Below are 57671 nucleotides of genomic sequence, written 5' to 3' on the forward strand. Positions count from 1 at the left end.
CTCGCATCGGGTAAAATAACATCGCCATACTGCGCTGCTTCAATCGGACTCATTGTCGTCGTACGATCTTTTCGCTTTTCATCCACAGCCATCAGTTGTAAATGGGCCGCTTTTGCGATCAATTCACGCGCACGTTGCTCATCTTCCGCTGTTTTAATGCCAGGGAGTTCTACAACAATTTTATCCGTACCCTGTTTAGAAACATTGGGCTCGGCTAAGCCAAATTGATCCAAACGATTACGAATGGTTTCAACCGCTTGTGAAATCGCATATTCGCGAATAAGATCTTTTTCTTTATCATTTAAAGAGAGTGTGTATCGAAGGGACTCTTTCGAGACTTCTAAACCACTAATGGTTTTAAGCATCTCATCAATTTTTTTCTCTTCGTCTTTATCAAGAAGCGTAAAGGTGAGCATCTCTTCATCAATTTTCAAATCGTCAATAATAATATCTCCACTTTGTGCAAAGAATTTAATACTCGAAGCAATAGACTTAACTTTGGATTTGATGGCTTCTTCAGTTTGAACACCCAAAACCATATGCAGACCACCTTGAAGATCAAGACCTAAGGCAATTTTAGCCCCTTTGTCACTTTGCAAAAAAGTAGGCAATGAATAGCCTACTCCGAAAATAATTGCAAGAACAAAGATGACTAAACGGTAACTAATTTTACCACTAAGCATCAATTTTCTTTGCGATATATTCTCGCGAAACCTTCACAATAATGCCATCATCATTAAGCTTAACTTTGATAGAATCTTCTTCAGGTTTCACGACTTCACAGATTAAACCACCGCTAGTAATGACTTTATCGCCTTTTGAAAGTGCATCAATCATTTCTTTGTGTTTTTTTACCTGTTTTTGTTGAGGCCGAATCACTAGAAAATAAAAAATCGCGAAAAGAACAACGAGTGGAAGTAAAGAAGATAATAAACTTGCAGAACCTTGCATGGAAATCCTTTGTGAAAAAAAATTTAGATATCTATTTTACCCGCATTTACATAATAAAAGCCTTTGTTATAGCCCTCTTGCTTTCTGCTTTTATCTACCTCGATTATTTTGAACTAACATTGCTCATACTTAACTCCCTCTTAGCCTTTGCAGGGTTTTACCTCCTCTTGGGCGAAAATCGTGTGGTATGGTTTTGGAGTGGTCTGTTTATTGGGCTTTTATGGTTTTACTGGATTAGTTTTAGTTTTGTCTATTACGATTTGAGCTTTCTCATCCCGTTCATCATTTTCGGTGTGGCTTTCGTTTATGGCGTTCTTTTTTGGCTGATTGGACGCTTTGGAAGCACTATGTATCTCCAAGCACCATTGCTATTTGGAGTAAGCTTTGTCGATCCTTTTGGCTTTAATTGGTTAAAGCTTGAAGTGGTCTTCATTGATACCTATTTTTCAACCACACACCTTGCATTTGGACTTTTTTTAAGCGGAATTACCCTTTTAAAAGCTCTTCCAAAATGGTTTAAAGCAGTAGCGCTGATTCCGCTTCTAGGAGCTCTTTACCAAACAACACCTACGGTGACGCTTCCGAAAATTGATATTGCTATCCCTTCGATGCACATTCCTCAATCCCAGCGTTGGGATGAGAAGTACCAACAAGAGGCGATTGATCTGAATTTTGCGTTGATTGAGCAAGCCATTGCGCAAAATAAAGAGCTGATTATTTTCCCTGAAAGTGCCTTTCCACTCTACCTAAACCGAGCACATCGTTTGATCGAAGCGCTTAAAGCGTATTCTCAAAAGATTACCATTGTTACAGGGTCGTTAACGTATGAAGAGGATCAAGGATTTTTTAACTCGTCGTATCTGTTTCAAAAAGGAGAAATGCAGATTGCCCATAAAATTATTCTGGTTCCGTTTGGTGAAGAGATACCTTTGCCCAGTTTTATGGTTGAGCTCATCAATAAACTCTTTTTCGATGGCGCCAAAGATTATCAAAAAGCAAAAGAGCCGCAAGATTTTGTGATCAATGGAATCTCTTTTCGAAGTGCCATTTGCTATGAAGGAACCAATCCTACACTCTTTGAAGGCAATCCCAAACAGATGATTGTCATCAGCAATAATGCGTGGTTTAGCCCATCCATTGAGCAAACACTGCAATATCTACTTTTACGGTTGTATGCAAAAAAATATCAAACGGTGATTTATCACAGTGCCAATAGTGGAAAAAGCGGAGTCATCCTGCCTTAAAGGCACTCTTTTGAGTGCCTTTAAACGCTTTACATGTAAACTATTTTTTGAGTGCTTTAAAGAGCTCTAAACTGTCCAATTTTTCCCATGGATAATCACTCTGCCCCACTTGTCCACGCGCTGCAACATCGGCATACAAAAAGGTTTCGCCACTTGGCTTATCCAAACCAAATTTTGCAGTAATCCAACGCGGTGTTAAACTAAAAGTTTCAAGCACAAATGTAGAAAGATCATCATCTCCGATGCTAGTATACGTTCCTGACGTATCAACAGCGATAGAGACAGGTTTGGCAACGCCAATAGCGTAAGAGAGTTGAACGGAGCATTTTTTAGCCAGACCTGCAGCTACAATGTGTTTTGCAATCCAACGTGCCGCATACAGTCCACTACGATCAACTTTAGTGTAATCTTTACTCGATTGTGCACCGCCACCAATGGGGGAGTAGCCACCAAAACTATCCACAATCAATTTACGACCCGTGAGTCCAGAATCATGCAATGAACTGTGGTTGACATAACGACCCGTTGGGTTGATGTGAATAATGGTGTTATTGGGATCATAAAGCTCTGTTGGAAGCCCTGTATCGTCAATCAATCCTTTGATGAGAGAACGAACCTCTTCAATGGAGAGATGCTCATTGGAAGGAGCAGAGACAACAATAGTATGAATTTTTTGAGGTTTACACTCTTCAAAATTTTGTTTCGTACCGTAATCCACCGTCACTTGCGTTTTGATATCAACGCCTAGTTTATGGTTATGAGTCAGTGCATAGCTGTAGACTTTATCGCACAGCATTCTGGCATACGTAATCGCAGCAGGCATAAAATCAGCGGTCTCAGAAGAGGCAAATCCAAACATAATGCCTTGATCACCTGCGCCAATTTCACCACTCTCTTGATCAACGCCTTGGTTGATGTCACTGCTTTGTTGGTTAAGCAGTACTTGCACTTTCACATCATCGGGGTGAAGACACTGCTCTTTGGTAAAGGCAGATTTTCCATCATACCCAATTTTTGCCAGTGCATTTTTCACGATTGTTTCATAATCTGTAAAAGAGAGAATACTTTTCGTATTGACCTCGCCACCAATGATGACATGCTTTCCAGCAACAAAAACCTCACTCGCAACGCGTGAATTTTTATCCGCAATAATAAGTGCATCCACAATGCTATCAGCAATGATATCGGCACATTTGTCAGGATGCCCTGGGCTTACCACTTCAGAGGTAAAAAGGTAGTGTTTTGTGTGTTCCATTTTTGTTTTCCATTTCTTTGTTTTCCCGTTTACAAACACGTTTTTTAAAAACACTTGTTTTTTAAAACCCCTGCGGGTATAAAAAATTCGTTTTTTTAAAAACTTTTATGCTTTCGAGCAAAGCATCTCAAGCATAAAGTTTGTAAACTCGTTTTCCATCCTTTTGTTTTCCATTTACGGTTTCAAGAAGAGACGAAACATAAAGTAAAATTAAAAGTTTGAACCAAGGCTCTCTTGAGCCCACCGCTTACTAAGAAGAGTATAATACTCTCTTTATTCTAAAAATTTCTTTGACCATTTTATTACTAAGAAATGATTAGATTCCAGACACCCATGCTTATAAAGGAGAAGAGAATGCCTAAAGCTAGGGCATTAATCAACAATTCTCGATTCAACCCTCCCCTGATGCCAAAGACCACTGCAAGCGTCATCGGAGGCATCGCCGTTTCCAAAAAAGTAACCTTCATCCATTCGGCTTTTAAATCGGCAAAAACGTAAAATCCTATAAGCATCAACAGTGGAGCAATCACCATTTTAAGGCTGAGTGCGACCATGTTTTCTTTAAAGTAAAGCGAGAGCGTTCGAAACTCCAACTTCATGCCTACAATTGCTGTAACCAATGGAATCAATGTCGCTTGAAACTTATCCAGTATGGTTTCAATGAGTGGAGGAAATTCCGTGCCTTGAAACCCAATGGCAACAACGATGGCAAGCAGTGGCGGAGAAAAAGCAACCTGTTTGGCAACATCGCGCACCCGCTGTTCTTGCCCTCCACCCCATGCAATCAGAGGAATGCCAACCGCCATCAAGGCAATAAACGTCCCAATTTGATCGTACACGAGCGCGTAACTGACCGCATGCAACGAGTAAAATGACTCGATGTAGGAAAAGCCCACAAAGCCTGTATTGCCAAAACCGACAATGACCATCATTGTGACGAGATTTTTTCGGTCCAGTTTCATAAAACGCCCAGCAAGATAGCCCAGAGCCAAAGAGAGCGCCATCGTAATGTACGCAATGAGGATAATCAAAAAAACTTCATGGCTAAAGGTCATATGGCGTATTTTGGAAAGGGCAAGGGCTGGGAGGGAAAAGTAGATCACAAACTCGGTTAACGCCTCTGAAATATCGTGTTTGATTTTTTTAAACAGATACCCTAAGGCAACAAAAATAAAGACGGGAGCAACATTTTCAATCATTCTAAACTTCTTTTACATGTAAAGGCAAAAAGGCGCAAAAATTACCACGGTTTCGTCGTGCAATTTTCCAAAGCGTTTTCTAACATACCTAAAAATTTCTCGCGTGATAGGACACACGCACCTAAGGATTGGAGGTGATCGGTCGGTAACTGACAATCAATAAAATCGCCCCCTAAAGCGTTCAACTTTTCACAAAGTCCTACTAAAGCGGCTTTGGAAGCATCACTTTGAGTCGAAAACATCGACTCACCACAAAACACACCGCCAAGATAGAGTCCATACAAACCGCCTACCAATTTTCCCTCACAAAAGGTCTCCACCGAGTGCGCAAACCCTTTTACATGTAACGCACAAAAAGCTTCAATCAAATCTTCACTGATCCAGCTTTTTTGCCCTTTCGCGATCCTTGTTTCCAAACATTGGCGCATCACCTCTTCAAAGCAGGTGTCATAGCGTATCTCAAAATGTTTCATACGTTTGGCTAGACTTTTGGAGATTTTGATGTCGGAGGGAAGCAGAATCAGTCTAGGATTGGGCGACCACCACAGAATCGGATCGCCCTCATTAAACCAAGGGAAAATGCCTTGAACGTACGCACGAAGGAGGCGTTCTGGTTTGAGATCGCCACCCCATGCTAAAAGCCCCTCATCACTCGCCGCCCTTGGATCTGGAAACGTATAATCACGTGCGTGTAACCGAGGGATGAGTATCTTAGTTTCCACCGCTGTAACTAAAGACCAATTTTTTAGACTTGTAATCGATCTTGCACACACCACCATTTTTAAGCTTTCCAAAAAGAACCTCTTCAGAAAGAGGTGTTTTAATCTGCTCTTGAATCACCCGACGCATGACGCGAGCACCCATCTCTTTGCTGTAACCCTCCGTTGCGAGGTATTTTTTAGCTGCCATTGTGGCTTCGATCGCTACATTTTTATCTTTAAGCTGATCGGTGAGTTCGCTCAAAAGCTTCTCAACCACATTGATCATCACCGTCTCAGAGAGTGGCGCAAAATGAATCACCTCATCCAAGCGGTTTCTAAACTCTGGTGAGAAAAACTCCTTAATCGCATGATCCGTTCGTGAACTCTCACTCTTCGTAAAGCCCATCGTTGGCGCTTCTTTCGTTCCAAGATTGGAGGTCATAATGATAATGACATTGCGAAAATCGATCTTTGTGCCATTGTTATCGGTCAAGGTCGCACTGTCAAAAATCTGAAGCAAAATGTTCAGCATATCGGGATGCGCTTTTTCGATCTCATCTAACAGTAACACGGTATACGGGTGTTTTTTGATCGCTTCGCTGAGCTGTCCACCCTCATCGTAGCCTACATATCCCGGAGGTGCCCCGATGAGACGACTGACCGTGTGCTTCTCCATGTATTCACTCATATCGTAACGTTCAAAATGCACACCCAGCTCATATGCAAGCTGTTTGGCCACTTCGGTTTTTCCCACACCCGTAGGGCCTGCAAACAAGAAAGAGCCAATCGGTGAAGTTGGATGCCCAAGACCCGCACGGGAGCGTTTAATCGCTTTGGTAAGAGACTCAATCGCAGCGTCTTGTCCAAAAATCTTAGCCTTAAGATGCGTTTCTAAGTGTTGCATCACCACACCCTCGTCTTTATTCACACTGCGCGTTGGGATATTGGCAATCTTGGCAAGTACGGCTTCAATGTCACTGAGCTCCACCACTTTTTTACGTTTTTTAGCCAAGTGAAACGAAGCGCCCACTTCATCGATCAGATCAATCGCAGAATCGGGTAAAAATTTATCACTGATGTATTTTTTAGCCAGTTCCACGGAAGCACGTATCACTTCTGTTGGATACTTCACGCCATGGTGTTGCTCGTAACTTCCCTTAAGCCCTTTAAGGATCAAAAAGGCGTCTTCAAGGCTTGGTTCTAAAACATCAATCTTGGCAAAACGACGGCTGAGCGCTTTGTCTTTATCGAAGAAATTGCGAAACTCTCCATAGGTTGTAGCACCAATGCAGCGAATTTTTCCCGAAGCAAGGGCTGGTTTAAGCAGGTTGGAAAGATCCATTGAACCACCACTCGTGGCACCAGCTCCCACGATGGTATGAATCTCATCGATAAATAAAATAGCCCCTTTTTTGGCTTCGAGTTCGTTTAATATCTCTTTAAGACGTTTCTCAAAATCGCCTCGGTATTTGGTTCCTGAGAGAAGTGCTCCCATATCGAGGGCATAAACGGGAGTCTCTTTTAAGATTTCAGGCACAGCCCCTTCGCTGATCTTTTCAGCCAACCCTTCAACAATGGCGGTTTTACCGACACCCGGTTCGCCCACAAGCAGAGGATTGTTCTTCTTTCTGCGACACAACACTTGCATGACGCGCTTCACTTCATCGGCTCTGCCAATGAGAGGATCGATCTGTTTTTGCTTCGCAAGCGCAATCAAATCGAGCGTGTATTTTGCCAACGCACTCTCTTTTTGCTCGCCCAAACTTAGCTCTTTATTTTGAGGTGCACTGAGCGCTGTCACCTCTTCAACGATCAAAAGTTTATCAACACCTTGTTGCAGTAAAAGCGAAACACAAAAGGCATTGCCCTCATCCATCAGTGCGATTAAAAGGTCATACACACTCGCTTCTGACTTTCCTGCACTCTTTACATGTAACATCATCGTCTCAATCACACGTGAAAGAGCTACCGTTTCCAAAGGCTCATAACTCTCTTCAGTAGGTACGACTTGAGGATTGGCGACAAAGTATTTCTCCATTGAGCGTTGCAAGAGGGTAATGCTGAGTCCGCAATTAATGAGGAGTTCAGCCACATGTTCATTGCTTAAGAGCGCAAAAAAGAGATGATCGACGGTAATGTATTCGTAGCGATGTTTTCTTACAAATGCGATGGCATCGTTGAAAACGAAATTGAGTTCTTGGTTCACCATAATCTACTCCTTTTTACATTGTACACATTTACCTTGACGTAAGGTAGAAATTTTCACTCTGCTTCCATAATGGCACGAAGGGGAAATTGTTCCTCTTTTGCCATTTTACGTACATGCGCCACTTTAGTCTCAGCGATCTCATACACATACACTCCACAAAGCCCTTTGCCTTGCTCGTGAACATTAAACATGATTTCGTTTGCCTTTTCAAAACTATGATGGAAAATTTGCATCAGCACTTTAATGACAAACTCCATGCTACTATAATCGTCATTGAGTAGCAGAACTTTGTACATGCGTGGCTCTTTGAGCTCGATCGCATCCATTGTCTCGTTTTGAAAATCTCCATTAAAATGGTGCATTGACGCCGCCTCTATTGTGCTGTAATTTTATCGATGTCTTTTTGAATAATATCCAAATCCACTTTACCGATATAAAATTTATTCTCTGGATTCGTACCATAAACATCGGTCACGTTTTGATATTTCCCCGCTTTAAGTAGCACTTTAAACGGTACTTGAAGGGTTCCTTTGTACTGAATGTCTTGAACGATTGTCTCCACCAATTTTTTGTTCTTTGGTGAATTGGTGATGAAATAGTACGCATTGTACCTAGCCGCAAAATTCTCAACGACATACTCATCGCTGACCTCTTCAAAAAAGTTCAAACCAAGGAGCATGACCTCATCGCTGTTTTGAAGCTGAAAGTCCATCAAAGAGGGAGCCTCTTCTTGGCACGGGACACAAAAAGTGCCAAAAATATCGATTAAAACAACTTTGGCTTCATCATCTTCGATAACAAAACCACCATTTTTACGAAGCAAGGTCAACTTCGCACCTGAAACACTTTTAAGCTCTACTTTGTCACCATCTTTATAGGTCTCTTTCACCACAGGCGCACTCGAAGTTTCTGAGCCGCATCCGAGGAATAAAAGAGAAATTGTAATCATGATTAAACGGATAAACTTTTTCATAGTTCCCTCATATAACTTTTGCTTTATTCTACTTTATTTAGATAAATAATATGTAAACTACTCTTTGTAAGCGTAATTTTTGATCGCTGTTTTAGCTTCTCTTTGGGCATCTTTCTCTTTGAGGCTCTCCCGCTTATCGTGCTCATTCTTACCACGCGCTAAGGCAATCTCAACTTTTGCAAGATTTTTGCCATTGAAATAGATCGAAAGTGGCACGATGGTGAGTCCATCTTTGGCAACTTTCATATCCCATTTACGCAACTGCTTCATGTGTAAAAGCAATTTCCTTGGCGCTCTTTCATTGGGCGCATAGTTTAAATTCGCCGTTGAGAGATGCGAAATGTGCGCATTGAGCAAAAACGCTTCCCCTTTGATGATCTTCACAAACGAATCTTTCAGATTCACCCTACTTTGGCGAATCGCCTTCACTTCACTGCCTTGAAGCACAATACCCGCTTCAAGTCTCTCTAAAATTTCATAATCATGAAACGCTTTTTTATTGCGTGCAACAGGTTCACCCATTTTTCACATCTGCCTTGTTTGATAATCTAAAAAAACTGCTTCCACTCCCGCTAAAAAACCATCCCTCTTTCGCATAAACGCTCAGTTCGGGGTACGCTTTTAAGCATGCAGGGAAAAGATCGTTAAGCTCCTCTTTCTTAAAGTGAGCCAACAATTCAGAACTTTTCAGTGCAACCATATTCAAAGCAACGGCTTGATCCATGGATTGCAAGAAATATTCCCTATAGGTTTTATACACGAGCGCGGTATTGCACGCAAGGGGTGGTGTAAACACTTCAAGATTTAAAGCAGGCTCGTCATAGTGTTCAACGATTTCACCGATGCCGCTCACATTGGCACTCGTATACCCTGAGGCAAAAAAAGGAACGTCCGCACCCACTTCGCTTCCAAGACGCATCATCGCTTCAGTATCTAGCCCCAAACCCGCATGCTCATTGAGCATTTTTAAAAACGTTGCACTGTCGCTACTGCCGCCACCAAGACCCGAGCCTGTGGGGATATTTTTCTTTACATGTAAAGCAAAATGACGCATCACCTGCTCAACTTCTTTGGTAAATCCGTGCGATTGGAGCACCTTAAACGTACGATAAAGCGTATTGTGCTCCAGCGCGCAGTTAAAATCGCCTCGTAACTCAAACAGTTCACCGCTCTTTTTAGGAACAAAGGAGAGCGTATCGTACACAGAGGGAACGAGCATAAAGCGTGAGATCAATTCGTGGTAATGACCACGCTTGCCAACAATTTTGAGAAAGATATTGACCTTTGCATGTGCTTGATAATCCATTATTTCAGCTTCTCACTCAAAGATAAGAGGGCATCATGATTGCTATTTTTACTGGCTTCAATGTTCGTTTCTTTAATCGCCTGCTCCAACTCTTCACGAAGGATCAGCATGTTTTTTGGCGCATCAAACCCTAATTTGACCACCCCTTTGGAAATTTCAATAACCCGAACCGTAATATTTTCATTTAAAACAACACCCTCTCCGATTTTTCGTGTGAGTATTAACATGTTACGCCTTTAGCGATAGTGAATTTAGGAGATATTCTACTCCATTTGCGCTGATTTCCACAACGCTGAGCATATCTGCGATAATGATTTGGTAAATGCCCTCTTCATTTTTTTCAAAATTTTCACGCACCAACTTTCGACCCAGTAAAATATCCGAAGGATCGCTAAGGTAAGCATTCAAAGGCAAATCCAGATAGTCCAAAGGGTTGAGCTCTTTTTCATTGTCATAGACAAAATCACCTTCATTGAGACGCTCCAGTGCACTGAGTGCGCCAGAAAACCCCAGTTTCTCCGCGATCAAAGCGCCTATGCTTCGCACATATCCGCCCTCTGAAATCGTAATTTCAAAGGTTAAAAAAGGGTGAATGTAGTGCACCAAATGGCAGTCATAAATGGTACTCGTGATCGCTTTAAGCTCAAATGCTTTATCCGCGCGCGCCAGATCATACGCACGCTGCCCATCAATCTTTTTCGCCGAATATTTTGGAGGCAGATAGGTTTTTTCACCCACCATGCTCTGCAATACAAACGCAACAGAATCAGGATGAAATGCCATCATCTGCTCCACATGTTCGACTTTTTCAATGTCCAATGTCGGACTCGTCGCTCCCAACCAGAGGGTAGCTCTGTACGTTTTTGGCGCTTTTTTCAAAAAACGGAACAATTTTGTAAACTGTCCAAAAGCGATGATAAGAACGCCTTGCGCAAACGGATCGAGCGTGCCCGAAAAGCCCGCTTTTTTGACGTTATAACGTCTCTTAATACGACTTAAAAAATGGTTTGAAACCATACACGAGGGCTTATACGCAACAAAAAGGCGGTTATCCACTAAATCTTCTCCACAAAAGAGGCTAAAATATCCCGTTTGGTACCGCTAAAATTGATCTGCAATTTAAACTCACGCCCTACTTTGCTCACTTCCGTTATACGTCCAATGCCAAAGATCTTGTGCTTGACCAGATCGCCTTTTTTAAACGAGGTGGTTTTTTCTAAAATCAAACTTCCCTCGCACACGCCTGCTTCTTTGAGAAAACGGCTTTTGGTAAGCTCCGTTCTTCGCCCTTTGTAAAAACGACTGCCTGAAAAACTGAGTGTCAGCTCTTTTTTAGCACGTGTAATCGCCACATACCCAAGACGACGTTCTTCTTCAATGTCACTGCCGTCCCCTATGAGAGGGAAAAAGCCCTCTTCCAAACCAATGACAAAGAGGTATTCAAATTCCAAACCTTTGCTCGCATGAATGCTCATAATGGAGATGTTTTCACTATCGATCTGATCTTGGTCGCTCTGCAATGCAAGCTCATTTAAAAAATCATCCACGCCCATTTGAGGGTTTTGCTTTACATAATCACGGAAAAGTCCGTAAAATTCATCGATGTTGGAGAGGCGATCCAACGAGTCAGGCTGATTGGTGTAGTAAGCTTTGATCGCAAAAGATTCTTCAATGGCATCGATCATATCGTACGTTGAATTTTCTTGAATGCTCTGCATGTGTGCGATGTTTTGCACAAACTCTTTCAGCGCCAAAGAGGCCTTTTTCGTCGCCTCTTTTTCAATCGCAGCTTCGTTACATGTAATGTACTCATAAATCGATTGATGGTTATCGTAGGCTGATTTGATGATGCGCTCAATCGTCACTTTTCCAAGCCCACGTTTGGGACGATTGATAATGCGTTTGATCGAAAAATCATCATGAGGATTGGCAATGACGCGCAGGTAACTGATGACATCTTTGACCTCAGCACGCTCGTAAAACTTCACACCACCGACCATATTGTAAGGAATTTTCTCTTTATTGAGCCCCTCTTCTAATGAACGGCTGAGCGCATTGATGCGGTATAAAACAGCGATTTCATGAGGGTTGACACCACTTTCAATGAGCTTTCGAATCCGCTTTGCAATCGTATGCGCTTCTTGATTTTCGTCGTGTGAATCCAACACATCAATCGCTTTGCCATCACCCTTCGTACTCTCAAGTACTTTGCCAATGCGTCCACGGTTATGCTCGATAAGATCGTTTGCTGCTTTAAGAATTTGGGTTGTGGATCGGTAATTTTTCTCTAACTTAACGATTTTAACATTGTCAAACGACTCGTGAAACTCTAAAATATTTTTGATATTCGCCCCACGCCAACCGTAAATACTCTGGTCATCATCGCCCACAACACAGAGATTGTTGTGCGTAAAACAGAGTTTGCGAAGCAGTTTGTATTGTAGTTCATTTGTATCTTGGTACTCATCGACCATAATGTACTGATAGCGCTTGCTCACCTCTTCACACAAAGCATCATCACCCTCTAAAATTTTATAAGGAAGGACTAAAAGGTCATCAAAATCAACCAAATTGTTGGATTGTAAGTAGTCTTCGTACTGCTCGTAAAGCTTGGCAATCACTTGATAACTCTTCTGCTCCGCTTTTTCCCACGCCACTTTTGGGTCAATTAAGGAGGTTTTATAGCGTGAAATCTCGCTGGCGATCATGCCCGTTGAAAGTTCTGTGCTCGTACTAAAACTTTTTAAGATGCGCTTTTTATCATCGGTATCGATGACCACAAAGCTGTTCTTTCGCCCTATTTTTTCAATGTGAAACTTTAAAAAAAGCAGACCAAATTTATGAAAGGTACACAAGAGTGGCGGATAGCTGTGCTCTTCGATCATCGCCATCGCACGTTCTCGCATCTCACTGGCGGCTTTGTTGGTAAAGGTAAGCGTTAAGGTGTTCGCAGGAGGAATTCCTAAAGAGAGCAGGTACGCCAAGCGTGACGTAATCGTCTTGGTTTTACCACTGCCTGCACCTGCTAAGATAAGGACAGGACCATCGACACATTTGACTGCATCTTGTTGTGATTCGTTTAACATCGCTAAATCTTGCATGCGTTATCTACTTTTTGATGATATAAATTGTATTTATTATAGCGAAAAAAGTTTAAGCAAAACTCCGTACCTTTCTGACACACGCATATCTCATATAAATAGAGTCTTGATCAAAGAATATGAATCGAAAAATACATTGTTTTTGCTATTATTTTTTGTTATAATCAATGCAAGTTATAAAAGAAAATTATAAGGATTATTTCATGCTTAAAGATTTCTCCAAAGTAGAAACCTTTTTAACCGTTGTGCGCGAAAAGAGCTTCTCCAAAGCCTCTAAAAAACTGGGCATTAGCCAGCCTGCTGTCACGCAACAGATCAAACTCTTAGAAGAATACCTCGATATTCAAATCGTCGATCGTAAAAAAAATGGTATTAAACTCACGACCGCAGGCGAAGAGCTTTACAAAGTAGCCCTCAAGCTTGAAAAACACCTCTTAGCGGCTGAGCGCGAAATGCTTCGCTTGGTCAATAAAGAGGTTATTTTTGTCCTTGGTGCCTCACCTGTGATTGGCAATTATATCTTGCCAGATTTTCTCAATGACATCCAAGAGGCAATCAAAAACAATGTGATGCTCAAAGTGGAAGATGCGCTGGATATTACGGAAAAACTGATCGATCGAAAAGTCGATTTGGCGTTGATTGAAGCGCCTATTTTTCAAGAAGGGATTATTTACCGCGAATGGTTAGAAGATGAACTCGTCATCACAAGCCGTTCCCCTCTTCCAAAGCTTGTTAAAAAAGAGGATCTGCTCTCTTACAACTGGATTTGCCGTGAAGAAGAGTCCAATACGCGCAAAATCATTCATGAAACGTTTGAAAAGATGGATATTGATTGTAAAAGTTTTAAGGTTAAGAGCATTGTCACAAGCTCAACCGCAGTCAAACACACCCTGATGAAAGCGAACATTGAAGAGACCCCAACTGTTTCGATTCTCTCAAAACATATTGTGGCAGATGAAGTGGAACAAGGTCTTTTATTTACAACGAAAATGAAAGGGCTGAAGCTCACACGTATGCTCTATCTTTGCTACATCAAAGACCGCAAGCATGATGCACTCATCGACAGTGTCATCAACTACATTATGAACAAACACGATATTAAAGCCTAAAGACTACTTTTTAATTAAGTTGTGATTGTTGGGATTGGACATAAGCGCTTCCATGGAGCGCTTAATTCCCGTCTCTTTAGGCACTTGAGTTGCTGCTTTTGGCGGTGTGCTTAAGTTAATAAACACAGGAATCTCTTCAATAATAATCTGCAAAATGGCCTCAATTGGCAAAGAGACCAATGAGCCAAAATTATCACTTCCAAAACCTGCTTCAAAACTGATTCTGCCGTTGTAAATTTGGGTACTCTCAAACGTGTATCCTGCTAAAAAGAACATCGTTATGGGTTTAAAATTTTGACTGATATGAGAAGGAAGGGCTGGATCAAATGTCACATCAGCGATGTTGGTCAAAATCGAAAAATTAACACCCCGTTTAAGAAGCATCTCCAACACCTCTTTGGCGTGTTTTTTCATCAAGCCGTGAAACTCTTCACTTCCTAGTAAGCCTTCAAGCATCGCACATTCCTTTAAATTCTGCCAAGATAGATTCGATCTCTCCAATTCCCAGTTGCCAAAAACCCTCATCTTCAATATCAAACCCAAACTTTTTAATCAGCTCTTTAGGACTTTGACTGCCCCCAGCACTTAAAAAAGTGGTGTAGTTTTGCACAAAAAGAGCTTTATCGCTTTTTTTGTAAAGTCCGTACAGCGCTAAGACGAGTAACTGCCCGTAACTGTAGGCGTAGCAGTAAAAAGGAGAATGGATAAAATGGGGAATATAACTCCACCACAGCGCATAATCTTTGCTCAGCGTAATGCTTTTGCCAAACATCTTTTGGCTCTCTTGCATCCAGTATTGATTAAACGTTTCAAGGTCCAACTCGCCCTCATGTGCATGTACTTTGCGCTCAAAGGTCGTAAAGTTGATTTGACGGTAAAGTGTGGAAAAAATATCTTCGATTTTACTCGCATACAAAGAGCGTTTTTCGCTCGCGCTTAAGTTATCTTTGATCGCATCAAAAATAAGCATCTCCGCAAACACCGAAGCGGTTTCAGAGGTCGTCAAGGGCGTGTCACTTCCAAGGTAGCCCACACCGCGTGAAAGGTACTGATGAATCGCGTGCCCTAACTCATGCGCTAAAGTAAAAAGATCGCGCCTGGTGTCCGTGTGGTTAAGAAGCACGTACGGATGGGTCGAAGGCGTTGCTGGATGCGAAAAAGCGCCCCCTCGTTTTTTATCTTTAGGAAATACGTCGATCCACCCTTTTTCAAACGCCATTGTGGCAATTTCATGAAATTTAGGATTGAATTTTGCAAAGGCATCTAAGACAATCGCTTTGGATGTCTCAAAATCAAATGAGGCACTGGAAGCTTCAAGTGGTGCGTAGCGGTCGTACTCATACAGCTCATCAAGCCCCAAAAGTTTTGCTTTTTGCACGTAATACTCTTGCACCAAGGAAAAGCTGCTCTCTGCACTTTTGACCAAAGCATCGACACTTTTTTGGGTGATTTTATTGTCCATATGGCGTGGTTGTTCGGCATTTTTGTAGCCACGAAGTTCGCAATCACTCGCAAGATCGGTTTTAATCATGTTAAAAATATACGCAAGAAGCGGTTGATGCGGTTTGAGTCCTTTGGTAAAGGCACTCGCTGCTTTTTGTCTCACACTACGATCACCGTCTTGAAGTTTGCTCAAAATCTCCTCTTCCGAGAGCTTTTGCCCTTCATAGGAAAATTTGAGGCGACTGAAATGCTCATCAAAAAGGCGGCTAAATGCTGAAGCAGAGGTCATATCTTTTTTAAGTAAAATGCGCTCCTCTTTTTGGCTGAGCTGATACGGTTTTTCTTCAACCAATGATTCTAAATAGTAGGTGTACATTGGAGCCGAAGCGATCAACTCTTCTTGTTTTGGTTTGGAGAGTTTGTTAAATTCAAGTTCAAAAAAGAGAAGATTTTCAGCAATATTGGAGTGAGCTTGTTGATATTTGGCGTAAAAGCCGCCATTGTCACTGTTGGTGGCAAATTTTAAAAAAGCATAGGTCATAATGCGCCCAAGCTTCTCGTTGATCGATTCGTATTCGCGAATGGACTCTAAAAATTCGTTGACATGCAACTCTTTGAGCTTGCCTTTGCAGACCGACTCCAAGCTTTTCGCACGCGATGCCGCATCTTTTAAATCTGCTTCTAGCAACGCTTCGTTTTCATACAGTGCTGATAAATCCCAATTCAAAATTCAATCCTTAATAGATACTTTTTTAATTATTCTAAACCCTATAAGTGCATTCATTATAGCAAATTTCTCTGCTTTTTGAAGGCTTTTGATGTCTAAAACTTCAGCCTTCAATTCGCCGCAAGAGAGCAGTCGTGCGCGCGTGGTTCCCTCCAAAAGTGGATGAAGGGGTGTTTTCCACTCCCCATCGATGAAAAGCGCGATATTGGCAATGCTCGTGTCTTTGAGCTCACCTTTACATGTAAAGAGAATATCATCAACATCCTCGCGCAGATGGGCATTCAATGCTTCTCGGTTGCAATACTTATACGCGTAGTCTATGTCCGCTTCTACGAGTGAAAATGTGTGGAAGTCACGCGGTGTGTAGGGAAGATACTCAATCTTTTGAACTGTTTGGGCATATTCGACGCGCACTTTACATGTAAACGTTTTGGGTGGATTTAAATGCTCTAAAAGTGCGATTTTCTGCGTTGATCCATAAAGCTCTTGGCGCGTTTTATCAAAGCGTGCTTGATGAAACGAAAGATGCTGTACTTCGCCATTGACCGCTTTGAGCGTTTCAAAACACGGGGATATAGACTTTATCACACAGCTCATCGTACTCCTTTTGGGCATCGCTTAAAAGCGTGATACCTCCACCACTTTTAAACACACAACCCTCTTTTGTCTTTTCCAAAAAACGGATCATTACGGCACTGTCCAAACTTTTCCCATCGTACACACCAAAAATACCCGTAAAATAGCCTCGATCATACCCTTCAAGACGTTCTATGATCTCCACACTGCTCCGCTTTGGCGTACCGCTAATAGAGCCTGCTGGAAGCAGTTTGGCTATGATGGTGCCTACGTTTTCATGCCAATTCTCATCCAATTTTCCCGTGATTTTGGAGCTTACATGTAAAAGCTCTTTGGTGCCTGCTTGAATCGTTTCGACATAGCGAAACTGCTCAACACGCACTTCACGCGAGACCATCGAGAGGTCATTACGCAAAAGATCCACGACCATCACATGCTCCGCTTTTTCTTTCTCATCGTTTAAAATCATTTCTTCCGCATTGGGAATGCTCGCATCAATGGTGCCTTTCATCGGATAGGTGCTGATCTGATTGTTTTTGAGTTGCACAAAACGCTCAGGCGAAAAGCAGACAAAGTGCTCGTGATAGCACAGTTTAAACGGAGCATTGGCGGTATAAAAAAGAGTTTCAAGGGAGCCTGAAAACTCAACGTTGGTCGGTGCTGTAAGGTTAAGCAGATAGGTGTTGCCCGCTTTGATTGCTTCAATAACCGCGTCACATTGAGCGAAATAGTGCTCTTTGGAAGGAGGCGTTTTACTCCACGAAACATCTTTACATGTAAACGCTTTAGAAGCGTTACTTTGGCTCTCTAACTGGTACAAAATGCCGCTTGGAACGGCATCGAGGGCGAATACCTCAAACTGTTTTGCTGCATAATCAATCACAAAGAAAAAAGGCGTTCGCGCTTTGCCAAACGCATTGAGTTTAGAGGCAAACTCAATGTTCAATCAGCTTCTCCAAAACCGCCATTCGCACTGCCACACCGTTTTTAACTTGCTCTAAAATTTTGGAGCGTGGATCTTTCATCATAAAATCATCCACATCGACATTGCGATGCACTGGGCCTGGATGAAGGATGATAATATCACGCTCCCCCATCAGTTTGGAAGTGATGCAAAAATCGGTTCCATAATCTTTTAAAGAGGCATAAATCTGATTGGCATGACGCTCGGTTTGCGCACGCAAACTCATAATGACATCGACCTCATCGATCACCTCTTCGATGCTATGGTGCACACGAAGATCGGTCTGGGGCAAGAAATGCGGAGGCCCAACCAAAATGACTTCAACACCCACACGTCCTAAAAGTTCGATATTGCTGTTGGCAACGCGTGAATTTTTAATGTCTCCCACTATCGCCACTTTTTTACCTTTAACATCGCCAAAATGACGCTTCATCGTAAAAAGATCTAACAGCGCTTGGGTTGGGTGAGCATGGCTTCCATCACCGCCATTGACGATAGGACAGTTGACATAATTGGCTAAGATGTGAGGCACACCTGAGCTTTTATGGCGCACAACAATCGCGTCAGGTCCCATCGCATCAAGGTTAGCTGCGGTATCAAACAACGTTTCACCTTTACTCGAAGAGCTGCGTGAGACATCAAGACTTACAACCATTGCGCCAAGGCGTTTGGCTGCGATTTCAAAACTGCTTCGTGTCCTCGTTGAGTTTTCAAAAAAGATGGTGATGACCGTTTTATTTTTCAAAATTTCGCGTGGTTTTTCATCCAAAAACTCGGTTGCTCGCTCAAACAACTGCTCTATCTCTTCCAACGAAAAATCCCGTGTATTTATCAAATGGTTCACGCACCGCTCCTTGATGATTTTGCGAAAATAATAACAAATTTTGACTGTAAGTTTCGTTAACACTTCGTTCAATTGCATGTGCTACAATTCGCAAATAAGGAGTAAACATGAAAAAAATCTTTTATGCGTCACTTCTGCTTTTAGGTTCTCTCCTTTATGCGGAGACGCTCAATCTAACAGAAGAGGTACGCGTCATAACCAGTAAACCAGAGTACCGTATGGTCAACTCACGGGTTCCATACCAAGAGTGTTGGGATGAGCAAGTTGAAGTGCATTATGCTCCACAACCGTCCAATGATGGCAGCGGCGTAGCGGGTGCGCTCATTGGTGGTGTCGCAGGCGGTGTTTTAGGGCATCAAGTGGGTGGTGGCAGAGGAAACACGGCAGCAACCGTGGGCGGAGCCATTGTGGGAACATTGGTGGGCAAAAACCTTGCAGAAAACGCAACGAGCACACCGCCCCCTCCTGGGTATCGCATAGAGAGACGTTGTGCGACTCGTTATGAAGAGAAGAGTATAGAACAATTTATGGGGTATCGCAACACAGCGAACTATAAAGGTCAGACGATTGTTAAGTATTCGGACAAACCCTTAGAGTTTATCCGCTTGAACGTTATGGTAACGTACTAAACTCTTCAAAATTTCATCCATATCGTCTTGGACTGAGAGCACTCTGCCAAACACTTTTTTGAAAAATGGCAGGGTGGTTTCATCAAAAGAGGCACGATCTCCTTTAAAATTAACACACCACTCATAATCATCCACACCTAAACCATCCAGAAGATGAAGGTTGAGCAAAATATCGTTGATACAGCCGAGTTGATCGTGCCCAACGAGCAGTGTTTTGGCATTAAAGAGTCGAATAAAATCGTACATGTAAAGATCTTCTTCAATGGGCACTAAAAGCCCGCCCGCCCCTTCAATCAAGACAATATCGCACAGCGCTTCGATCTTGGCATACGCACTCTCTAACAATTCCAAACTCACTTTTTTACGTCCTTTCGCCACAAAGGGAGCCGCAGGGAGTTCAAACTGATAGGGAACAATGTCACGAAGTTTTAACGCTTCAAGAGCCGGATGGTACCGTTTTGCCGTTTCAAAAAGCAGTGTGGCATCCACAGGATGTGTCACAACACCCGTTTCAATCGGCTTCATAACGCCGACTTTGAGCCCTTTGGCACTCAGCGCTTCTAAAAGTTTTAAGGTTGTGTAGGTTTTACCAACATCGGTGTTCGTGGCAGTAATAAAAATGGGGGGATATTTCATAGAAAACTTCTTTTTTTGCGTTATTATAGCAAAAAGGTCTTAGTGCTAGGACGCATGTAAAGCGTCCTAGTACGGATTTAGCCCATTAAATAACGCGTTAAAAAACCAAGAGACGCGGCAACGATGTGTGGTGCTCCGAACAAAAACGTTGCAAAGACTTGAACAAGAATGCTTTTTTTAAGCTTCATTCCAAAGATAATCAGCGTTCCAATAAACGTTGTAGCAAAGATGTAGGAGAGTGCATGCGTTAGCTCATACGAAGGGTCGTACTTAATGCTTGCAAGGGCTAAGGAGATCACATACGCCGTTATAAAATACCCGATAACATTCGTAAGTGTTTCATAGCGTTGAAACTTCTCGTAAAAATCTTCCACACTCGGAGGCGGCAATCCTTTAGACTCTTTGAGCTTTTTAGACGCAATAGCCCTTTTTTCAAAGAACAGGAAGGCGAATAAATTCAAGGCAACGCCAAGCGGAACGATTAAGAACAGTGCATCCATAACAAACTCCTTGTCTCATTTTCGTGATATGTGAAGATTGTAACTTTCGTTTGTTTGGGGGTTGCTTAAAAGAAATCATTAATCATAATTTATACTACTTAAATCGTACGGGCACACAAAAATCCAGATCAAACAGCTCATCAGCCTCGATAAAATGGTTTTTACGGTACAAGGCAAACGAAGGAAGTGCCGCCTTTTCGTATACACTTTTAGGCAACCACTCATGGTAAATCACATCCATATATTTTTTCAAATCACCGTATTTTCCTTGTAGTGAGAAGAGTGCACAAAACGTTTGAGGAATGCGCATCACGCCCACTTCACCGCTTCGGTAAAATTTCTTTTCAGAGGGAAGCTCTAAACAGGCGACATAATGGCACTGGGATGATTCCACAAAGCGAGGATTGCTGTGGTGCAGACCGATCATCTTTTGCTGTGCAAAATCAATGCCTTCGTGAAGCGCCCATGCTTGAAGCTTCAACCATGCCATCTTAATGCTACGATCATACCCTTTGTGCCGCACATATGCCACATCAAAACTGGGCATCGAGCCAATCTTTACATGTAAAGGGGTATTCGCAAACGTATAGTCCCTGTTTTCATTGGCACGATCGACTTCGCGCCACTTGGTTGGGGTCACACCAAAGTTCTCTTTAAAGGCTTGTGAGAAAGAGGCGTTGGAGCTAAAACCCACCTCATGCATAATGTGCGTGATCGTCGCATCGGGGTTAAACAGCAGTAAATTAGCAGCATGTTCAAGCTTAACGCGCTTAATGTACGCATGTACACTCTCTTTCGTTTGCTCTTTGAAAATGCGGTTAAAATGAAACGGTGACATTGCAACCAATGAAGAGAGCTCTTCAACACTAAAGTTTTTTCCAATAGCACCATGAATGTAAAAAAGAACCTCATTGACACGCTCAATATGATCATTTTTCGTGTTTATTTTGTGTTTCATGTCAAAATTATAGCACAAATGGACAAAGCAAATCCCTCATTTTAGATGGCACAGTTTTAGAAGAAGCGCTATAATACGATACATTTTAACAAAGGCTAGACATGCAAACCAAATTTGCAAAACGTGTTACCACGGCGTCACGTTCATTTACCCGTACCATCTTAGACTTAACGGCACAAAGCTCCATCATTTCGTTTGCAGGCGGACTTCCTGATGCGGCACTTTTTCCACGAGAAAACATCGAAAAACATGCTAAAGAACTCTTCAAAACCGAAGACAACCGTCTGTTCCAATACAGCAACGCTTCAGGTGTTGAAGCCCTAAAAGTGGAGATCGCTAAGAAATACGTCAACACGCCCTCAACGCAGATCATGCTCACCAACGGGTCGCAACAAGGGCTTGATTTGGTCTGTAAAACCTTTTTGGATGAGAAAGATTGCATCATCGTCGAAGATCCAAGTTACCTAGCCGCACTTGGGCTTTTTCACATGTACAACGCGACCATCAAAGCCGTCCCACTCAGCTCAAAAGGTGTTGATACGGACGTTTTGGAAGTTTTGTTTCGAGATTATTCGCCTAAGTTTTTCTATACAATTCCTATTTTTCAAAACCCAACAGGTTACTCATATACGTTAGAGAATCGTCACGAAGTGGTACGTTTGGCTCAAAAGTACAACGTCATTTTACTCGAAGACAGCCCGTATGAAGCGCTTCGTTATGATGGTGTTCAAACCAAAGCTTTTGCGGATTTGCTCCCAGAACTGACCATCGCACTGGGAACGTTTTCTAAAACACTCGCCCCTGATTTTCGAATCGGTTGGATGAAAGCACCTCAAGAGATTATCAGCGCATTAACACTCTCAAAAGAGAGTACGGATCTGCAAAACTCAAAGTTTTTCCAACACATCTGCGCCAAAATGATGCAAAGCGGTGAGTTGCAAGAACATACCAAAACACTGATCGCATACTACCGACCCAAACGCGATGCGATGGTTAATGCACTGCATGAGCTTTTTGGCGATAGCATCGAATTTGTTGTACCCGAGGGCGGAATGTTCATTTGGGTGAATTTTAAAAAATGCGCCGATAGCATGAAGCTTTTTGATGTAGCTATTAAAAAAGGGGTTGCCTTTGTTCCAGGAAGCGTTTTCTTTGCCGATAAACGCGTCACCTCTTATGGAAGACTCAACTACACCAACTCAAGCCTTGAGCAGATTGAAACGGGTGTTAAAAAGCTTTACGAGGCGTATAATAAACTATAAAATTTCAGTCATATTTTTTGGTACAATATTCAACACTTTGGATTTTAAGGATTGCTCTTGTTTAAGTATAGCTATAATCAACTTTTTGAACCAACGATCCACTCATTAAAACAACTTGGAGGATCTGGCTCAATTGATGAAATTGAAGAAAAAGTGATTGAGATTCTTCACTTAACCGAAGCAGAAATTAATGATATACATAGAGGTAATACAACAAAATTAGAATATAGACTTGCATGGGCGAGAACATATTTAAAGCGATATGGGCTTCTTGATAATTCGGCAAGAGGTATTTGGGCATTAACGGAAAAAGGGTTTAAAGATCAAAAAATTGATGACCTTGAAATTAGGCAATTTGTCAGTAAGGCAGTTAAAAGCCTATCTCATTGTAAAAGCCAAGATCTGCAGCAAGATATTCAAAATGAAGAAGACATTTTAGAATTAGAACTGGGTGATGAAGTATCAGAGTTAACATGGCAAGAAGAGTTATTAGATATTTTAAAAAAAATTCATCCTCAAGCTTTTGAAAGATTATGCCAAAGATTTTTGCGAGAATTGGGGTTTATCAACGTTGAAGTAACACAATATAGTAATGATGGAGGAATTGATGGTAAGGGCGTTATTCGACTAGGTGGTGTTATGTCATTCCATGTTGTTTTTCAAGCAAAAAGATATAAAGATTCAGTAAGTGCTTCGATTGTAAGAGACTTTAGAGGAGCAATGATAGGTCGCGCAGATAAAGGTGTCATTATTACAACAGGAACATTTACTCGTGAAGCTAAAAAAGAGGCTCAACGTGATGGAGCCCCTCCAATAGATTTAATTGATGGAAATGATTTTGTCAGTAAATTAAGAGAACTTAACTTAGGTATTAATATTGAATTAGTTGAAAAAGTTAATGTGAATAAAGAATGGTTTGAAAATTTTTAAGTTATCCCACGTTTACAGATAATATTACCAAGCTGTGCTCCCACTGCACAGGCTACCACATCGCATTTCACTTTAAAAAGAAAGAAAATCGGAAGCCCATTGGTTTCACTCAAGCATTCGTAATTTCCCATCCCTTTAGCAATGATGCACTCCGCTTTTTCAAAAATTACACGCGCCTCTTCATTCATGAGCTCCAACACAAGCCCAGGAGTTGGAACGCCACTATCCACAATCATTGCGATTTCATTCATACCAGAAGCAAGTGCGTCTTTACATGTAAGATCATTGATGATCGGTCGTCCACGCACAAAATAGTAGACTTCAATGGTTGGATAGAGTTTTTTGATGGTTTGAATGTAGAGTTTATCGAAGATCTCTTCGCCCGCATTATCGGCTAAATAGACCAGTGTTTGTGTGTTTTTCAGTTGCGCTTCAAGCATTTTAAAATCATCAATCGCAAAGGGTGTATGGTAAATCTTCTCCAACTCCTCTTCAAGATCGTACAACATCACCGCCGCAAGATCGATCACATTGCCCGCTACGGCTGTTTTGGTCGCTTCAAAAAGGGTGTTAGCACTCGCATTTATTTTTGCTTCGCACAAGGGAAGAAAAGCTTTGGCTTTTTCTGAAGATGATTTTTTAAAATCCGCATAGAGATCATCGACGTTTAAAAGTTCTGCCATCGCTTCGTACAAAGGAGCCACATTAACGGGAGGATTTTGATTCATATCGAAATTTTTGATCTGCTGATGCGCAAGGGCATCAATAGCAGCAGATTGTTCATCGTTTACATGTAAAAGTTCACACACGCGTTTGGTCTGGTCATAAATACAGGTTAAACAACGTTCTTGAATTTTCATACGGATCTTTGAGAAGGATTTGAGGAAGGGAGAAGAAAGAAAGGCAGTAACACGAATTGCGTTACTGCCCAAAAAATATTATTTTCTAAGTTCTCTAATTTTTGCAGCTTTACCACGTCTATCTCTAAGGTAGAAGAGTTTCGCACGTCTTACAACACCACGTCTAAGAACAACGATCTCATCAATGCTATCTGAATAGATTGGGAAGATTCTCTCTACGCCAACACTGTTTGCACCGATTTTTCTTACCATGAAAGTCTCGCCTGTACCCGTGCCACGTCTTGCAATACAAATACCTTCAAAATTTTGAACACGTTGTTTATCGCCTTCTTTAATTTTTACAGCAACTCTTAGGGTATCACCTGCTCTAAAAGCGGGAACATTTTTCTCAGAAATCTGTGCTGCTTCGAAAGCTTCAATATATTTATTTCTCATTTAGTATCCTTTTTGTTCATTCTAATGCTTCGCGTTAAAGCGAGAAAACAGATCGGGTCTGAAATATTTTGTCTTAGATTCAGACATTTTATTTTTTAAGCTTGTGATTTTAGCGTGGTTTCCCTTTAAAAACTCTGAGGGCACTGATTTATTTTCATAAATCGGCGGTTTTGAGAAACACGGTGCCTCTAAAAGAGGACTCTCAAAACTCTCCATGCTCAAAGAATCCTCGTTTCCAAGAACCCCTTTGATATTACGACTGATCGCATCACTCATCACAAGACTCGGAAGTTCTCCTCCCGTTAACACATAATCACCTATGCAAAAAAGCTCATCGGCAAATGTTTCGATGACGCGCTCATCAATTCCCTCATAACGACCACTCACAAAAACCAGATGTTTTTTCTTTGCGAGTCGTTTAGCATCATTTTGCGTAAAGAGTTTTCCAGAAGGTGTCGGGAAAATAATATACGCTTCAGGGGATGCGTGTTTGATGGAACGTAAAAGATCAAACAGCGGTTGAGGAAAAAGCACAAGCCCTGCTCCACCGCTGGCTTGATAGTCATCGACTTTACCATGTTTGTTCAGCGTATAATCGCGTGGATTAAAAAACTCAACACTCAAAAGCTCTTTGGCAATGGCACGTTTTAAAATGGAGTCTTCAAAATATGAAGCGATCAACCCTTCAAAGAGTGTCACATAGGAAAATCGCATTAAGAGTTCTCCAAAATTCCTAAACCGTCTTTGCTTAGAACCTCTTTTTTCGCCTTGTCAAACGTTAGGATATAACGTTCAATGTAGGGCAAATAAAACGTTTTAGAAAGCCCCTTCTGCACCAATGCCTCAGCGGTTTTGATGACCAAATAATCCGTCACTGCAATACGCTCAATTTCATCCACGGTGCCCAAAGCAGTTCCATCTTCATCAATCACATTTGCATCAATCAGATCAAACCAAAAGAATTCGCCCTCTTGAAGCGCACACTCACTGATGGAATTTTCCTGTGTTGTCAGCAAAAAAGTATTGACCAATTTAGCAGCCGCTTCTCTGCTTTGATACCCAACAAACGAGATAAGCCCCCGTGTTTGATTGAACGAAAAGACTTCAAGTGTCTCACCTTTTTGGGTGGTAAACGTCTTGCCTTTTTTAAACTGTTCGGGAAAGTCACATTGAAGGTGAAGTTTAAGCTCACCTTTTAAGCCCACGAGTCGCCCGATTTGAGCGACTTCAATGAGGGAAGATAGGTTATTCATCGTTAGCTTTGACAGTCACTCGATAAGAGATGCCATCTTTGGCTTTACATCCAGAGATAAGCGTCTTGAGTGAATTGATCATTTTGCCATCTTTACCAATCAACTTACCGGTATCAATTTTATCCGCATAGATGACAACTTCGCAAAATGTTCCATCAACATCGCTTCGCTCAACGCGTACACCTGCTGGATTGTCTACCAAAAGCTTGGCAAACTCTTCGAGAAATGTGTCAATCATGATTATTTACCCGTGATTTTAGCAACCCTGTCACTCATCTTTGCGCCAACGCTTTTCCAGTAAGCAAGTCTTTCAGCATCAAATTTGATCACTTGTGGCTCTGTTAATGGATTGTAGTAACCGATTGTTTCGATTGATCCACCGTCACGTTTTTTTCTGCTGTCTGTTACGACGATTCTGTAAAATGGAGTTTTATTTCTACCCATTCGTGTTAATCTTACAACTGTTGCCATTTTCATGGTCTCCTTGAATTTATTTATAGTTTTTTACAACTTAGCTTTACATGTAAGCTTACATGTAAAGCTAAACCGTCACACCTTAACGAAGGTGTGCGTGTTTGCTTTGTGAGAGCATATTTTGAAGATCTTGCATTCCCTTTTTACCCGAGAATTTCTTCGCCATCTTCGCAGCATTTCCAAACTGCTTTAAAAAGCGATTGACTTCTACTTGCGAAAGACCTGAGCCTTCGGCAATGCGTCTTTTTCGACTATTATTCAATAATTCTGGGTCTTCACGCTCTTTTTTGGTCATTGAGCCTATCATCGCTTTAATGCGTTTCATCTCAACGGAGTTTTCCATATCGACATCTTGAAGCTTTCCTGCCATTTGTGAAAGTCCGGGAATCATCCCAATGAGTGATTTCATACTTCCAAGCTTTTTCATCTGCTCCATCTGATCTAAAAAGTCATTAAAGTTAAACTGCCCTTTTTTGATCTTTTGGGTCATTGCTTTGGCTTGTTTTTCGTTAATGATGCCACTGGTCTTTTCAGCCAAGGTTTCAAGATCGCCCTCGCCCATTAAACGACTCACGATACGATCAGGAATAAAATGCTCTAAATCTGCAACTTTTTCGCCCACACCGATAAATCGAAGAGGAACATTGGTCTGCTCCGCAATACCAAGTGCAACACCACCCTTACCATCACCATCAAATTTACTTAAGATGACACCACTGAGCGTAATTTTTTCATGGAAAGTCACTGCACTTTTAACAGCATCTTGACCGGTCATGGAATCTGCTACGTAAAAGATCTCATCCGGAGTGAGCTCTTTTTTAATCGCTTCAAGTTGATCCATCAGCTCAGCATCAATCGCTAAACGGCCTGCTGTATCGACCAAAATGACATCGTATAAGCCCTCTTTGGCTTTTTTCATCGCATTTTTAGCGATACTCACAGGATTTGCGCTCGCATCCTCAAAGTAAAGATCGATCTCATTGGCTGAACAGAGTTGGCGCAATTGCTCAACTGCCGCCAAACGTTGAAGATCGCACGCAACGACTAACACTTTTTTTTGTTTGAGTTTAAGATAATTGGCTAATTTTACGGTTGTGGTTGTTTTACCACTTCCTTGCAAACCGACCATCAACACGGTGGTTGGAGGCTTGGAAGCAAAAACGAACCCTTGATGTCCTGGAACGGTTAAAATTGTGGTTAAATGTGTTTTTAAAGAGCGTAAAAAATTGACTTGTCCAATGCCTTTTGCTTTTGTCTCAAGTTCAACATTACGCAGTAAATCACGTACGATTTTATGGTGAACATCGGCTTTGAGAAGCGCTTTTTTAAGGTTCTCTAGAGCACTTTTTAAAGACTTTTCATCATCGCTGAAACGTATTTTATTGATCGCTGAACGAAACGAATCGGTTAAAACCTCAAGCACAAACTTATCCTTTTTTATCTATTCACATTTCCACTTTTAACAAAGAAACGTAATTTTACAAAACAAATACTTTAAACTAAATTAAACCTTAAAACATAGTAATCAATTTAGAACTTCAGAATGCCACTTAAAGCCCATTTTTAGGGCTGATGAAAGGCTTAACTCTTTTTTTCTCAAACGCTAAATTTAATAAAATCTTCAGGTTCTTTCGTCTGAAAAATATACCCTAGAAGCATAATTTTTGAAGCGTGCAACATCAAACGTTTATGAGGACGTCCACCGTACTCGGTGTCACCCAAAATGGAAGCCCCGATGCTTTTAAGATGCACCCTGATTTGATGCGTTCTGCCTGTTTCGATGCGCACTTTGATTTTGGAGCGTTTGCCCTCATACATCAAAGGTTCAACATGGCTGATCGCCTCTTTGCCTTCGCTGCTGATCTTACTGTAAGCCGTATTGCCTTTTTTGATCGTCATAATAGGCGCATTGATCTCCATGTCTTCCACGATTTTTGCTTCCACAATGGCTAAGTACTCTTTTTGCACTTCACGCTTTTTAAACGCGATGACCGCTTTTTGGCGAAACTCATCATCTTTGGTTAAGAGTAAAACCCCACTGGTTTCGCGATCAAGTCTGTGCAAAAGAGGCAATTTTTTGATTTCTGCAACCTCTTCTGAGGTCATGAAAGCAGGCTTATCCACTGCCATGATGAATTCATCTTCAAAAATGACTTTGATCGGTGCAATTTTTTCAACTTTAAATTTCGTACTCGAACTGAGCTCTCCACGTGCGACACTGACTTTTTTACCAGCAGCATACACAACGCCACGATCGATCAAATCTTTCGCTGCACGGTTTGAGATGCCTTCTTGCAAGGCTAATAATTTATAGGCTTTTTCCATTTTAACTTCCTAATATTTGCTCAAGGAGTGGCGCAATGTCACTACGATGAGAGATAGCACTCTTGGGGTAATCCTCGATACTATCAAAAATGTTTTTTAAATCTTCAATCTTACATGTAATGCTATTTTCAACTGCCTCAAAAAGCACTTTCTGATTGAAAATAGACGCGCCACTAATGAGTTTGACTCCAAAAAAAGCAGGTTCTAGCGGATTATGTCCACCCACACCTTCCACAAAGGAACCTCCTAAAATCACAATATCTGCAATCGCATAGAGATTAATGAGTTCACCCATTGTATCGCACAAAATAACATCGGCATCCAACGTAGGCTGCTTCGATAAACACGCATAACGTTTGCCCTGATTTTGAGCATATTCGCTTAAAAACAGACCCACATTTAAAAATCGTTCAGGATGCCTAGGAACGACAACGAGCTGATCGTTTGGCAAGAGGTTCACATGCGATAAGATCAAAGCCTCTTCACCCTCATGCGTACTTGCAACAACCACGACGCGTTTACCCTCAGCTTTAGCATACGCATGACTCAGGGTGTACGTACCAAACATTTTGATATTTCCACTGACTTGAACCAACTTCGCACCCAAATGCTGAAGCCTTTGCGCATCTTGCTCACTTTGGGCCAAGACAAGATCGATATGGCTCAAAATCCAACGATAGACCCAAGCAAAACGCTGATACGAAGCATACGAGTGATCGGATATTCTAGCGTTCAGTAAAACGGTTCGCATCCCTTTGGCTTTGGCGACGATAAACAACAAAGGCCAAAGTTCCGCCTCCATCACGATCAATACCTTTTGCTTGCGTATCCAAAACGGTAAAAAAATCTCAAAAGGCAGATAGCGAACCTCCGCCTTTGCATGTTTGCACGCTTCGTGAAACCCTGTTTGGGTGATCACGCTCAGGCGAAGGGAAGATGGATCAATTTTCTCTATCAAAGGGCTAAGGGAGCGAACTTCACCAAAAGAGCACGCATGAAACCAAATGCCACCTTCTGAAAAAGAAGGATTGTGTTTCAAAAAAAAGCGTGCGGGAATCGAATCTTTGTATTTAGGCTTAAAGCGAAGGTACAGTAAATACGGCAACGCTAAGAGATAAAGAAGCGTTGCCAAAACGTAGTACAGAAAGTTCAAAGTTTACGCCTGTGCTTCCTCTGCGATCTCTTTGTATAAAATACGACCACAATGTGGGCATGTCACGATGTCATCTTGTTTTAAAACACTGGCATACGTTTTGTCATTCATGCGCATAAAACAACCGTAACATGCCTGTTTTTTCACAGGAACAACGGTTGTATTCTCCGCCCATTTACGAATTTTTTGGTAAAACGTTAAGATTTTTTGACTCATCTGTACAACGAGTTCATCTTTGGATTGATACACATTTCTGCGCTCTTCTTCAATCGCTTGGATCTGAGAATCGATGGAAGCTTTAATCTCTTCAGCTTCTTTAACCGCCTCTGCGATCTTCTCTTGCAATCCTGAGATATTGGTCTGTTTAAGATCAATAATTTTATCTAAACGGTTGATTTCGTCATTGGCAAAATCACACTGCTCTTTTGAAATTTCCTCTTCAAGTTGAAGGGCTTTAATCTCTTTAGCTGTTTTTACCAACGCACTTTTTTTGGTAAGATCTTTAAGTTTGGAAGAAAGTTCCGCAAGATGTGCTTCATTTTTTGCTTTTTTAAGTTTAGCGTCTGCAATGTCCGCTTGAAAAGACTCTGCTTGGAGTTTCAAATCTCTCTCTTTGTCTAAAGAAAGCTTCAACATTTTCTCAACTTTGGCGATACGTGGACCAAAATCGTCGATCTCTTTGTCTAACTTGGAAAGCTCAATTAACTGCTCTAAATACTTATTCATATTGGTTTTGTCCTCTATTTATACTCAAACGGATTTTTAGAATTTGACATTATAGCCTTTAATGGCAAATTTTTCAAATATTGGGCTAAACACTCTGGGAAATAGCGTTCCGACTCAAAGTGCCCGATGTCAATTAATGAGAGATTATTTTCTTTTGCTTCCATCGCTTGATGGTACTTAAGATCACCACTTAAGAAACAATCCGCCTCAATTTTGGAGATGAGATCACCACCAGCTCCTGTCGTAATCGCACAACGCCCAACCCATTCACGCCCACGCACAATTCGCAGATTTTCAATGCCCAAAACATGCTTTACATGTAACGCCAAATCATCCAAACGTTGGTTCACCTCACAGTAGGCTACAAATTCGTTACTGTCGACGATTTCAAAGCCTAGTTTTGACGCCACAAACGCATTAAGATGCGAAAGATCAAAGTTCGTGTGCATCGCGATCAAACTGATCTTTTTTTGCACCATAATTTGAATCAAATTGGAAGGATATTTCGCAAAATTGAGCTGTTTTAAACTGCTAAAAATAAGTGGATGATGCGTTATAATCAGTGAATTTTCAGCTACCTCTTCTAACAGAGCGCTATCGACATCAAGGCTCAGATAAATTTGTTCTACCTCATCCTCACGACTTCCGATGAGAAGACCGCTGTTATCCCAAGATGCTTGCGTGGCAAAGGGGCTCAGTGTGTCTAAAAAATCGTACAGTGCCCCTAATTTCATTAACCGACCACTTCTTTGTATTTAACAGCGCACCCTTTGGCGAGTTCGCGAATCTTTAAAATGTAGTTTTGACGTTGTGTCACTGAGATCGCTTTGCGCGCATCAAGCACGTTAAACGTATGCGAAGCCATCAAACAGTAGTCATACGCAGGCAACGGCAAATTCTCTTCTAAACAACGCTTACACTCGACTTGCGCGTTTTCAAATTGATCAAAAAGCATGGAGACATTCGCGATTTCAAAGTTGTATTTGCTAAATTCATATTCGCTCTGTTTATGCACATCACCATAAGTGGTTACACCAAATTGGTTCTCATTCCAGACAAGATCAAACACCGACTCTTTTTCTTGCAAATACATCGCCAAACGCTCAACACCATAGGTAATCTCAACAGGAACAGGACTGCAAGGAATACCACCTACTTGTTGAAAATAGGTAAATTGTGTCACTTCCATACCATCCAACCACACTTCCCAACCAAGCCCCCAAGCACCTAATGTTGGAGATTCCCAGTTGTCTTCAACAAAGCGGATATCGTGTTTTTTGATGTCAAGCCCTAGCATCTCAAGGCTTTTAAGGTAAAGCTCTTGAATGTTGTCAGGACTTGGCTTGATGAGCACTTGGAACTGGTAGTAACTTCCTAAACGGTTTGGATTTTCGCCATACCTTCCATCGGTTGGTCTGCGACTAGGAGCTACATAGGCTGTTGCCCACGGTTTGCTACTCAAGCTTCGTAAAAACGTTGCATTATGAAAGGTTCCAGCACCGGCTGGCATATCATAAGGTTGAACAATCGTACAGCCTTGATCTTGCCAAAACGTTTGGAGGTTTAAAAGCATTTGACTAAATGTAAGCACTATTTCTTCCCTTCTTCATTTTATTACATGTAAAGATTATTTGGTCGGTGGTGTATAACTTTCCACCGCTTTATTCCACATCATTTTGTATTTTCGTTTGGTAAATTCCAGCTCGTCTTGTAATAATCCAAGCTGTTTACTCAGCGTTTCGATCACTTTGCGGTCTTCATCGCAAAGCTCTTGCATCGAGAAAAGTGCCTCTTTTAAAAAGCGGTTTTCCCCTTTGAGCGCGTCTAGCGTCTCCTCTTTGGCATCCAATACTTTTTCATGCAGGCTTAAAATCGCCCCAACCGTTTTTTCCACAAATTCAGAGCTTAGACTCACGGATGAACCTTCATACGCTTCATCGAGGACAATGCCTTTGGTCGCAGGAATCAGTGCTTGCGCACTACGGCTTATTTCTACAAAGCACTGTCCCTCTTCTTCTTTGCTCGTGAGTTTACCCTCATCAATCAATGATCTGATGGCAGAAATATCCAAATTCATCAACCCGCTAAACTCTTCAATTTCCATCCAACTGTTCATTGTTTTGCCCCTTATAGGATAATCTCAATCCCCGCAGAATCGGTTTCAACTTTTTTTGCTTTTAAAATGCGATCTTCTTTGAGTTTCGCCGCCAACTCTTCATCCGCAAGAGCAAGAATTTCCATCGCTAAATAGGCACTGTTAATAGCTCCTGCTGAGCCAATCGCCACCGTTCCTACTGGCATGCCTCCAGGCATCTGAACGGTGCTTAAAAGTGCGTCCATACCCTCCATAACGCCACCGGTCATTGGAACACCAATGACCGGTTTTGTGGTCAGTGAAGCTACTACGCCGGCTAAATGCGCTGCCATGCCTGCTGCCGCGATAAAGACTTTCGCCCCTTTGGCTTCAGCATTTTTAACATATTCATGCGTTCGCTCTGGACTTCGGTGCGCTGAGGAGACGATGACCTCATGCAAGACGCCAAATTTCTCTAACGTCTTTGCGCACTCTTCCATCACGGTATAATCACTTTTACTTCCCATTATAATAGAAACGAATTTCACGTTTTATCCTTTTATCTTTGCTCTTAAAAATGTAAACCCTGGTAAGGGTGTTGGCAAGACAATCGCATTGACATTGCCGCTGTGTATCTCATCAAACGCTTTACCATTGGGCGTTTGAAGTTGTTTAAAGGATATTTTCCACAGGCCATCTTCTTCAAAAATAGTGCCAATGTCATTGTCCATTGCTTCAATTGAAAGATGAGCGGGCATGACCACATCATACTTTACATGTAACGCCAAAACATCCTTACACAAACAGGTCGTGCCATCTTCACTTACTTGAGCTACCACTTGATGGGTGCCTTCACTAATCGAGTGCGCTAAGTTTTGGGTATCATTTTTTTCAAACGGACGATTGACCAAATAGCCATCACTAAACCCTCTGTTTTTGGTTGTATCAAGCTCCGCCGTGTATTTGGTGGCATCAAATTGGTTCGCATAATAATCTTCAATCGCTTGGCGATACGTTTTGGTCGTAATGCCTACGTAATACGAACTCTTGGTTCGCCCTTCAATTTTCAGTGAATCAATGACACCCGAATCAAGTATCTCTTTGACATGCGCGCTTAAATTGAGGTCTTTCGCATTCATAATGTGCGTGCCCTCTTCACTCTCTTCAATACGAAACAGTGTTCCGCTCTCTTCGTTGTGTGCGTAAAGCGTGTACGGGAAACGACAGTCATTCGCACAGCTTCCACGGTTTGAAACGCGTCCGCTTTGCACGGAGCTGATCAAACAGCGACCACTGTAGGCAAAACACATCGAACCGTGTACAAACACTTCCAGCTCTAAATGTGGTAGATGCTTTTTGATCTGCTCCAAATCTTTCAAACTCACTTCACGCGCTGCGATAATGCGCTTCACGCCCATATCCGAATAGACTTCGGCGTCAAGGTAACTTAAAACATTCGCTTGCGTGGAGAGGTGAATCGGAATATGCGGTGCAATTTTATGCGCTAGTTTAATGACACCAGGAGCCGCCACAATAAACGCATCAGGCTTCATCGCCGCCACACGCTCAATGTGTTTTTCAAGTAACGGAATCTGTGCATTAAACGGAAAACCATTCACGGTTGCGTGCAGGTGTTTGCCTTGTGCGTGCGTGTAGTTGATCGCCTCTTCAAAACTCTCGTAGGTAAACTCTTTGCCTGAGCGTATGCGAAGGGAGAAGTGACTCACCCCTGCATACACGGCATCTGCGCCATAAGCCAGCGCTATTTTTAACTTTTCAAAATTTCCAGCAGGAGAAAGCAGTTCGACGTTTGACACCTATTTCTTTCCTAAACTAGCGATTAACGCTTCAATATCTTCACTGCTCACAACATCTTCTGTTGTCTCATCACCGTGAATATGCACAGCAGAACTGACACGTTTTGAATCATCCTTAGAGCCTTCAAACAGAGCGCTCATGTATTTAGAAAGGGCTCGCATAACGTTAATAACCCGCTCTATTTTTTGACGGTGAATATCTTGGTACTGCATAATGTCCATCGTCATCATGATTTCATCTTCTGCCATTTGGGCATTCATCAAAAGATCTTCGACGCGATCTTTCATCCCTTTGTTGTCATCAAGCGCTTTTTGGAACTGATCGATTTTAGGAAATTTTGTCACCAATGTTTCAAAAAGTGTGATGTTGGTCTCAATCAGCTTAATGACCTCTTTGGCATTCTCTTCCGCACTCATCATAAAATTACTAACGGTTTCAAGTTTGTCAAATACCTGAGTCGCTTTGATCTCAGAGTCTTTGGTCACATCATCAAGTTGATGCACCATCTTATGATCAGACGTAGGCGGTGGTGGAGGCCAAGACATCGTGGAGGATGGTCTGTATTCATGCATCATTTGGGTTGCTGCTTTATCTTTTTCAACTTCTAAAGCCTCACTGTCCGACATCTCATCTTCATCTGATTCCAGACTCTCTTCAATGGCACTGTGGGCAGGTGCAGCATCGTCCATTTCATCTAAATCGCCCGCCATCAAAGCATCAAGTTCTTCTTGCGTCATAAGCTTTCTCCTCAAAATGACAAATTATGGTCTATTATAGTGAACTTTTTATATAATTTAACTTTAAGACCCTGATACAAGGAAGCCTGCCATGATGATTGATTTACATAACCACACCCCTTTATGCAACCATGCAGATGGAAGCATTGAAGCGTATGTACAAGCCGCCATAGAGAAAAAAATAGATGTTTTTGGCTTTTCCGATCACGCGCCTATGAACTTTGATGAGGCGTATCGTATGGATTTTTCCCAAATGGAAAATTATGAAAACGATGTTTTACATGTAAAAGAAACCTACCACGATCAGATCCAAATTTTACTCGCCTATGAGGTCGATTTTTTAGAAGGGTATATTGATGAGCGTGTGCTGAAACGAAGTGTTGATTATTTTATAGGCTCTGTCCATTTTTTAGGCGCTTGGGGCTTTGACAATCCCGAATTTATCGGAGAGTACCGTACCAAAAACATTGATGAAGTGTGGGAGCGCTATTTTGCAGCGATTGGAGCCATGGCAAAGAGCGGATTATTTGATATTGTTGGGCATTTGGACTTGATTAAAGTCTTTAATTATTTGCCCAAAAAAGATGTCAGACTCATCGCAAAAAATGCCATAAAAGCGATTAAAAAAGCCAATATGACGATCGAGCTCAATGCCGCTGGCTTTCGTAAACCCGTAGGTGAAGCGTACCCAAGCCATCCCTTGATGGAGTTGATCGCAGAACATGATATTCCAATTACCTTTGGTTCGGATGCGCATACCGTTCAGCATATTGGATTGCGCCAAGAAGAGTTGCGGTTGATTGCAAAAGCATTTGGGTATAAAAAATGTGCAACTTTTGAAAGCAGAGATCGAATATTGGTTAATTTTTAAGCATACTATTCGGCTTTATTTTCAGTTCAATCTGATAAAATTACTTAAATTTAAAATCTAGGAGTTACAACATGGGTAAATTCGTTAACAGTGTTGAAGAATTTTTCAAATACGCTACTGACAATGAAGTTGAATTTGTCGATTTCCGTTTCACTGACATGAAAGGAACATGGCATCACCTTACATATACTATTGAATCAATCAGTGCAGAATCTTTCACCAATGGTATTCCTTTTGATGGCTCATCAATCGATGCGTGGCAACCCATCAACAAATCCGATATGTTGCTTAAACCAGAAGCAGAGAGCGCGTTTTTAGACCCTTTCACAGCGGATTCAACGGTTGTTGTATTCTGTGATGTTTTCGACATCTATAAAGGTGAACTTTATGAGAAATGTCCAAGAAGTATCGCTAAAAAAACATTGAAATACCTTGCTGAGACAGGTTTGGGTGATGTCGCTTACTTTGGTCCAGAAAATGAATTCTTCGTATTTGATGATGTGAAAATCAGAGATGACATTAACTGTTCTTACTATGAAGTAGACTCTGAAGAAGGCGGCTGGAATAGCGCAAAAAACTTTACTGATGGTTATAACACAGGTCACCGCCCCGGCACAAAAGGTGGTTACTTCCCCGTTCAACCAATCGACTCAATGGTAGATTTACGTGCTGAAATGGTTCAAACACTCAAACAAGTTGGTCTTGAAGTATTCGTTGTTCATCACGAAGTTGCTCAAGCACAAGGCGAAATTGGTGTTAAATTTGGAACATTGATTGAAGCAGCGGATAACGTTCAAAAATACAAATACGTTGTAAAAATGGTAGCGCACCTTAACGGTAAAACAGCAACCTTTATGCCAAAACCACTTTACGGTGACAATGGTAGCGGTATGCACGTTCACCAATCTATCTGGAAAGATGGCAAAAACATGTTCTTTAAGGCTGGCGAATACGCAAACCTTAGCGACATGGCTCGTTGGTACATCGGTGGTATCTTGAAACACGCACGTAGTGTTGCGGCGTTTACAAACCCATCAACCAACTCATACAAACGTCTCATTCCAGGATTTGAAGCTCCTTCAATCCTTACATACTCTATGCAAAACCGTTCTGCTTCATGTCGTATCCCTTACGGTGCGGGTGAGAAATCGGTTCGTGTTGAAATGCGTTTCCCAGATTCAACATCTTGTCCATACCTTGCATTTGCTTCTATGCTTCTTGCTGGAATTGATGGTATCAACACTAAAACTGAGCCTATTGGACCAATGGATGAAGATTTGTTTGAACTCACACTTGATGAAATTAGAGAAAAAGGTATTAACCAAATGCCTCATACCCTAAGAGGTTCACTTGAAGCGTTAATCCGTGACAACGAGTATCTTAAACCGGTTATGACACCAGAGTTTTTGGACACGTATCAACACTACAAATTTGAAACGCAAGTTTGGCCAGATGAGGCTAGACCTACTGCGTTTGAATTTAAAACAATGTTCTCTTGCTAATCATTTAAGACGTATTCAGGGAGCAAGAGGGATTTCCCTCTTACTCCCCTTTTTTTATCTTTACACGCTTTCCAAGCTAAGCTTGAAAAGCTACGTTGCACTAGGCGCTGAAGCTTGCCTCTGTGAGGCAGAATTAAATCACTTCCTACCTTGCACGCTTTCATTGAAAAGCTACGAGGCAGAGAGTTGTATCACTCTTTCCCCGTAAAGCTGTTAGAACATCAAACCACCCTCTTCGTTTAACTCTTTGGTGCTGCTCTTTGGAAACGGTGAGACATCGGTAAAAAACTCTGTGGTTCCATCAACCTTTCGGGCATTGACACCTTCTGGCATCTTAAATTCACGTGTGGTTTCAGGATGCAGTTCAACATACTTTGTCATAAAGTATTTAAACGCAGGTGCCGCAGAACGACCACCCGTTTCGCCTTTTTTAAGCGGGGTATTGTTGTCATTGCCATACCAGGTAATCACTTCAATATCCGGTGAAAAACCACAAAACCAGACATCCACACTGCTATTGGTTGTTCCTGTTTTTCCTCCAATTTCGATGCCCGGAACTTGCGCATTTCGTCCTGTTCCTCGTTTCACAACCTCTTTGAGCATATCAATCATCAAGTAGCTCTGCTTGGGAGAAGTAAGGATTTGACTCTCTGTTTCATACACTTTTTCAACTCCTTGACGCGTGATCACTTTCTTGACAAGAAGCGGTTCGACTTTCACACCATAATTAGGGAACATGGAGTAAAAACTACTGTATTCAAGCGGTGAAATACCAAAGCTTCCAAGGGCGAGTGTTAAATCCATAGCAATATTTTTAAAACCATCTTTTTTTAGCTCTTTATAGACACTGTCCATTCCTAAAAGCGATAAAAGATTGATCGTAGCAAGGTTACGCGAATGCACCAACGCCTCTTTAAGTGTGATCAAACCTTCAAAATCATTTTCATAGTTTTTTGGTTTCCACTCTTCATCGGTTTCACTGTTGACATAGGTTCGTGAAATATCAGGAATTTCAGACAGTGGTGAATAACCCCAATCCAAAGCTTTTTGGTACAAGAAAGGCTTAAAACTTGATCCTGGTTGGCGTTTGCTCTGTGTTGCACGATTAAAACTGCTTTTTGCATAATCAATGCCACCCACAAGCGCTAAAACATTGCCCGTGTTGTTTTCCATAACCACCATCGCACCATTGAGCTCTGTTGCATTGGCATCTTTTCCCATACGAGCAACCATTCCTTTATACCCTACATTAAGGGCGTCATGAGCAAGTTGTTGCATCTTAAGATCAATCGTAAGGTAAATTTTATACCCACCTTTTTTGATATCGTCGTACTCTGAGGCTAAGCTTTTAATCACTTCATCCACCACATAAGGGGCACGATTGCGTGTTAAGGTTTCGTCATACACCATTGGATGCTCCAAGGTTGCTTTAGTGTATTCCGCCTCACTGATCCAGCCGAGGGTATAAAGACGGCTGAGAACTTGATTGGCCCTGCTTAGGGAGAGATCCATATGGCGCGTTGGGTCATACGAACTAGGTGCCTTAGGAAGTCCGACTAACATGGCAATCTCTTTAAGACTCAGTCCTTCAAGTGGTTTTTTAAAATACCCAAGAGACGCGGTTTTAATCCCGTAATAACCATGCCCAAAATAGACATGATTAAAGTAACGCTCTAAAATCTGCTCTTTGGTCAATGCGGCTTCAACCGTGTAGGCAAGAATCGCTTCGTTGATTTTACGGGTCAAGGTTTTTTGGCGTGTCAAAACGGTATTTTTGATGAGCTGTTGAGTGATCGTACTTGCCCCCTCAACCAGTTTCATGGCATGAATATCTTTAATCAGCGCTCTAAAAATCGCTTCAATATTAATACCATTGTGCTCAAAAAATGAGGTATCTTCGGTTGCAACCAACGCTTCAATAACACGTGAAGGAATATCTTTGTACTCAACATAGATCCTATTTTCATCATCAAAAAGATTAGCAACAAGATCACCGTTGCGATCGTAAATTTGTGTGGTTAATTTTGGGTTATAGTCAATAATTTTATCGGCATCAAACCGAATCTGTGCGTATAAAAAGATAATGGCCATAACCGCTGCAAATCCAAGCATGGTTAAAATTGTTATAATGTATTTCACTCTCTAAAACTCCTTTGTCGAAATCCAGACGCCAAAAGCTGCTTCGTGTATGCCTCTTTTGGGTCGTTTAATATCTGTTGCGTCAAACCAGACTCAATGATTTTTCCATTTTTAATAATACCCACTTCATCGCATAAATGCTCAATCGTTCCAATATCATGCGTCACAAAAAGCAGATCAAACCCACACTCTTTTTGAAGCGTTGCGATCAACTCTAAAACCGTGGTTTTACTCTCTTCATCCAGCGCCGTGGTCGGCTCATCCAAAAGGAGTAAACGAGGCTCTATGCTCAGTGCCATCGCGATGATGAGGCGTTGCAACTGCCCACCGCTCAGCTCGGAGGGAAAGCGGTCTAAAAAGTCCACATCCAAATTGACCATGCGAAGGTACTTTTGCGCCCTCTCAAGTGGTGCCATAAACTGCTTTTCGATTTTGGTGAGTGGAGAAAGCGCTGTAAAAGGGTTTTGAGGCACAAAAGCGATGCTCTCTCCTCGTTTGAGTTCATAACTAGCGTTGTACGACAGTGTGCTCTTTAACTCATGCGGTAACATACCTAAAAGTGCCTTCAGCGTCAAACTTTTTCCACTGCCACTCTCCCCAATCAGCGCAAACGATCGCGCAAACGAAAAGCTTACATGCAAAAGGGTTTTAGCTTTATGTTGAATCACAAGCTCTTTACATGTAAAGCTCAAAATGACCCCTTTTGGATCAAAGAGCACAACGCACGAAGCTGTTCTACGCTCTCACCCAAACGAGGGATGATGCGCAAAATGGGCCTTGGAACGGTGGGTGGGCGAATCGCTCCGACCAAAAATCCCTCGACGATCAAGCTTTGCTGAACTCCCAACGCATCCGCTCCAGTGGATAAAGGATACGAGCAAATCAGTCCATCTATTTTGACACCTAAACATTCATGCACAACCTTTTGACGCTCAGCAATATCGGCTTTGAGTTTAGCTCTGTTTTTAAGAATGTACAGCAAACCTTGATAGCCTAGGGCAATATCAAACAAAGAGGGTGCTGTGGTATAAATGATCGCTTTGGCACGATTTTGTAAAAATTCTGCGATGTGCTGTGAACATAAAATATACGCGCCATAACTTCCGAGCGCTTTTCCAAGGGTTCCCATTTTGATATGGTTTGCTTTGGGGGTAATGTGAAAGAGATCAAACACACCTCGAAGATTGTCGCCTACAACGCCCACACTGTGTGCTTCATCGACAATTAAAATCGCGTTATAACGATCGGCTATCTCAAAAATATCGGGATTTAGAAGATCGCCACTCATCGAATAAATGCCCTCAACCGCGATGATAATGCGGTTGTGGTTGTGCGTGTTAATCAGACTTTCAAGATGATTGGCATCGTTGTGCTTAAACGTCAACACTTCGGCATCCACCGTTTTAGAAGCGACCATGCCACTCGCATGATACGCTTCGTCCAAGAGCAAAAGATCCCGTTTACGCGGTAACGCTTCAATAAGTGAAAAATTGGCTAAAAAACCACTGCCACACACAAGAGCGGCTTCAAAACCGTTATGGCGCATTAAGAATGCTTCAAACTCTTCATGAATGGGATGATAGCCATTGACCAAAATAGACGCCTTGGGCGCGTGAGTTTTATAGATCGAAACTTGCGCCACAGCGCGTTCAAAAAGGGTGTGATTTTGTGCAAAACCGAGGTAATCGTTCGAGCTAAAATCCGCCAAAGATTCATCGTAAAGCTTACGGCTTCGGTAGCGATTGGCTTTGGTGATGGCTTGGATTTCGTTTTGATACATGGTTACAGGGGTAAAAAAGGCAACAGCTTCTCAACGCTAAGCCCCATGGCGGTACTCTCAAGTCCGACCACCTCTTTGATGTAGGACTTACAAAAGCCTTCTACCATACACGCTCCTGCTTTACCCTTCCACTCATCGCTTTCTAAATAATCATGCAGTGCTTTGGGCTCAAATGGCAAGAAAAGATAGTCCGTTGTGGAGAGATCAATAAGCTCAATCGTTTTGGATTTGTAAATCATGCAGCTCAAAATGCTCACCGTGTTGCCACTTTGTGCCTCTAAAATGCGCTTGGCATCGGCTTTGTCTTTGGCTTTACGCAAAATCTGCCCATTGGCTGTAACTACGGTATCGGCGCACAAAACAGGCATTTCCAAGTCGTACGTTTCAAGGTAACTCTGCATTTTCCCTTTCGTCGCATGGTAGACAAAATGGGCTGGATCAGCGATGCGAAGGCTCTCTTCGTCAAACCCAGGATCTCGTTGGATGAACGGAACGCCAAATTTCGTAAGCAGTTCCGCGCGCGTAATGGAAGAGGAGCCAAGCACGATCGTTTGCATCTTAATAGCCTCGTAAAATCACGCCAAAATAGACCGAGATAACGGCTAAAAGCAGATTGAGAGGGATGAGATATTTCACCATCAAGATCACATTTTCCTCGACCTCGATGTAATTCTCTTCCTCTAAACCTTTTTTGGCTTTGAGATATTTGAAGTACATGTAAATAAAATTAAAAGCGATAAACGTCCACAGAGCCTCTTTGGTATGCACCATCACATAGGTGGTCGGATTGCCCGCTTTAAAGCCAAGCCCGATGTGCATAAACACCGATGTTATGATGATAATCAGAAGCACTGGCACTAAAAAAAGAATGTAACGTCGCATCATTTTAATGCAGCTGTTAAATTTTATCTTCTCATCGGCGACATCTTCTTCCACAGGCTGAATCACAAAACGCATTACGAACATACTACCAATCAGCAGTGCCGAGCTGATAACATGTAAAAAAACGATGATTCGGCTAAAGTCCCCAAAGATCTCTATGAAAAAATCGCGCATTTTTTAGCCTTGAAGAATGGATTTTGCATACGCGAGGGCTGCTGATTTTGCCTCTTCGATTTTAGAAGCATCTTTCCCCCCTGCTTGCGCAAAGTCATCTCGCCCTCCTCCACCGCCACCAACGATCGGCGCGATCTCTTTAATCCACGCACCTGCTTTAATCGCGGCATTTTTAACACCTGCAGCGATCATCACTTTGTCGTCTTTAACTTGCAGTAAAAGCACTGCAACGGAGTTTTTCTCATTTTTAAGATCATCAATGCGCGCTTTAATATCGCCAGCACCCAATACATCCACAATGAGTTCAACGCCGTTTACATGTAAAGATTCTACAGACTTTCCAGCGTGAGCATTTAAAGATTCAACTTCAGTTTTTAGGGTTTTAATCTCTTCTTTCAGACGATTGATGCCGATGAGTGGCTCTTTATGTTTCACACTCTCTTTAATCGCTTCAAGATCGCTTCTTAAACTTTGCGCATAAGAAAGTGCCGCACTTCCGCAAATCGCTTCGATACGTCTGACACCCGCACTCACACCGCTCTCTTTTTGAATAAAGAAGCTTCCGATATTGGCAGTGTTCTCAACATGCGTTCCACCGCACAGCTCAACACTCGCATCACCAAAACTGACCACACGCACTTCTGAGCCGTATTTTTCGCCAAAAAGCGCCATAGCGCCACTGTTTTTAGCCTCTTCGACATTCATCAGTTTTGTCTCTCCCGAAACACCACTCGCGATGACACTGTTCACAAACGCTTCAACCTTAGCGATCTCTTCAAAACTGAGTGCTTTTGGATGTGAGAAGTCAAAACGAAGTCTGTCTTTTTCGACCAAACTACCCGCTTGAGAAACATGCTCACCCAAGACTTTACGAAGTGCGCTGTGTAGCAAGTGTGTTGCACTGTGATGTCTTTCGATCTCAAGGCGTGAGACATCCACACTGAGGCTTACCTCATCGTTTACATGTAAAGGTTTTTCAAGCTCAACAAGGGAAAGATTAAGGTCAAAAAATTTCTTCGTATCGAGCACTTTTCCATAGCCTTCAATGACACCCTCATCGCCACTTTGTCCACCGCTCATCGCGTAAAATGGGGTTTGTTCAAACATCACCCAACCGTTTTCGTCTAAACTTTGAACCTCTTTGAAGTTTTCATCTAAGAGTGCTAAGACTTTGGTTTTGGCCTCTTTTTGCATGTAACCAACAAAAGTATTGAGACCAAATTTTTCAAGGAGCGGTTTAAACTCACCTTGGGTTGCTTTGTCACCACTTCCTTTCCATGAGGCTTTAGAACGCGCTTTTTGCTCCGCCATCAAAGCTTCAAACTCCGCTTCATTGACACTAAGCCCTTTTTCACGAAGCATATCTGCTGTCAAATCAAGAGGGAAGCCATAGGTGTCATAGAGTTTAAACGCAACTTCACCGCTGAACATCGTTTTGGTATTGGGGAGTTCTTTTTCAAAGAGTTCCAGTCCTGAAGCGATAGTCGTAAAGAAGCTCTCTTCTTCATTTTTAATCTGCTCAGCGATGACCTCTTTTTTAGCAACAAGGTACGGGTACTGTTTGCCCATAAGCGCACATAAGGTATCAAGAAGTTTGTACATAAACGGCTCACGAAGACCCAACAAATAACCATGTCTGACTGCACGTCTTAGGATGCGTCTTAGCACATACCCACGTCCTACACGACCAAAGGTTGTGCCTTGGGCTACAAGAAAAGAGACAGCGCGAATGTGATCGGCGATAACACGGTAACTTGCTCCCGTTTTATACGCATACGGTTTTCCGCACAGCTCAGCGACTTTGTCCGTTAATGGGATAAAGAGTGAAGAGTCATAATTGCTGAAAACGCCTTCTTGCACCGCTGTGACACGCTCTAAACCCATACCCGTGTCGATAGAAGGTTTAGGAAGCGGATGAAGCACACCTGAAGAGTCGCGCTCGTACTGCATAAACACAAGATTCCAAATCTCTAAGAAACGATCACCATCGCCGCCCATATAATCCTCAGGCGTGTTGAAGTTTTCAGCCCCTTGATCGATGAAGATTTCGCTGCACGGACCGCATGGTCCCGTATCGCCCATTTGCCAGAAGTTGTCTTTATCACCAAAGCGCATAATGCGACTCGCGTCGATGTGTTTTTTCCAAATCGCTTCTGCCTCATCATCGCTCTCATGAACGGTCACCCAGAGTTTGTCTTTGGGAAGTTTTAAAACGTCTGTGACAAACTCCCACGCATGAGAGATGGCATCTTCTTTAAAATAATCGCCAAAAGAGAAGTTTCCAAGCATTTCAAAAAAAGTATGATGGCGCGCTGTGTAGCCGACGTTATCAAGGTCATTGTGTTTTCCACCTGCACGGATGCACGTTTGACAGGTTGTCGCACGCGGAGGGTTTGGGCGAGGCACTTCGCCTGTGAAAACACTCTTAAAAGGAACCATGCCTGCGTTGGTAAACAGAAGCGTCGCGTCATCGGGCACAAGGGGAGAACTCTCGATAATCTTGTGACCTTTTTGTTCAAAAAACTTTAAAAACTCAGCTCTAACATCCATACAATCATCCTAGTTTTATTATAAAAATTTATCTATTTTAACGAAAAAACCTAAAGGTTATTATTAAAGCCCCTGAAAACCGTACGAAAGAGAGACCTACAACGTACACTTTTCACTCAGACGATACCCCACAATCCACCAACCCAAAACGACAATGATGGCACCTAAAAAGCCATTAAACGTCAGAAGGCAGAAAAGACCCATAACAATGGCGATCATACCCAAGATATAGCTTCCTGAGAACACGCTAAAGATGGCAATGACAATGCCTGAAAGCCCTACGTAATTGAGGTAAATCACCTTGCCTAAAAGCGTTCTAAATTGACAGATAGGAAGCATCGGTTCAGCCGCGCACACAGCCACCCACGACTCTTTGACATAGACACCCTCTTTCATTGCCACAATGGCAAGAGCGGCTACGACTAAAATCAAAAGTGTTCTAAAAAGACCGCACAATTTAGAGGTGGAAAGCCACAATGTTGAGCCCAAAACCATCACTAAAATGACCCAATTCAGCGCAAAATCATTGCGTGCACTCTCTTGAACTAAAACCGCTAAGGCACTTAAAAACAAGATCAACCCGCTCGCTTTTTCCATCAAACCATTAAGCTCTTTACGCTCGGTTGAAAAATAAATCACCGCATACACCACCGCAATGATGCCAAGCGTTCCTAGCTCAAAGTTCAGATAGCGTCCATCAAACGCTAAAGAGAGCGCCATCACAAGCACGATGCTGATGCTACACAGATGCAAAACATCTTCCCAAAAGGTCTCGCCTTTGGGTTCACTGAGCGTTATAACGCTCATGAAACGCGCCATCGAACCTCGCATCGTGATCTCTTCAGCAATGAGAAAGCGCACCAGTTTAAGCCACAGTAAAAAAGCGACACAGAGGCATAAAATCGCCCACGCCTCTTCCAAATTATTGCGCGAAACGATCCAATACGCATTGGCTTGCCACGTAAGCGCCACCGAACCACCAAAGAGCGTTGCAAACCAGTACGGCGCTTTTTTGCACGAACATGTCGGCACGCCCCAAAGCCAAATCAAACCAACCAGACTGAGCGCACAACTGCTGATAAAAAGCCACAGCGCATTGGGAAAGTTGGAGACAAAACCATGCAAGATGTGTTTATCCGCCCTATCGGCATCAAACAGACCCCAAAAACCGCCCACAGCACCTTCACTCATGCGCTTCCACGGTTGGTCAAACGCTTCGATGAAGTTGTACTGCCAGCCACTCTCTTCCGCCATTTTGACAAACCCACGCGTGAAGAGAGCTTGGTTGACCGCACTGGGGTAGGCAGATTCACGCATACGTCCTTCACTTGGCCAGCCTGTCTCACCGATGACGATCTCTTTATCGGGAATTTTTTGTTGCATCAACTCACGAATATTCTTTACATGTAAAAGCGCTTTGTCCACGCTGATGGGTGTATCTTCCCAGTACGGCAAGATGTGAATCGTCACGCGATCGACCGCAGGTGCGACCTCGGGGTGCTTATTCCAAAACTCCCACACATCGGCATACGTGATGACCATATCGGGCAATGCTTGTTTCACTTCGTTTATGTAGCCGACCAATTGTGCGGCACTCACATCACGTCGCAACAACGCTTCATTGCCCACGACAACGGTTTCGACAATGTCTTTGTTCTCTTTAGCCAAACGAATCGTTGTGTCGATCTCTTTTTTCGTCAACGCCACATCACTGCTTACCCATGCACCCAGCCACAGTTTCAGCCCATGTTTACGCGCAATCTCGGGTAACTCTTCAAGCCCCACGCTTGAGTAAGAACGAATACAACTCGTAATCGTCGCCAAATGCGCCAAATCTTTGTCCATCTGCTCGGTCGAAGGACGAAACCCTTTAGGAATATCCATCGGCGATTCATTTTTGCCAAAAGGGGCATACGAAAGGCATTGTAGTTTGACATTGGGATCAAGCGTTATGAGGCTCGAAGAAGGCAAAGCCATCCAAAACCAAAAAAGCCCCAATGTGGCAAACATCGCAAGGTAAAAAAGGATCATTTTAAACGTGTGATTCATACAGTCGCGCTCCATACATCGTTAATAGTTGCGCGATTATACAGGAAATGCGATTAAGGGGTTACATGTAAAAAGTAGAAATTGTATTCATAAAGATGCATCAACACCTATAAGCAATAAATTGAGAGTTATAAAAGCATTAGCTTTTAATTATGTACAAGCAGAATCCATTTCTTGAGCACAATTTTAATTTTAATAAAAAGAAGTTTTAGAAAACTATTATCAGTTGAGAAACCTTTTATTGTAGTAACATCACAAAACAACCAAGCGATAACCGTAGTTTTGTGTTTCAATGCTCTTTTCACAAAGCTTAGCACGCAAACGCTTTACTAAAGAGCGTAGTCCTGCAATTCCCACATCTTCACCCTCCCACACATACTGCTCTATATGCTCAATTGAGACAATAATATTAGGGGTTTTGGCTAATATTGCCATCAACCGACGCTCTTTTAATGTAAGCTTCATCACTTCATTAAATGCGTCATACAGTAGTTCATCTTTAGGATCATAGCTCAAGCCATCATGCAACTCTAAACGCACATTTCTGGAGCAAAGCAGGTCAATTTTACGCTCCAACTCGTACATATAAAAAGGTTTTTTTAAGTAATCGTGGCATCCTGCAATGTACGCTTTTTGAATCGTTTCTAACTCTATATTAGCACTGATGATGATAGCAGGCGTCTTTTTTTCACGCTGGCGTATCTCTTTTAGAAGTGCTATACCATCCATCGTAGGAACATAAATATCCAGCACAAAACAATCGTACCCGTTTGCACTTTCAAAAAGTGCCGCTTCACCATCATCGAACCAATCAACCGTATGACCTTTTTCTTCTAACATCTCTTTGATAATTTCAGCCAAATTGACATTATCCTCAAGCAATAAGATTTTCATAGCTCTTCTCCTTCTCTCTTGGAAGCTCAATACACACCTGCACACCTTGAGTTAAAGGCTTTAATGTGATTTTACCGTTCATTTTGCTTTCAATAATGAGCTTTGCCATATACAAACCAAATCCATCGCCTTTCGTTTTTGTCGTAAAAAAGGGCTGAAAAAGGTTGAGTAATATCTCTTGACTTATACCAATACCATTATCTCGTATAAAAACACCAACACTTTCATCAAATTCGTATAAATCAATGTGTATATGGCCTTTGGTTACAAGCGCTTTTACTTTTTCTTCTAAAATCGCATCTTTCGCGTTGTTAATGATATTGACAATAACCTGTTTAAATTCATTAGGGTATCCCCAAAGTATATTACTTTTAGTGAGATGATTTGTATACTTCACTTCAATGGAGTCATACTTCATGGAATAGGATAGCAACGCAAGAACATCCTTGATACCTTGGTCAATATCAAAGGCTTTTGGCTCATTGGAAGGCCGTATAAAATCACGAAATCCATCAATTGTCTCGCCCATATAAATCGTTTGAGACATAATTACCCCATAAAATTTTTGAATGTCGTTACTGGTAAGTTTTCCTTTTTGATCATAATGGTGCATTTTATGAGCAACTGCTGAGAGTTCAACCAAAGGTACTTTCCATTGATGGACGATGGCTGAGAGCATCTCCCCAATTTCGGCAAGTTTTGATTGTTGGATGATAAACTGGGTATTGATTTCAAGTTGTTTTTTTTCTGTCACATCGGTGATGACTGCAACAATACCACCATTTTTGCCATCTTCATCGAGAAAAATTTGACTACGCAATCGATAGGTTCGCTCTTGCCGCATAAATTCAATCTCTTGAAGTTCAAAAAGTTGCTCTTTTGTGGGCATATGACACAAGATCGTGAAAACATCGCAAATACTACGCCCAACTATTTGATCAAGTGAAAGTCCCACCATGGTACAAAAAGAGTCATTACATCCTTTGATGTACCCTTTGATATCAATCCAGAAAATGGAACTTCGAATGTTATTCAAAAGGACTTGTTCCAAATAACTTTGTGCAGCTAATTTTTTTTCCATCCTTTGGCGCTGATAGATGTTAATGATGGCCAAGATAAGTGAAATTAAGATAAAGGGGAAAAAGATAAACGCATACTCGACAAGCTGTCTGTGCTCTTCAAAAAAACTTTTGGGTGGGTTAATAATCGTAGCTTCTTTTGGGAGCATTGATCCATCAATGTTATATTTTTGAAGCATCCTATAATCAAATATCCATTCCGAGGGTACAACAAGCGGTTTTGATGTATCTATTTTTTGACCATCAAGATATGCTAAGGTCAATTTAGCAACAGCGACACCATTGGTATATCCACGCAATAAATAACCACCAATAATTCCTTCAGAAAGCAAAACATCACTAGCGGCAAATACAGGTGCCAAAGAAGTGTTAATCACATCACTTACTTTGTAATAAGGAATATAATTCCCATGATTGTCACGCAGTAAAGTCCCTAACATCACTGCACTATGAGGAGGTAAATGGGCAAGATCATCAGTTATTTTTTCAAGATCTCCCTCTAAATTAATGGTTGTATGAATACCCTGTGCTTCTAATTTTTGTGCTTCTTCTTGGAAAATAGAATTGATAGACATAGAATCTTTAGTTTTGTCGCTAATAATATAAACATTTTTTAAGTGCGGCATAACATGTTTTAAAAACTGCATATTAATTGCAACTTCTTTACTCTCAAAAACAAGAGGGATTTTTTCTTGTTTAATACGCTCTACATCAACACCAGGCATACTTTTTTCAATACCACAAAAGAAGATAGGAACATTTGGGAAAAGTTTATCTTTATTATTTAAAACAAATTTTACGGCAAAATCATCAGCAGCAATCACGGCATCAAACTGTTGATATTTAAGTTTTGCAACAAATAAATTGTAAAGAAGAATCAAATATTCAGGATCTTCATTCTTTTTGGTATCCATATACTCCGTTGTGAGCTGATACTCTTTAAAAGGGGCTAAAACATCTTCAACACCTTGAGAGAGATGATCACTCCAACGAATACCTTTATTATAAGAGTGTAAAAGCAAAATATGTTTACTAGCGGCCTCAAGGCTTAGTGTAAACATACACCATAAAAAAAGAAACAACCATGGTTTCATCTAGTTCCCTAAAATTTTTTTCATTATAACGTTCTTCTTAATATACCCCTCTTAAAGTTATTTTCATCATTAAACCTGACAACTTTTTGACAACTTATTTTTATAAGATTATTTTTATAAAACTATAAATTTCAAGGAGACCCTATGTATGAAATTAGTCGGCGACGATTTTTGCAATGGAGTGGTGCTTTAGGTGGAGGACTTGCAAGCAGTGCAATTTTACCGCTTCCATCCATTGCTGAAGATGTAAAAACAGTTCCATCTTCAAAAAAATACGATTCAATCAAATGGGCAGGTTGTACTATCAATTGTGGTAGTAAATGCCCTGTTCGTGTTTTTGTCAAAGGTGGGAAGATTGATCATATTGAAACCGATAATACAGGTGGTGATGAGTTTGGCTCTCACCAAGTAAGAGCATGTTTAAGAGGACGATCAAATCGTTATCGTGTGTACAATCCCAATAGGCTTTTATACCCACTCAAACGAATTGGTAAGCGTGGCGAAGGAAAATTTGCCCGTATATCGTGGGATGAAGCCTTAGAAACCATTGCTACAAAAATGAAAGAGGTTAAAGAAAAATACGGCAATGAGGCGATTTACTTAACCTATGCGACAGGAACAACCGGTGCTATTATGAACCGTTGTACCGCTGGTCCTTGGGTAAGACTTCTTTCACTCTTTGGTGGGTATCTCAATTATTATAACAGCTACTCTACAGCGCAAATCACTGATGGTTTGAACCATTTTTATGGCACAAGTAGAGGCAGTGATATTATGAATATTGAATACGCAAAACTTGTGGTTATGTTTGGTAATAATTCTGTCGAAACAAGAATGAGTGGTGGAGGTACTGGTTATGCGTATAAATGTGCCCTTGAACGAGGCGGTGCTAAAATTATTCATATTGATCCACGCTATTCTGACAGTTTAGTCGGAGCCTGTGATCAATGGATTCCAATAGCCCCAGGAACTGATGGTGCTCTCATTGCGGCGATGGCACATGTAATGATTAGCGAAGACCTTCACGATAAAGATTTTTTGAGCAAATATTGCGTTGGATTTAGTTCTGATACCCTTCCTGAGGATGCACCCAAAAACGGCTCATACGAAGATTATGTTATGGGTAGAGGGGAAGATAAGACCGAAAAAACACCTGCTTGGGCGGAATCTATTACCAAAATAGCTGCACAAACTATTATTAACCTCGCACGTGAAATTGCTACGACAAAACCCTGTTTTATAGCGCAAGGATGGGGTGCGCAACGCCAATCTAACGGTGAACAAGCCGCGCGAGCCATTGCAACACTAGCAGCCATGACAGGTAACATAGGCTCTATTGGTACCAATCCTGGTACGAGAGAGCACACAACTGGATGGATTGAACCCGCACCGCTACCGTATAAAAATCCTATCAAAGATGCTATTCCTTGCTTTTTATGGACAGATGCCATCGTAAGAGGTAAAGAGATGCGTGACATCACCGATGGTGTACGAAAGACAACGCAACTCAAACAAAATATTAAATTCTTATGGAATACAGGTGGAAACTGCCTCATCAACCAACACAGCGATGCCAACAAAACCGCTAAGATTCTTGAGGATGAAAGTTTATGTGAGTTTATTGTTGATGTGAATGTTACACGAACATCGAGTAACCGCTTTGCAGATATCATTCTTCCCGATGCCACGCCGCTTGAACAAGAAGATTTTGTGCGTTCAAGTTCGGGTTATTCAAATGATAGACCGTATATTGTCTATTCTCAAAAAGCGATTGAGCCTTTGGGCGAAAGTATGCCAATTTATGATATGTGTACAAAACTCGCTGAAAAATTGGGTGGAGAAACACTCAAAAATGCTTTTACCGAAGGTCGTACGCAAGTTGAGTGGTTAGAGCATCTTTGGGATGTAAAATTTAAAGATAAAGAAGGGATGCCAACCTTTGCGCAAATGAAAGAGATGGGTATTTTAAAATTGCCTCGTTATAAAAAGCCTCTTGTTGGATTTGAAAAATTTGTTCAAGACCCTATTGCTAATCCGCTTAAAACGCCCACCGGCAAAATTGAGATTTTCAGTACAGCACTTGATAAAATGGCAAAAACATGGATTTTGCATGAGGGTCAAACAATCACACCTCTTCCTGTTTTTACAGAAGCAAAAGACGGGCCACTTGATCCTGCCCGCAAAACATACCCACTTCAAATATTTGGTTACCACTACAAAGGTCGTACACACTCTAGCTTTTGGGAGAGTGCACCTATTCGTGAAATCAATCCAGATGAACTGTGGATAAACCCTGTTGATGCCAAAGAGCGCCATATTAAAACAGGAGACAAGGTTCTTGTTTATAACCAATATGGCACGATGAGTATCGTGGCTAAAGTAACTCCAAAAATCATGCCAGGCGTGACTTCATGTCCACAAGGCGGTTGGTATAAGATGAAAAATGGCATTGATGTTGGTGGATGTATCAATTCACTGACCACACATGAGCCATCTGCTATTGCCAAAGGCAATCCTCAACACTCCATTTTGGTTGAGATTAAAAAAGCGTAGAGGGAAAAATTATGGAAAAAAATAAACATTTTGGATTTTATCTTGATCAAACTCGTTGTGTGGGATGCCGCACATGTCAATTAGCCTGTAAAGATTACCATGATTCACCCATCGGTGTCAGTTACCGTCGTGTGAGTGAATACGAAGGTGGTAGTTGGGTTAAAAATGAAAACAACCTTTTACAGCCTTTCAATGTTTTTGCCTATTACAGTTCTATTGCATGTAACCATTGTGATGATCCTGCCTGTACAAAAGCGTGCCCAACTGGAGCGATGCATATGGGAGATTATGGCATTGTGGATGTCGATACAAGCAAATGCATCGGATGTAAATCCTGTGCAATGGCTTGTCCTTATGGCGCACCTCAATTTAATGAACACACAGGACATATGAGTAAATGTAATGGGTGTCAAGAGCGCTTGGATGAGGGGATGATGCCTATTTGTGTTGATGCTTGTCCTTTCCGTGCTATTGAGGCAGGGCCTATCAGTGAATTGCGTGAAAAACACGGCCATATCGCTGGTGTTGCTCCATTGCCAGCTTATGAAATTACCCGACCAAATTTATGCATCAAACCTGAAAAAAATGCTCAACCATCCAATAAAGGCAATGGAACTGCCCATCTGCCACAAACTCTTTCGGAGGTCTCTTATGACATTGTCTAATATTATCATAGGCGAATTGCCACTGGTATTTTTTACGGTTGTTGCGCAAGCTGCCGTGGGTCTTTCATTAGTATATGCCCTTTGCACAAAACTCAGCTCTAATGCTAAAATAGACTCACGTAAAAACTTTGGTGCACTCTTTTTGGCTTTGACATGTTTTGGTATTATCGCCTCGGTCTTTCACTTGGGTGATCCTTTGCATGCTCCGTATATGATACTCCGCATGGCAGGATTTAGCCAAAATGGAACATGGATTGTTTCATGGCTACCTTTAGAGATTTTAGGTATTGGCATTATGGCACTTCTTGGTATCCTTGTTATGTTGAGAGGTTCCTTAATAGCTATTTATGCGCTCCCTTTTGTGGGCTTTTTGACACTGTTTGCCATGAGTGGTATCTATGGTTCTATGGTACAAATTGTTCCAACATGGAGCTTTGGATTAACCTTTTTATTGTTCTGTGCCTCCGCTTTGCTCTTGGGTGGATTTACCTATCGTGCATTTTTTGCTGAAGTCACTAAAGAAATTGCACTTTCATCACTGGTGAGTATAGGTGGGTTTGTTTTATTTGCACTGGCACTGCTTCTTTACACGCTCCATAATGCAGAAGTACACATTGATGCTATCGCAAATGTATTTGATTTGATGCATGGTTATTATGGTTGTTTTGTAGGTGGTGGGTTGATTTTAGCAGGTCTTGCGCTGATGCTTAATATCTACAAAGACTTACTTCCAGAGAGCTTTACATGTAACATGTCAAAGCTCTCTCTTGTCATTGTTTTTATAGGCGTTTTAGCAACTAGAGTTGCATTTTACGGGCTGATTACAACGCATTTTTTTATTGGATAAGGAGTCTAGAATGGATTATACAACACTAAGCCTTGCCGCAAATGTTTTTGCACAATTCCTAGCGTCACCTCCTGATGCTAAAACATGGCAAATGCTTAAAGAAAATCACGTTTTAGAAGAGTGGTTTATAGATACGCAAACACCAACCTGTGAACAAGGAACAATGTTATGGAAACGCTCCCATGGTGAGGAGAGTAGCGATACGATTGCGGCTGATTTTACACGCCTTTTTCTATGCGATGAAGAATTTTTGAAAGCACCGCCTTATGCATCTTTTTACCTTGAGTCATCGGGTGAAATTTTTACACAAGAGAGCGATGATGTCCAAGCAGTTTATGATGCGTTTTCATTTCAAACGACACGTCTAATACAGGAGCCCGCCGACCACATCGCCACTCAATTGGAATTTTTAAGTTTACTGCTTAAAAGTGCGGCACAAAGTGATGCTTTTGCAAAACATATTAGCCAGTTTATAGCGATACATTTAGCCCCTTGGATGACATCGTGGACAGTGGATGTACAAAACAATGCTCAGTCGTTGTTTTATAGAGGTTTGGGATACCACATCCAAACCTACTATGAACTTTTGATTGAAACATTTCAACCTAATGTTGTACCACGCATTATCCATCGTAAAGCTTCATGATAAAGTGGCAAGGTTCCTTGCCACTTTTTTTATATCTAACAAAATCTTGTATCGTTTACACCTCAAACCTCACGGAATACTTCTTGTATAACATCTTCATCACACATAAAGGATACACATGTCGATTTTGCAGTTTATTAAAGAGAATAATTTAGCGTGGCAGCCTTCCTTTAATGGGGAAATCGGCAATGGTTTAGTCGGTTACCGAGGCGCTTTGATCGTAGAAGAGGGAAAACAGCTCTCCCCTGATCGCATCTTACCACCCAAAGTGCAAGCGAAACAAGTTTTGTTAGTTGCAGATGAGGCTAGTGTCACTTTTTTCTCCGCTGAATTAGAGAGTATTTTACATTTTGAAGCCTTTTTTGCGCGTTACAAAGCCTTTTTTACCCCTGCAACATTGGTCGTGCTGTATATCACCGATTTGGATAAAAATGGCACATTTACTTATGAAGGTGTCACGATTCATGCGTACTCTTTGGCAGAAAGCTCTGTTTGGAATGAACTGTTAGACCTCTCAGGACTCGATAAAAGTGAGCTCAAAAAGCTTGACAACAAGAAGAAAATCGACGTGCTGTATGAAGGACTTTTAAAGACTGATTGTGCGGCAAAAGCGATGAGTTTTGAAGAGATACTCAGCCACAAAGGTGAAAGTTCCAAAAAAATTATGGGCGCTGTGTAACTGCTTTTTAAAGGACACTCTGTTTGATTTCATGCTACACTCTTACATGTAAAAGGAGCGAGCATGAAAATCAAACAACTCTGTTCTCTTAAAAAAGAGGACGTCAAAACGTATGCCAAAAAAATCATCAAGATCGTCTCAAAACCAAAATTTATCTGCGAAAAATGCGCTCGTGTCTCTAAAGATGAAAAACATTTGTGCCATGCCATTTCTCTTAAAAAACTCTAACGCACCAACCGCACGGCTCCCACAAAACTTTTGGTATGGGCATCTACGCCACCGTTCATCAAATCTATCGTATAAAAAAGCGTTGGCATGACCTCATCACCCTCAAGGTAAATCGAAGAACTAAGATAAATCGCACCCTCACCTGTAAAATTATACACTTTGCCAAAAAATTTGGCATTGATCATCGGGCTTTTACACCGAGGTTCCACAAGGGTTAATAGCTCATCAATACTCGGCAAGCGCCACTTTGTTCCAAGCGAACGCACACGCTCTTCTGCCTCATTACGTCTTAAAAGCTCTACATCACCAACACACCCTTTGCTCTTGTGCCACACTTGACCTAAGGAGCATCGACTCCAGATAAGTCCTGTTTTGGTATCGGTCACTTCGCCCTTTCTTGCGATCAAGGCGTTTGAAGACAAGGAACACTCAGCCATTACGTTCATCGCACAAAAAAGAAAACTTGCCATATATTTTTTCATCGATTCACCCTGTTTCTTTGGAAATACCATACAAAAACATACCACAGCACCGCTTAATCGTTCCAACACTTTTTACATGTAAAGCGCTCTTTAGCAACACTAAAGTACAATAGAATCTATTTTATGGAAAAGGTTCACTATGCAAAAAGCGCTTGTCCTACTCAATATGGGAGGACCCAATAACCTTGATGAAGTCAAAGTTTTTTTATCCAATATGTTCAATGACGCCAATATCATCACCGTAAAGAGCGCTCTTTTACGCCGTTTTATCGCTTTTATGATCACCTCAACACGTACCAAAAAAGCCCAAGCCAACTACGCCAAACTCGGAGGCAAATCGCCTTTAGTCGGCTACACCAAACACCTGGTAGCAAAGCTACAAAGCGCACTTCCAGCTTTACATGTAAACTTTGCGATGCGCTACACGCCTCCCTTTTGTGATGCGTTGATTGAGGAGCTCAAAGCCAAGGGAATTGAAGAGGTTATCTTGTTGCCACTGTATCCGCACTACTCGACCACGACGACCAAGTCTTCGGTGGAAGATTTTATGAAAGTGGCGAAAGCATTGGACTTTAAAGCGCGTATTCGCGTGATTGATCGTTTTTTTGAGAACGAAAGATATAACCGCCTTTTGGTGAAAAAGATCAAAGAAGCGTTAGGAGCGAATGATCCAACGCAGATGGAGCTCATCTTCTCCGCGCACTCTCTGCCTCAAGAGATCATCGCGAATGGCGATCCGTATCAGAGAGAAATAACGTTACATGTAAAGCTTGTTGAACAACTTTTACACGAAGAAGGTGTGCAGTTTAAAGAGGTACATTTAGCCTATCAGTCGAAGCTTGGACCGGTTAAATGGCTTGAGCCTTCGATGGAGGAAAAACTCTCAACGCTTGAAAATAAAAATGCGCTCATTGTTCCGATCTCGTTTACGATTGATAATTCTGAAACAGAGTTTGAACTCAGTATGGAGTATGCCGAGCTTGCGCACCGACTTGGATTTGAACGCTATATCGTGGCAAAATGCCCCAATGATGATGAGGCGTTTGTGGAGTGCATTAAAGGCTTAATTGACTAAGGTGTGTTTTGAATCTCGGCGGATGGGGTTAAATAGCCGTTATCGACCAGTTTCTCGATGATCTCTTTAAAAACAGGCACCGCACTTTGCGCCGCGAAATACGCATGTTT

General features: G+C 41.8%; 62 protein-coding genes (2 of these 62 running past the window's edge). 14 read left to right on the top strand and 48 right to left on the bottom strand.

Annotated elements, in window-relative coordinates:
* Both secD and yajC read right to left on the bottom strand, forming a co-directional pair.
* A protein-coding gene (secD, locus tag SMUL_RS11265) for a protein translocase subunit SecD (protein ID WP_025345362.1) crosses the window boundary here: on the bottom strand, window positions 1-683 show its 5' portion. It extends 901 nt beyond the left edge of the window; the window shows 683 of its 1584 coding nt (coding positions 1-683); it begins with the start codon at window positions 681-683; the stop codon falls past the left edge of the window.
* Entirely contained in the window at window positions 676-951 is a 276-nt protein-coding gene (gene yajC / locus SMUL_RS11270; protein ID WP_025345363.1) for a preprotein translocase subunit YajC, read from the bottom strand. The genes secD and yajC overlap by 8 nt, the downstream gene beginning before the upstream one ends.
* Before the next feature lie 11 nt (window positions 952-962).
* Between yajC and SMUL_RS11275 the strand changes: the two genes are divergently transcribed.
* The gene (locus SMUL_RS11275) at window positions 963-2195 is read left to right on the top strand and encodes an apolipoprotein N-acyltransferase (protein ID WP_025345364.1); all 1233 of its coding nucleotides are present in this window, start codon (window positions 963-965) and stop codon (window positions 2193-2195) included.
* A gap of 40 nt (window positions 2196-2235) precedes the next feature.
* Here SMUL_RS11275 and metK read toward each other — a convergent pair whose 3' ends face one another.
* From metK to SMUL_RS11330, 11 genes are all read right to left on the bottom strand, one after another.
* Window positions 2236-3450, bottom strand: coding sequence for a methionine adenosyltransferase (gene metK / locus SMUL_RS11280; protein WP_025345365.1), 1215 nt, complete (start codon window positions 3448-3450; stop codon window positions 2236-2238).
* A gap of 305 nt (window positions 3451-3755) precedes the next feature.
* Window positions 3756-4649, bottom strand: a complete 894-nt coding sequence (locus SMUL_RS11285; RefSeq protein WP_025345366.1) for an AEC family transporter — start codon at window positions 4647-4649, stop codon at window positions 3756-3758.
* Between the two features lie 41 nt (window positions 4650-4690).
* On the bottom strand, window positions 4691-5371 hold the full coding sequence (aat, locus tag SMUL_RS11290; RefSeq protein WP_051492696.1) for a leucyl/phenylalanyl-tRNA--protein transferase: 681 nt from the start codon (window positions 5369-5371) through the stop codon (window positions 4691-4693).
* Window positions 5361-7559 (bottom strand): ATP-dependent Clp protease ATP-binding subunit ClpA, encoded by a 2199-nt coding sequence (gene clpA / locus SMUL_RS11295; RefSeq protein WP_025345368.1) that lies wholly within the window; start codon window positions 7557-7559, stop codon window positions 5361-5363. The genes aat and clpA overlap by 11 nt, the downstream gene beginning before the upstream one ends.
* Before the next feature lie 53 nt (window positions 7560-7612).
* Window positions 7613-7921, bottom strand: a complete 309-nt coding sequence (locus tag SMUL_RS11300; RefSeq protein WP_025345369.1) for an ATP-dependent Clp protease adaptor ClpS — start codon at window positions 7919-7921, stop codon at window positions 7613-7615.
* An 11-nt stretch (window positions 7922-7932) separates the two neighbouring features.
* Entirely contained in the window at window positions 7933-8532 is a 600-nt protein-coding gene (locus SMUL_RS11305) for a thioredoxin domain-containing protein (protein WP_025345370.1), read from the bottom strand.
* A 57-nt stretch (window positions 8533-8589) separates the two neighbouring features.
* Window positions 8590-9054, bottom strand: coding sequence for an SsrA-binding protein SmpB (gene smpB / locus SMUL_RS11310; protein ID WP_025345371.1), 465 nt, complete (start codon window positions 9052-9054; stop codon window positions 8590-8592).
* Complete coding sequence (locus SMUL_RS11315) at window positions 9047-9838, bottom strand: 4-(cytidine 5'-diphospho)-2-C-methyl-D-erythritol kinase (protein WP_025345372.1); 792 nt, start codon at window positions 9836-9838, stop codon at window positions 9047-9049. Before SMUL_RS11315 ends, smpB begins: the two co-directional genes overlap by 8 nt.
* On the bottom strand, window positions 9838-10065 hold the full coding sequence (csrA, locus tag SMUL_RS11320; protein WP_025345373.1) for a carbon storage regulator CsrA: 228 nt from the start codon (window positions 10063-10065) through the stop codon (window positions 9838-9840). Before csrA ends, SMUL_RS11315 begins: the two co-directional genes overlap by 1 nt.
* 1 nt (window position 10066) lies before the next feature.
* Window positions 10067-10894: a tRNA pseudouridine(55) synthase TruB gene (gene truB, locus SMUL_RS11325; protein WP_025345374.1), complete on the bottom strand. Its 828-nt coding sequence runs from the start codon at window positions 10892-10894 to the stop codon at window positions 10067-10069.
* Complete coding sequence (locus tag SMUL_RS11330) at window positions 10894-12939, bottom strand: ATP-dependent helicase (protein ID WP_025345375.1); 2046 nt, start codon at window positions 12937-12939, stop codon at window positions 10894-10896. The genes truB and SMUL_RS11330 overlap by 1 nt, the downstream gene beginning before the upstream one ends.
* Before the next feature lie 203 nt (window positions 12940-13142).
* Here SMUL_RS11330 and SMUL_RS11335 point away from each other — a divergent pair, with 203 nt between their 5' ends.
* Window positions 13143-14048 carry a LysR family transcriptional regulator gene (locus SMUL_RS11335; RefSeq protein ID WP_025345376.1) on the top strand — a complete coding sequence of 302 codons (906 nt, stop codon included), beginning with the start codon at window positions 13143-13145 and terminating at the stop codon, window positions 14046-14048.
* A 3-nt stretch (window positions 14049-14051) separates the two neighbouring features.
* On the opposite strand, the gene SMUL_RS11340 is transcribed toward SMUL_RS11335, so the two are convergent.
* The 5 genes from SMUL_RS11340 to SMUL_RS11360 are packed head-to-tail and all read right to left on the bottom strand — an operon-like array spanning window position 14052 to window position 18602.
* The gene (locus SMUL_RS11340) at window positions 14052-14504 is read right to left on the bottom strand and encodes a hypothetical protein (RefSeq protein ID WP_025345377.1); all 453 of its coding nucleotides are present in this window, start codon (window positions 14502-14504) and stop codon (window positions 14052-14054) included.
* The gene (locus SMUL_RS11345; RefSeq protein WP_025345378.1) at window positions 14497-16221 is read right to left on the bottom strand and encodes a M3 family oligoendopeptidase; all 1725 of its coding nucleotides are present in this window, start codon (window positions 16219-16221) and stop codon (window positions 14497-14499) included. Before SMUL_RS11345 ends, SMUL_RS11340 begins: the two co-directional genes overlap by 8 nt.
* The gene (locus SMUL_RS11350) at window positions 16222-16815 is read right to left on the bottom strand and encodes an aminotransferase class IV (RefSeq protein WP_025345379.1); all 594 of its coding nucleotides are present in this window, start codon (window positions 16813-16815) and stop codon (window positions 16222-16224) included.
* Window positions 16778-17740 carry an aminodeoxychorismate synthase component I gene (locus SMUL_RS11355; protein WP_223809697.1) on the bottom strand — a complete coding sequence of 321 codons (963 nt, stop codon included), beginning with the start codon at window positions 17738-17740 and terminating at the stop codon, window positions 16778-16780. Before SMUL_RS11355 ends, SMUL_RS11350 begins: the two co-directional genes overlap by 38 nt.
* On the bottom strand, window positions 17730-18602 hold the full coding sequence (locus SMUL_RS11360) for an aspartate carbamoyltransferase catalytic subunit (RefSeq protein WP_025345381.1): 873 nt from the start codon (window positions 18600-18602) through the stop codon (window positions 17730-17732). Before SMUL_RS11360 ends, SMUL_RS11355 begins: the two co-directional genes overlap by 11 nt.
* A 107-nt stretch (window positions 18603-18709) precedes the next feature.
* On the opposite strand from SMUL_RS11360, the gene SMUL_RS16735 reads away from it, so the two are divergent.
* Window positions 18710-19231, top strand: a complete 522-nt coding sequence (locus tag SMUL_RS16735) for a glycine zipper 2TM domain-containing protein (protein WP_025345382.1) — start codon at window positions 18710-18712, stop codon at window positions 19229-19231.
* Here SMUL_RS16735 and bioD read toward each other — a convergent pair.
* The 3 genes from bioD to SMUL_RS11380 form a co-directional block, all read right to left on the bottom strand.
* Window positions 19193-19867, bottom strand: a complete 675-nt coding sequence (bioD, locus tag SMUL_RS11370; RefSeq protein ID WP_025345383.1) for a dethiobiotin synthase — start codon at window positions 19865-19867, stop codon at window positions 19193-19195. The genes SMUL_RS16735 and bioD overlap by 39 nt on opposite strands.
* Before the next feature lie 77 nt (window positions 19868-19944).
* Window positions 19945-20367 carry a hypothetical protein gene (locus SMUL_RS11375; protein WP_025345384.1) on the bottom strand — a complete coding sequence of 141 codons (423 nt, stop codon included), beginning with the start codon at window positions 20365-20367 and terminating at the stop codon, window positions 19945-19947.
* A 94-nt stretch (window positions 20368-20461) separates the two neighbouring features.
* On the bottom strand, window positions 20462-21325 hold the full coding sequence (locus tag SMUL_RS11380; RefSeq protein ID WP_025345385.1) for an AraC family transcriptional regulator: 864 nt from the start codon (window positions 21323-21325) through the stop codon (window positions 20462-20464).
* 101 nt (window positions 21326-21426) lie between these two features.
* Here SMUL_RS11380 and SMUL_RS11385 point away from each other — a divergent pair, with 101 nt between their 5' ends.
* Both SMUL_RS11385 and SMUL_RS11390 read left to right on the top strand, forming a co-directional pair.
* A complete protein-coding gene (locus tag SMUL_RS11385; protein WP_038533346.1) occupies window positions 21427-22587 on the top strand; it encodes an aminotransferase-like domain-containing protein in 1161 nt (386 codons plus the stop codon).
* A 57-nt stretch (window positions 22588-22644) separates the two neighbouring features.
* Window positions 22645-23517: a restriction endonuclease gene (locus tag SMUL_RS11390; protein WP_223809698.1), complete on the top strand. Its 873-nt coding sequence runs from the start codon at window positions 22645-22647 to the stop codon at window positions 23515-23517.
* Here SMUL_RS11390 and SMUL_RS11395 read toward each other — a convergent pair.
* The 16 genes from SMUL_RS11395 to SMUL_RS11470 form a co-directional block, all read right to left on the bottom strand.
* Window positions 23514-24377, bottom strand: a complete 864-nt coding sequence (locus tag SMUL_RS11395) for a damage-control phosphatase ARMT1 family protein (RefSeq protein ID WP_025345387.1) — start codon at window positions 24375-24377, stop codon at window positions 23514-23516. The two genes, SMUL_RS11390 and SMUL_RS11395, sit on opposite strands and share 4 nt — an antisense overlap.
* Window positions 24378-24455: 78 nt before the next feature.
* Window positions 24456-24812 (bottom strand): 50S ribosomal protein L19, encoded by a 357-nt coding sequence (gene rplS, locus SMUL_RS17285; RefSeq protein ID WP_025345388.1) that lies wholly within the window; start codon window positions 24810-24812, stop codon window positions 24456-24458.
* 21 nt (window positions 24813-24833) lie between these two features.
* Window positions 24834-25526 (bottom strand): tRNA (guanosine(37)-N1)-methyltransferase TrmD, encoded by a 693-nt coding sequence (gene trmD, locus SMUL_RS17290; RefSeq protein WP_025345389.1) that lies wholly within the window; start codon window positions 25524-25526, stop codon window positions 24834-24836.
* Window positions 25526-26065: a ribosome maturation factor RimM gene (gene rimM, locus SMUL_RS11410; protein WP_025345390.1), complete on the bottom strand. Its 540-nt coding sequence runs from the start codon at window positions 26063-26065 to the stop codon at window positions 25526-25528. Before rimM ends, trmD begins: the two co-directional genes overlap by 1 nt.
* On the bottom strand, window positions 26058-26303 hold the full coding sequence (locus tag SMUL_RS11415; protein ID WP_025345391.1) for a KH domain-containing protein: 246 nt from the start codon (window positions 26301-26303) through the stop codon (window positions 26058-26060). Before SMUL_RS11415 ends, rimM begins: the two co-directional genes overlap by 8 nt.
* A gap of 2 nt (window positions 26304-26305) precedes the next feature.
* Window positions 26306-26536, bottom strand: a complete 231-nt coding sequence (gene rpsP / locus SMUL_RS11420) for a 30S ribosomal protein S16 (protein ID WP_025345392.1) — start codon at window positions 26534-26536, stop codon at window positions 26306-26308.
* Window positions 26537-26621: 85 nt separating this feature from the next.
* Window positions 26622-27962 carry a signal recognition particle protein gene (gene ffh / locus SMUL_RS11425; RefSeq protein WP_025345393.1) on the bottom strand — a complete coding sequence of 447 codons (1341 nt, stop codon included), beginning with the start codon at window positions 27960-27962 and terminating at the stop codon, window positions 26622-26624.
* Between the two features lie 173 nt (window positions 27963-28135).
* Window positions 28136-28864: an RluA family pseudouridine synthase gene (locus SMUL_RS11430; RefSeq protein WP_025345394.1), complete on the bottom strand. Its 729-nt coding sequence runs from the start codon at window positions 28862-28864 to the stop codon at window positions 28136-28138.
* Window position 28865: 1 nt separating this feature from the next.
* Entirely contained in the window at window positions 28866-30017 is a 1152-nt protein-coding gene (gene waaA / locus SMUL_RS11435; protein WP_038533351.1) for a lipid IV(A) 3-deoxy-D-manno-octulosonic acid transferase, read from the bottom strand.
* Window positions 30018-30020: 3 nt separating this feature from the next.
* Window positions 30021-30743 carry a zinc ribbon domain-containing protein gene (locus SMUL_RS11440; RefSeq protein ID WP_025345395.1) on the bottom strand — a complete coding sequence of 241 codons (723 nt, stop codon included), beginning with the start codon at window positions 30741-30743 and terminating at the stop codon, window positions 30021-30023.
* 14 nt (window positions 30744-30757) lie between these two features.
* Window positions 30758-31477 carry a Nif3-like dinuclear metal center hexameric protein gene (locus tag SMUL_RS11445; protein WP_025345396.1) on the bottom strand — a complete coding sequence of 240 codons (720 nt, stop codon included), beginning with the start codon at window positions 31475-31477 and terminating at the stop codon, window positions 30758-30760.
* Window positions 31477-32334, bottom strand: coding sequence for a glycine--tRNA ligase subunit alpha (gene glyQ, locus SMUL_RS11450; protein ID WP_025345397.1), 858 nt, complete (start codon window positions 32332-32334; stop codon window positions 31477-31479). Before glyQ ends, SMUL_RS11445 begins: the two co-directional genes overlap by 1 nt.
* A 36-nt stretch (window positions 32335-32370) precedes the next feature.
* On the bottom strand, window positions 32371-32859 hold the full coding sequence (locus tag SMUL_RS11455; protein WP_025345398.1) for a DUF3972 domain-containing protein: 489 nt from the start codon (window positions 32857-32859) through the stop codon (window positions 32371-32373).
* Window positions 32860-32870: 11 nt separating this feature from the next.
* A complete protein-coding gene (gene purE, locus SMUL_RS11460) occupies window positions 32871-33365 on the bottom strand; it encodes a 5-(carboxyamino)imidazole ribonucleotide mutase (protein ID WP_025345399.1) in 495 nt (164 codons plus the stop codon).
* A 3-nt stretch (window positions 33366-33368) separates the two neighbouring features.
* Window positions 33369-34634, bottom strand: coding sequence for a peptidase U32 family protein (locus SMUL_RS11465; protein ID WP_025345400.1), 1266 nt, complete (start codon window positions 34632-34634; stop codon window positions 33369-33371).
* Window positions 34635-35372, bottom strand: a complete 738-nt coding sequence (locus SMUL_RS11470) for a hypothetical protein (protein WP_025345401.1) — start codon at window positions 35370-35372, stop codon at window positions 34635-34637.
* Window positions 35373-35463: 91 nt separating this feature from the next.
* On the opposite strand from SMUL_RS11470, the gene SMUL_RS11475 reads away from it, so the two are divergent.
* Window positions 35464-36243 (top strand): histidinol-phosphatase, encoded by a 780-nt coding sequence (locus SMUL_RS11475; RefSeq protein WP_025345402.1) that lies wholly within the window; start codon window positions 35464-35466, stop codon window positions 36241-36243.
* A gap of 71 nt (window positions 36244-36314) precedes the next feature.
* The gene (glnA, locus tag SMUL_RS11480) at window positions 36315-37745 is read left to right on the top strand and encodes a type I glutamate--ammonia ligase (protein WP_025345403.1); all 1431 of its coding nucleotides are present in this window, start codon (window positions 36315-36317) and stop codon (window positions 37743-37745) included.
* 213 nt (window positions 37746-37958) lie between these two features.
* Here the strand turns inward: glnA and SMUL_RS11485 are convergent, their stop codons facing one another.
* The 9 genes from SMUL_RS11485 to SMUL_RS11525 form a co-directional block, all read right to left on the bottom strand.
* Window positions 37959-39884 (bottom strand): penicillin-binding protein 1A, encoded by a 1926-nt coding sequence (locus SMUL_RS11485; protein ID WP_025345404.1) that lies wholly within the window; start codon window positions 39882-39884, stop codon window positions 37959-37961.
* On the bottom strand, window positions 39881-40576 hold the full coding sequence (locus SMUL_RS11490) for an ATP-binding cassette domain-containing protein (protein WP_025345405.1): 696 nt from the start codon (window positions 40574-40576) through the stop codon (window positions 39881-39883). The genes SMUL_RS11485 and SMUL_RS11490 overlap by 4 nt, the downstream gene beginning before the upstream one ends.
* Entirely contained in the window at window positions 40573-41664 is a 1092-nt protein-coding gene (locus SMUL_RS11495) for an aminotransferase class I/II-fold pyridoxal phosphate-dependent enzyme (RefSeq protein WP_025345406.1), read from the bottom strand. Before SMUL_RS11495 ends, SMUL_RS11490 begins: the two co-directional genes overlap by 4 nt.
* Before the next feature lie 2 nt (window positions 41665-41666).
* Complete coding sequence (gene maf, locus SMUL_RS11500; protein ID WP_038533356.1) at window positions 41667-42221, bottom strand: septum formation inhibitor Maf; 555 nt, start codon at window positions 42219-42221, stop codon at window positions 41667-41669.
* Between the two features lies 1 nt (window position 42222).
* Complete coding sequence (locus SMUL_RS11505) at window positions 42223-42720, bottom strand: hypothetical protein (protein WP_025345408.1); 498 nt, start codon at window positions 42718-42720, stop codon at window positions 42223-42225.
* Between the two features lie 3 nt (window positions 42721-42723).
* The gene (gene alaS, locus SMUL_RS11510; protein ID WP_025345409.1) at window positions 42724-45270 is read right to left on the bottom strand and encodes an alanine--tRNA ligase; all 2547 of its coding nucleotides are present in this window, start codon (window positions 45268-45270) and stop codon (window positions 42724-42726) included.
* A gap of 96 nt (window positions 45271-45366) precedes the next feature.
* Window positions 45367-47319 (bottom strand): glycoside hydrolase family 17 protein, encoded by a 1953-nt coding sequence (locus SMUL_RS11515; RefSeq protein ID WP_025345410.1) that lies wholly within the window; start codon window positions 47317-47319, stop codon window positions 45367-45369.
* Window positions 47320-47571: 252 nt separating this feature from the next.
* The gene (locus SMUL_RS11520) at window positions 47572-48213 is read right to left on the bottom strand and encodes a response regulator transcription factor (RefSeq protein WP_025345411.1); all 642 of its coding nucleotides are present in this window, start codon (window positions 48211-48213) and stop codon (window positions 47572-47574) included.
* On the bottom strand, window positions 48194-50386 hold the full coding sequence (locus tag SMUL_RS11525) for an ATP-binding protein (RefSeq protein ID WP_025345412.1): 2193 nt from the start codon (window positions 50384-50386) through the stop codon (window positions 48194-48196). The genes SMUL_RS11520 and SMUL_RS11525 overlap by 20 nt, the downstream gene beginning before the upstream one ends.
* 144 nt (window positions 50387-50530) lie before the next feature.
* On the opposite strand from SMUL_RS11525, the gene SMUL_RS11530 reads away from it, so the two are divergent.
* The 6 genes from SMUL_RS11530 to SMUL_RS17265 all read left to right on the top strand — a co-directional run bounded on the left by SMUL_RS11530 (window position 50531) and on the right by SMUL_RS17265 (window position 56004).
* A complete protein-coding gene (locus SMUL_RS11530; protein WP_038533359.1) occupies window positions 50531-52939 on the top strand; it encodes a DMSO/selenate family reductase complex A subunit in 2409 nt (802 codons plus the stop codon).
* An 11-nt stretch (window positions 52940-52950) separates the two neighbouring features.
* Entirely contained in the window at window positions 52951-53604 is a 654-nt protein-coding gene (locus tag SMUL_RS11535; RefSeq protein ID WP_025345414.1) for a DMSO/selenate family reductase complex B subunit, read from the top strand.
* The gene (locus tag SMUL_RS11540; protein ID WP_025345415.1) at window positions 53591-54451 is read left to right on the top strand and encodes a DmsC/YnfH family molybdoenzyme membrane anchor subunit; all 861 of its coding nucleotides are present in this window, start codon (window positions 53591-53593) and stop codon (window positions 54449-54451) included. The genes SMUL_RS11535 and SMUL_RS11540 overlap by 14 nt, the downstream gene beginning before the upstream one ends.
* Window positions 54452-54461: 10 nt before the next feature.
* Window positions 54462-55097: a TorD/DmsD family molecular chaperone gene (locus tag SMUL_RS16740; RefSeq protein WP_025345416.1), complete on the top strand. Its 636-nt coding sequence runs from the start codon at window positions 54462-54464 to the stop codon at window positions 55095-55097.
* A 118-nt stretch (window positions 55098-55215) separates the two neighbouring features.
* Window positions 55216-55776, top strand: coding sequence for a hypothetical protein (locus SMUL_RS11550; RefSeq protein ID WP_025345417.1), 561 nt, complete (start codon window positions 55216-55218; stop codon window positions 55774-55776).
* A 63-nt stretch (window positions 55777-55839) separates the two neighbouring features.
* Window positions 55840-56004: a hypothetical protein gene (locus SMUL_RS17265; RefSeq protein WP_169730527.1), complete on the top strand. Its 165-nt coding sequence runs from the start codon at window positions 55840-55842 to the stop codon at window positions 56002-56004.
* On the opposite strand, the gene SMUL_RS11555 is transcribed toward SMUL_RS17265, so the two are convergent.
* Window positions 56001-56486, bottom strand: coding sequence for an Lcl C-terminal domain-containing protein (locus tag SMUL_RS11555; RefSeq protein ID WP_025345418.1), 486 nt, complete (start codon window positions 56484-56486; stop codon window positions 56001-56003). The genes SMUL_RS17265 and SMUL_RS11555 overlap by 4 nt on opposite strands.
* Window positions 56487-56625: 139 nt before the next feature.
* On the opposite strand from SMUL_RS11555, the gene hemH reads away from it, so the two are divergent.
* Window positions 56626-57561 (top strand): ferrochelatase, encoded by a 936-nt coding sequence (gene hemH, locus SMUL_RS11560; RefSeq protein ID WP_025345419.1) that lies wholly within the window; start codon window positions 56626-56628, stop codon window positions 57559-57561.
* Here the strand turns inward: hemH and SMUL_RS11565 are convergent.
* Window positions 57558-57671, bottom strand: partial view of a peptidoglycan D,D-transpeptidase FtsI family protein gene (locus SMUL_RS11565; RefSeq protein ID WP_025345420.1) — the end only. It continues 1668 nt past the right edge of the window; the window shows 114 of its 1782 coding nt (coding positions 1669-1782); the start codon falls outside the window, past its right edge; the stop codon is at window positions 57558-57560. The two genes, hemH and SMUL_RS11565, sit on opposite strands and share 4 nt — an antisense overlap.

This window comes from Sulfurospirillum multivorans DSM 12446 (genome assembly GCF_000568815.1).
Classification (GTDB): domain Bacteria; phylum Campylobacterota; class Campylobacteria; order Campylobacterales; family Sulfurospirillaceae; genus Sulfurospirillum; species Sulfurospirillum multivorans.

Coding starts and splice junctions, on each gene's coding strand:
- yajC (WP_025345363.1), bottom strand. CDS start 951: ATGCAAGGTTCTGCAAGTTTATTATCTTCTTTACTTCCACTCGTTGTT.
- metK (WP_025345365.1), bottom strand. CDS start 3,450: ATGGAACACACAAAACACTACCTTTTTACCTCTGAAGTGGTAAGCCCA.
- SMUL_RS11285 (WP_025345366.1), bottom strand. CDS start 4,649: ATGATTGAAAATGTTGCTCCCGTCTTTATTTTTGTTGCCTTAGGGTAT.
- clpA (WP_025345368.1), bottom strand. CDS start 7,559: ATGGTGAACCAAGAACTCAATTTCGTTTTCAACGATGCCATCGCATTT.
- SMUL_RS11300 (WP_025345369.1), bottom strand. CDS start 7,921: ATGCACCATTTTAATGGAGATTTTCAAAACGAGACAATGGATGCGATC.
- SMUL_RS11305 (WP_025345370.1), bottom strand. CDS start 8,532: ATGAAAAAGTTTATCCGTTTAATCATGATTACAATTTCTCTTTTATTC.
- smpB (WP_025345371.1), bottom strand. CDS start 9,054: ATGGGTGAACCTGTTGCACGCAATAAAAAAGCGTTTCATGATTATGAA.
- SMUL_RS11315 (WP_025345372.1), bottom strand. CDS start 9,838: ATGGATTATCAAGCACATGCAAAGGTCAATATCTTTCTCAAAATTGTT.
- csrA (WP_025345373.1), bottom strand. CDS start 10,065: ATGTTAATACTCACACGAAAAATCGGAGAGGGTGTTGTTTTAAATGAA.
- SMUL_RS11330 (WP_025345375.1), bottom strand. CDS start 12,939: ATGCAAGATTTAGCGATGTTAAACGAATCACAACAAGATGCAGTCAAA.
- SMUL_RS11335 (WP_025345376.1), top strand. CDS start 13,143: ATGCTTAAAGATTTCTCCAAAGTAGAAACCTTTTTAACCGTTGTGCGC.
- SMUL_RS11340 (WP_025345377.1), bottom strand. CDS start 14,504: ATGCTTGAAGGCTTACTAGGAAGTGAAGAGTTTCACGGCTTGATGAAA.
- SMUL_RS11350 (WP_025345379.1), bottom strand. CDS start 16,815: ATGAGCTGTGTGATAAAGTCTATATCCCCGTGTTTTGAAACGCTCAAA.
- SMUL_RS16735 (WP_025345382.1), top strand. CDS start 18,710: ATGAAAAAAATCTTTTATGCGTCACTTCTGCTTTTAGGTTCTCTCCTT.
- bioD (WP_025345383.1), bottom strand. CDS start 19,867: ATGAAATATCCCCCCATTTTTATTACTGCCACGAACACCGATGTTGGT.
- SMUL_RS11375 (WP_025345384.1), bottom strand. CDS start 20,367: ATGGATGCACTGTTCTTAATCGTTCCGCTTGGCGTTGCCTTGAATTTA.
- SMUL_RS11380 (WP_025345385.1), bottom strand. CDS start 21,325: ATGAAACACAAAATAAACACGAAAAATGATCATATTGAGCGTGTCAAT.
- SMUL_RS11385 (WP_038533346.1), top strand. CDS start 21,427: ATGCAAACCAAATTTGCAAAACGTGTTACCACGGCGTCACGTTCATTT.
- SMUL_RS11395 (WP_025345387.1), bottom strand. CDS start 24,377: ATGAAAATTCAAGAACGTTGTTTAACCTGTATTTATGACCAGACCAAA.
- rplS (WP_025345388.1), bottom strand. CDS start 24,812: ATGAGAAATAAATATATTGAAGCTTTCGAAGCAGCACAGATTTCTGAG.
- trmD (WP_025345389.1), bottom strand. CDS start 25,526: ATGCGATTTTCCTATGTGACACTCTTTGAAGGGTTGATCGCTTCATAT.
- rimM (WP_025345390.1), bottom strand. CDS start 26,065: ATGAATAACCTATCTTCCCTCATTGAAGTCGCTCAAATCGGGCGACTC.
- SMUL_RS11415 (WP_025345391.1), bottom strand. CDS start 26,303: ATGATTGACACATTTCTCGAAGAGTTTGCCAAGCTTTTGGTAGACAAT.
- rpsP (WP_025345392.1), bottom strand. CDS start 26,536: ATGGCAACAGTTGTAAGATTAACACGAATGGGTAGAAATAAAACTCCA.
- SMUL_RS11430 (WP_025345394.1), bottom strand. CDS start 28,864: ATGGAAAAAGCCTATAAATTATTAGCCTTGCAAGAAGGCATCTCAAAC.
- SMUL_RS11440 (WP_025345395.1), bottom strand. CDS start 30,743: ATGAATAAGTATTTAGAGCAGTTAATTGAGCTTTCCAAGTTAGACAAA.
- SMUL_RS11445 (WP_025345396.1), bottom strand. CDS start 31,477: ATGAAATTAGGGGCACTGTACGATTTTTTAGACACACTGAGCCCCTTT.
- SMUL_RS11455 (WP_025345398.1), bottom strand. CDS start 32,859: ATGAACAGTTGGATGGAAATTGAAGAGTTTAGCGGGTTGATGAATTTG.
- SMUL_RS11470 (WP_025345401.1), bottom strand. CDS start 35,372: ATGACGCAAGAAGAACTTGATGCTTTGATGGCGGGCGATTTAGATGAA.
- SMUL_RS11475 (WP_025345402.1), top strand. CDS start 35,464: ATGATGATTGATTTACATAACCACACCCCTTTATGCAACCATGCAGAT.
- glnA (WP_025345403.1), top strand. CDS start 36,315: ATGGGTAAATTCGTTAACAGTGTTGAAGAATTTTTCAAATACGCTACT.
- SMUL_RS11495 (WP_025345406.1), bottom strand. CDS start 41,664: ATGTATCAAAACGAAATCCAAGCCATCACCAAAGCCAATCGCTACCGA.
- maf (WP_038533356.1), bottom strand. CDS start 42,221: ATGCAAACGATCGTGCTTGGCTCCTCTTCCATTACGCGCGCGGAACTG.
- SMUL_RS11505 (WP_025345408.1), bottom strand. CDS start 42,720: ATGCGCGATTTTTTCATAGAGATCTTTGGGGACTTTAGCCGAATCATC.
- alaS (WP_025345409.1), bottom strand. CDS start 45,270: ATGGATGTTAGAGCTGAGTTTTTAAAGTTTTTTGAACAAAAAGGTCAC.
- SMUL_RS11515 (WP_025345410.1), bottom strand. CDS start 47,319: ATGAATCACACGTTTAAAATGATCCTTTTTTACCTTGCGATGTTTGCC.
- SMUL_RS11520 (WP_025345411.1), bottom strand. CDS start 48,213: ATGAAAATCTTATTGCTTGAGGATAATGTCAATTTGGCTGAAATTATC.
- SMUL_RS11525 (WP_025345412.1), bottom strand. CDS start 50,386: ATGAAACCATGGTTGTTTCTTTTTTTATGGTGTATGTTTACACTAAGC.
- SMUL_RS11530 (WP_038533359.1), top strand. CDS start 50,531: ATGTATGAAATTAGTCGGCGACGATTTTTGCAATGGAGTGGTGCTTTA.
- SMUL_RS11535 (WP_025345414.1), top strand. CDS start 52,951: ATGGAAAAAAATAAACATTTTGGATTTTATCTTGATCAAACTCGTTGT.
- SMUL_RS11540 (WP_025345415.1), top strand. CDS start 53,591: ATGACATTGTCTAATATTATCATAGGCGAATTGCCACTGGTATTTTTT.
- SMUL_RS16740 (WP_025345416.1), top strand. CDS start 54,462: ATGGATTATACAACACTAAGCCTTGCCGCAAATGTTTTTGCACAATTC.
- SMUL_RS11550 (WP_025345417.1), top strand. CDS start 55,216: ATGTCGATTTTGCAGTTTATTAAAGAGAATAATTTAGCGTGGCAGCCT.
- SMUL_RS17265 (WP_169730527.1), top strand. CDS start 55,840: ATGAAAATCAAACAACTCTGTTCTCTTAAAAAAGAGGACGTCAAAACG.
- SMUL_RS11555 (WP_025345418.1), bottom strand. CDS start 56,486: ATGAAAAAATATATGGCAAGTTTTCTTTTTTGTGCGATGAACGTAATG.
- hemH (WP_025345419.1), top strand. CDS start 56,626: ATGCAAAAAGCGCTTGTCCTACTCAATATGGGAGGACCCAATAACCTT.